The 41,505-nt window shown below is 61.9% G+C and carries 27 protein-coding genes; 8 read left to right on the top strand and 19 right to left on the bottom strand.

Annotation, left to right across the window (positions count from 1 at the left end; translation table 11 throughout):
- Nucleotides 1–38: 38 nt before the first annotated feature.
- The 5 genes from L8U60_RS09610 to L8U60_RS09590 form a co-directional block, all read right to left on the bottom strand.
- Nucleotides 39–1,166: a DUF3322 domain-containing protein gene (locus L8U60_RS09610; protein WP_269966153.1), complete on the bottom strand. Its 1,128-nt coding sequence runs from the start codon at nt 1,164–1,166 to the stop codon at nt 39–41.
- A gap of 6 nt (nt 1,167–1,172) precedes the next feature.
- Entirely contained in the window at nt 1,173–4,466 is a 3,294-nt protein-coding gene (locus L8U60_RS09605; protein ID WP_269966152.1) for an ATP-binding protein, read from the bottom strand.
- Nucleotides 4,463–5,077 (bottom strand): DUF4194 domain-containing protein, encoded by a 615-nt coding sequence (locus tag L8U60_RS09600; RefSeq protein ID WP_269966151.1) that lies wholly within the window; start codon nt 5,075–5,077, stop codon nt 4,463–4,465. The genes L8U60_RS09605 and L8U60_RS09600 overlap by 4 nt, the downstream gene beginning before the upstream one ends.
- Entirely contained in the window at nt 5,074–6,549 is a 1,476-nt protein-coding gene (locus L8U60_RS09595) for a DUF3375 domain-containing protein (protein ID WP_269966150.1), read from the bottom strand. Before L8U60_RS09595 ends, L8U60_RS09600 begins: the two co-directional genes overlap by 4 nt.
- A 220-nt stretch (nt 6,550–6,769) precedes the next feature.
- A complete protein-coding gene (locus tag L8U60_RS09590) occupies nt 6,770–8,584 on the bottom strand; it encodes a phosphoenolpyruvate carboxykinase (GTP) (protein WP_269966149.1) in 1,815 nt (604 codons plus the stop codon).
- A 299-nt stretch (nt 8,585–8,883) separates the two neighbouring features.
- Between L8U60_RS09590 and trmB the strand changes: the two genes are divergently transcribed.
- Genes trmB through L8U60_RS09565 form a run of 5 tightly spaced genes read left to right on the top strand, consistent with a single transcriptional unit; the run spans nt 8,884 to nt 13,948 of the window.
- Nucleotides 8,884–9,648: a tRNA (guanosine(46)-N7)-methyltransferase TrmB gene (gene trmB / locus L8U60_RS09585; protein ID WP_269966148.1), complete on the top strand. Its 765-nt coding sequence runs from the start codon at nt 8,884–8,886 to the stop codon at nt 9,646–9,648.
- Nucleotides 9,645–10,301 (top strand): NYN domain-containing protein, encoded by a 657-nt coding sequence (locus L8U60_RS09580; protein ID WP_269966147.1) that lies wholly within the window; start codon nt 9,645–9,647, stop codon nt 10,299–10,301. Before trmB ends, L8U60_RS09580 begins: the two co-directional genes overlap by 4 nt.
- Before the next feature lie 7 nt (nt 10,302–10,308).
- The gene (locus tag L8U60_RS09575; protein ID WP_269966146.1) at nt 10,309–12,564 is read left to right on the top strand and encodes an MMPL family transporter; all 2,256 of its coding nucleotides are present in this window, start codon (nt 10,309–10,311) and stop codon (nt 12,562–12,564) included.
- Nucleotides 12,557–13,570 (top strand): lysylphosphatidylglycerol synthase transmembrane domain-containing protein, encoded by a 1,014-nt coding sequence (locus L8U60_RS09570; protein WP_269966145.1) that lies wholly within the window; start codon nt 12,557–12,559, stop codon nt 13,568–13,570. The genes L8U60_RS09575 and L8U60_RS09570 overlap by 8 nt, the downstream gene beginning before the upstream one ends.
- Before the next feature lie 18 nt (nt 13,571–13,588).
- Entirely contained in the window at nt 13,589–13,948 is a 360-nt protein-coding gene (locus L8U60_RS09565; RefSeq protein ID WP_269966144.1) for a DUF3054 domain-containing protein, read from the top strand.
- 315 nt (nt 13,949–14,263) lie between these two features.
- On the opposite strand, the gene L8U60_RS09560 is transcribed toward L8U60_RS09565, so the two are convergent.
- The 12 genes from L8U60_RS09560 to L8U60_RS09505 all read right to left on the bottom strand — a co-directional run bounded on the left by L8U60_RS09560 (nt 14,264) and on the right by L8U60_RS09505 (nt 33,314).
- The gene (locus L8U60_RS09560; RefSeq protein WP_269966143.1) at nt 14,264–15,808 is read right to left on the bottom strand and encodes an acyl-CoA carboxylase subunit beta; all 1,545 of its coding nucleotides are present in this window, start codon (nt 15,806–15,808) and stop codon (nt 14,264–14,266) included.
- Nucleotides 15,792–20,600, bottom strand: a complete 4,809-nt coding sequence (gene pks13 / locus L8U60_RS09555) for a polyketide synthase Pks13 (protein ID WP_269966154.1) — start codon at nt 20,598–20,600, stop codon at nt 15,792–15,794. The genes L8U60_RS09560 and pks13 overlap by 17 nt, the downstream gene beginning before the upstream one ends.
- 96 nt (nt 20,601–20,696) lie before the next feature.
- A complete protein-coding gene (locus L8U60_RS09550; RefSeq protein WP_269966142.1) occupies nt 20,697–22,523 on the bottom strand; it encodes a FadD32-like long-chain-fatty-acid--AMP ligase in 1,827 nt (608 codons plus the stop codon).
- A gap of 24 nt (nt 22,524–22,547) precedes the next feature.
- Nucleotides 22,548–23,468, bottom strand: a complete 921-nt coding sequence (locus L8U60_RS09545) for a cutinase family protein (protein WP_269966141.1) — start codon at nt 23,466–23,468, stop codon at nt 22,548–22,550.
- A 15-nt stretch (nt 23,469–23,483) separates the two neighbouring features.
- On the bottom strand, nt 23,484–23,948 hold the full coding sequence (locus L8U60_RS09540) for a hypothetical protein (protein WP_269966140.1): 465 nt from the start codon (nt 23,946–23,948) through the stop codon (nt 23,484–23,486).
- 15 nt (nt 23,949–23,963) lie between these two features.
- Nucleotides 23,964–25,934 (bottom strand): alpha/beta hydrolase-fold protein, encoded by a 1,971-nt coding sequence (locus L8U60_RS09535; RefSeq protein ID WP_269966139.1) that lies wholly within the window; start codon nt 25,932–25,934, stop codon nt 23,964–23,966.
- 496 nt (nt 25,935–26,430) lie between these two features.
- Nucleotides 26,431–27,441, bottom strand: coding sequence for an alpha/beta hydrolase (locus tag L8U60_RS09530; RefSeq protein ID WP_269966138.1), 1,011 nt, complete (start codon nt 27,439–27,441; stop codon nt 26,431–26,433).
- 111 nt (nt 27,442–27,552) lie between these two features.
- A complete protein-coding gene (locus L8U60_RS09525) occupies nt 27,553–29,364 on the bottom strand; it encodes an arabinofuranosyltransferase AftB family protein (RefSeq protein WP_269966137.1) in 1,812 nt (603 codons plus the stop codon).
- 10 nt (nt 29,365–29,374) lie between these two features.
- Nucleotides 29,375–30,373: a decaprenyl-phosphate phosphoribosyltransferase gene (locus tag L8U60_RS09520; protein ID WP_269966136.1), complete on the bottom strand. Its 999-nt coding sequence runs from the start codon at nt 30,371–30,373 to the stop codon at nt 29,375–29,377.
- On the bottom strand, nt 30,370–30,876 hold the full coding sequence (locus L8U60_RS09515) for a phosphatase PAP2 family protein (RefSeq protein WP_269966135.1): 507 nt from the start codon (nt 30,874–30,876) through the stop codon (nt 30,370–30,372). The genes L8U60_RS09520 and L8U60_RS09515 overlap by 4 nt, the downstream gene beginning before the upstream one ends.
- The gene (locus L8U60_RS09510) at nt 30,866–32,812 is read right to left on the bottom strand and encodes a glycosyltransferase (protein ID WP_269966134.1); all 1,947 of its coding nucleotides are present in this window, start codon (nt 32,810–32,812) and stop codon (nt 30,866–30,868) included. The genes L8U60_RS09515 and L8U60_RS09510 overlap by 11 nt, the downstream gene beginning before the upstream one ends.
- A 268-nt stretch (nt 32,813–33,080) precedes the next feature.
- Nucleotides 33,081–33,314 carry a three-helix bundle dimerization domain-containing protein gene (locus L8U60_RS09505; protein ID WP_269966133.1) on the bottom strand — a complete coding sequence of 78 codons (234 nt, stop codon included), beginning with the start codon at nt 33,312–33,314 and terminating at the stop codon, nt 33,081–33,083.
- Between the two features lie 346 nt (nt 33,315–33,660).
- Between L8U60_RS09505 and L8U60_RS09500 the strand changes: the two genes are divergently transcribed.
- Nucleotides 33,661–34,917 carry a glycosyltransferase family 87 protein gene (locus L8U60_RS09500; protein WP_269966132.1) on the top strand — a complete coding sequence of 419 codons (1,257 nt, stop codon included), beginning with the start codon at nt 33,661–33,663 and terminating at the stop codon, nt 34,915–34,917.
- Between the two features lie 244 nt (nt 34,918–35,161).
- Here L8U60_RS09500 and L8U60_RS09495 read toward each other — a convergent pair whose 3' ends face one another.
- Together L8U60_RS09495 and L8U60_RS09490 are read right to left on the bottom strand one after the other, a co-directional pair.
- Nucleotides 35,162–36,874, bottom strand: coding sequence for an RNA-binding domain-containing protein (locus L8U60_RS09495; RefSeq protein WP_269966131.1), 1,713 nt, complete (start codon nt 36,872–36,874; stop codon nt 35,162–35,164).
- A 152-nt stretch (nt 36,875–37,026) separates the two neighbouring features.
- Nucleotides 37,027–37,890, bottom strand: coding sequence for an EamA family transporter (locus tag L8U60_RS09490; RefSeq protein ID WP_269966130.1), 864 nt, complete (start codon nt 37,888–37,890; stop codon nt 37,027–37,029).
- Between the two features lie 221 nt (nt 37,891–38,111).
- On the opposite strand from L8U60_RS09490, the gene L8U60_RS09485 reads away from it, so the two are divergent.
- Nucleotides 38,112–39,230, top strand: coding sequence for an AAA family ATPase (locus tag L8U60_RS09485; RefSeq protein ID WP_420840188.1), 1,119 nt, complete (start codon nt 38,112–38,114; stop codon nt 39,228–39,230).
- A gap of 196 nt (nt 39,231–39,426) precedes the next feature.
- Nucleotides 39,427–41,505: Cna B-type domain-containing protein (locus L8U60_RS09480; protein ID WP_269966128.1), on the top strand; the 2,079-nt coding region annotated here is incomplete at its 3' end.

The raw sequence follows: 41,505 nt of genomic DNA, 5'->3' as shown, positions 1-41,505 counted from the left end.
ACCCCAGGACTGCTACCAACTTTCGAAAGTTGAGTGCACTAGCCCCAAATCGCGGCGAAGGCGTCCTGGGCCAGAGCCCAATCCAGTGACACTCGCTCCTGCTCCAGCCGGCGGTTTCCGCGGGTGACCAGGAGACGACGGGCGTTCTCCTCTTCCTCGGTGAGGTGTGGCAGGTGGCGGGTGGGGTCGCCCGGGTCCGCCACCGACAAGTGCAGAAACTTTTCGACGGTCCCACTATCCATCGCAACACTCCGCACAGCCCCCGGCACCGGCATGTGGCTGCGTAGCGCGTTGAGGATGGCGTAGCCGTCCGCATCCGCATCGCCCCAGTACAGGACGTTGGCGGCGCGAATCCAATCAAGCTGCGCCAGCTGCGTCCCGCTGTAGCCCGCCCCGAACACCAGGACGGCGTTGGACCCGATGGGAGCCTGCGGCAGTGCGAGGAAGGTCTCCTTGTTTTCCGCGATCACCACCGTCAAACCGTGGGGAAGCCGCAAAGCATTAACCGGCACGGCAATGTCCAGGAGTTCTGGGGTGGGGGCGAGGGAGGGGTCGAGGAAGCGGAGGCGGAGGGTGGCGTCGGTAAGCGAAAGCCCCAAGCTGGCGTAGCCGAGTGGTTTGAGCAGGCGCAAGAGGAGTCCCTGGTGGCAGTCGATCCACTTGGTGTCCACGCCTTCGACGGGCACGGCACGCGGGCGCAGGCCGGAAGCGGGGTGGGCATACAGCCAGGTCAGAACACTGAGCAGGCGGGTGAAATCCGCGTCCTCCATGGGCAGCCAAGCGGTGTGACTACGCGCGGCGGCCGCCTGAAATCCAGGCAAGCCCGGCGAAAACGGGAACAGCGCCAGAAGCGCAGCAAAGCGCGAGCGCGCCAACGCCAACGTGGCCGCCTGCCCGGTGAGCTCCGCCACCCGCTCCCAACTGCCAATATGCACGCGAACTGGCACGCTCTGCTGCCCCAGGTGCGCCCAACGGCGGGTGGCCCATTCCACTTCCGCTTGGGGCTCGTAGGCTTGCCACGCGCGGACAAACGAGGTGGCAGAAGCGGTATCCGCCAGCACACGCTTGGCGGTCGGCGGATGAAGGGGAATCGAGCCGGGCGAGCCCGAACCCAACAGCGCACGCTCCATGTTGAGGTGCAACGGAAGCTGGTCAGGTAAACGCATCAGGCACTATCCAACGTGGGTATCGATGAACTCAAAGGTGGACCGCGCCTGCGGCGTTTCGGCGTAATTGACCACGATGGTCCCGTCCACGTAGGGCGACAGCGTCTTGATCAACTTCATGGGTGTGGCCAGGATCATGTGGAACCCAAAACTGGTGAACACATCCATGGCGGTGCGGGTGAAGGTGGGGTCTGCGCGGTCGAAGGCCTCGTCGAGGACGACGGTGGCGTAGGTAGGCACATCCGCGTCCACACCCGCGAGGCGATAGCGCAGGGCCGCCGCGAGACAGAAGAACACGAGCTTCTGCGCCTGCCCGCCGGACAAGGACGCGGAGTCGACGTGGGTGTTGTACACCTCACCGTCCGAATCAATCTCGTTGCCCACGAACTTCACGTGCCGGCGAGTATCCAACACAAGGTTTTGCCAACGGACATCTGCGCTCTCCGATGAGGCCAGGCGGTCCATGATCTTCGCCAACCGGTGGTATCGCGCGATCGCCTCCCGCTCGTCGGCGGCACTCAGACTACCAGCGGTTGCTTCACGCAGGTCCTGCTGGAATTCGCGGACTTCGGGGCCACGGTTATCGCGGACCTCTATCTGCAGGTAGCGGCCACCACCGTCGGGGGTGTACGGGGAGCGTTTCAAGGACGCATTGATCGGACCAAGGTTCGTTTCAATATCCCCCTTTGCCCGCGCAAGCTGGGTGGAAATGTGGCTCAGGTGCATGACGGACTGGCCGTTGAGCAGATCGAGGAAGCGGCCGCGGAACTCCGGCAGGCGGTCCGCGCGTAGCGCTTCGAGGCGGTTGATTGCCTCGCCCGCGAACTCCGGCTCCGCGCGCAGCTCCGCGGATTCAGCGGGCCACCCGGCGAGGTAGCTGGTCAAGATGTTGCCAATCTTGGTGTTCGTGCTGGTTATCGCTTGGGCGGCGCGTTTGAGGGTGGTGTCGAGTTCGGCTTGGACTTCGTCGGAAAGCGAATTGATGTTCTCGCGCGTGAGGCGGCGCTTGCGGCTTCGCAGTTTGGTTTCTAGCTCTTGGAAAAGGTCCGGATCGACCTCGACGTTGATCTCCACCTCCGCCAACCGCGCCTGAGCAGCCTCAATGCTGGTCTCAGCGACAGTGATCTGGCGCCGCACCTTCTGCAGCTCCTCTTCGGTGGCCTCCAGAGCCCTAGAAGCCTCCTCGTAGGCCTTGTTCAGCTCCTGGAGCTCAGGCGATGACATGAGCAGGTCAAGCTCCCCACGCAGCTGCGCCAATTGCTTTTCGACGCCCCCGTGGTCCACCTCCTCCCACTCCGTCTCCGCGATCAGCTTCACCTGCTCCAGGCGATGCTGCAGGCTGTCGCGCTTACGCTGCAGTTCCTGGACGCGGTGGTGGGCGGCAGTCGTTTCCTGGCGTGCCTCCTTCAGCGCCTGGCGCAGCAATTCCACCTTGGCGTGGTTGGAGGAACCCAAACGGTAATCGCGGCGCTGGCCGAGCCGGCGGCGATCGTCTTTGACGTAGCGCGTGGACTTGGTGTGGTCGCGCACGTTGCGCTCCAGGCCGTCGATGGTTGCTGCGCGCTGGGTTTGCTGCTCCAGTTCCTCGACGGTGCGCACGAGCGCGTAATCAAAGGTGCTGGCCAGGACTTGTTCCAGCCAGGGCCGCATCGCGCCTTTGACCACCCGGATCTTATGGAACAGGCTGGCGGTGTTCTTCGGCCGCCTCGGGTGCGTCGCGCCAGCTGGCACGGTGCGGTACTCCAACCTGCGGCCCAGTGCTCGGCTGTTGACCCAGCTGTTCACCGCGCGCTCGTGCTCCTCGGGAACCAGCAGCGTGATGGCAAAGTTGGACAGCAGGCGTTGAATCACCGGCTCCCACTCGGCCTCGCTGTCCAGCACGTCAATCAGCTCGCCCACGAACGGGAGCTCTTGGGCATCGATGTTCGTGTCGTAGCACATCTGCGCGCGCAGGTCGATGAAACCTTGGTCGATGTTGTTCTCACGCTTACCGAGCCCCACGAGCTCCTGCTCGATGGCTTGTTCCTGCTGCTCAAGCTGCCGCTTCTCTGCGCGGGCGTCAGACCACGTGGCGTCCAAAGCTTCGCGCTCGGCGGGCCCTTCCTCAAGCTCGCGGCGCGCCTGCGCCTTCAGCTCGGCGAAGCGCTCCGTGGTCAGCTCATCAACGCCAAGGATCTGCTGCAGCTGCGTGGCTTTCGCCGTGCGCGCCTGAAGCACCTCCTGCTCACGGTCGATGCGATCACGGAGTGACTTGATGCCCTCTCCCTGAATGCCCCCAAGCTTCGCGTAGGCACGCTGTACAGCGGCCTGCTGTGACTCTTTGCGCTGGCTAAGTGCGCTTTCTTGAACCTTGACGGCTTCGCGTTGAGCGTTATAGGTCGTGATGGCATCGCGCAGCTCAGCCGCCTCTATCGCCCTGCGTACCCACGGCAACGCTTCCGCCAACCCCTCCGCATGTGCTCGTTGAGCCTGTGCCTCCTCGAGCGAATGCTGCAAACCGGGCAGCGGTGCCAGGGCTTCAATCTGGCAGTTGAGGTCCTCCAAACGCTCGTAGGCATACCGCAAGTCACCGTGGGTGGCCACGGCTTCCTTTGCCAACTCAAACGTCAACGGTTTTTCTAGCATGTAATCCCGGAAGAGTTCGTCCATGCTGCGCAGGGACTTCGCGGACTGCGTCCGGTGTAGCAGCATCTGCGCGTCCTCACTGTCAATGCCCAGGCGCGTGCGGAAACGGTTAGCAAACACCGAATACTGGTCCGTGAACGTCACATCGTTGCTGGCTGTTTTGAACTGTTGCTCCAGTTTGCGCTTGTCCAGTGAGTTCATCAGGTGCGGCATGAACGTATCCACATCCACCTCGTCCGGGAAGATCCCGTAGAGCGTTTTCACCTGGTCTTCGGAATTCTGCCCGGCGTTGAGGCGGAAAATCGCCACCAAGGTGTACGTCTTGCTCTTGCTGCGATACGTCATCGCAACAACGGTCGCGGTGGCGCCTTCACGCAGGTACTGGCTCCGGATCTCGCCCGTGGCCGGGTCTTCGCTTCGGCGCCACGCACCGCGGATGTAGGACACGCGGCTGCGGCCCCGAACGCGGGTCGTGTCCTGCTGCGCCGCCGCGTTGTAGCGGATTTTGGATTGAGGGACGAGGATGGTGGAGAAGGCGTCGATAAGCGTGGACTTGCCCGAGCCCGACGCACCCGTAATGAGGAAACCTTTCTGGCCCACGGGGATGTCAAAGTAGCCGTGGAACGTCCCCCAGTTCACCAGCTGTACGCGCGCCAACCTGAATTGCTCGGTCACTTATCTTCTCCTTCAGCCTCTTCTACCCCGGCCAAGCGCAGGTACTCCTGGCGCAACGCGTAGACCGTGTCCGCGTCGAAAATGTGGCGTAGCACCGGTGAGACCACATAGCGGCCGTCTGTCTCTGTCTCCGTGAGCAGGCTGTACTTGTTCTTGATCGTGTTGATCGCCGCATCAAAGCGGCGCTTAAACCCAGCCTCATCGCGGTTATCCACGGCCCGGACGTACCCAATCGCGGTGTACAGCTCATCCTCACCCACCACCACGCGCTCACCCGGCGTACTCATGCCCAGCTCGTGGCGCAGCTGCAGGAGAATCGCCGTTTGCAGGTGCGTCAGGGAATCCGTGCGGAGCACCGGCGGAACATGCACATCGTCGTTGTCCGGGCGAACGTGCCGGGTGAACGCGATGCCGGCCTCCTCATCAATGACCAGCTCCAGGAACACATCGTGCAGCCAGCTACGCAACGCCTCTTTGTCGCTCAAGATGGCATTCCACGTGTCCTTCTTCCTGTCTGCACTGATCAACGGCCCTTTGAGCAGGTCCACCAGCGCCCGCCGCGACTCATAAGACAACGTCCCCGTGTCGCCGCTCCACAACGCTTCCGTCATCGCATCTCCTCTACTGATGTGGTGTCAAAGGTCCACAACGGGATCGCTGCCACGCGCACAGCCCCGTCTTCCTCCTCAAAGCGAACCGTCTCGCGCCCGTCCAGCGAAACGCCAAACCGCATAGCCAAGTAGACCAAACCCACCACCGATGCCAGGCCCTGCGTCGCGGGATGATGCGTCAGCACATCCGCGATAGAGGGTTTGCCCTGTTTGTGGACGGCCTCAGCGATTGCGCCGGAAAGCTCCTCAAGGTCGATCTCTGACTCGCGCACGAGCTCAAGCAGCGCCTCCGCATCGCCCTCCGTGGCTTCGAAGCGCTCCACATCCGACGTGATCACCTCCGCCCCCGGATCCGCCAACTTGATCTGGGCGACCGAATTGACGGCCATGCCGATCCGCTGCAATGGCGTGGCCATCCGCTTCGTCGGCGAAAGCTCCTCGGCCTCCGCCGCATCCGCCGCAAGCTTGCGCGTGTCTCGCAGCAGCTCAATCATCCGGCGGTCCTCCGCGAACTGCTCACTCGACACGTAGTTGCGCAGGTTCCGCGCCAGCCTGGTCATCATCCGATTGACCTCATAACCTGCTTCTTCCAGGTGCCGGAAAAGATTCCTGAACTGCGAACGCGTCTTTTGATCCATCACATCAGCGTCCACCCGCTCCAAGATCTCCGCGATCCAGGACTCCACCCACGCGCCATGCTCCGCGTCCACAACCATCCGGTAGAAACCGTTAAAGCTGCGCCCCGCATCCGACTCCGAAATGACATCCACCCCAGCGAAAATCTCCGCCAGCACATCACCCCGGTTACCCTCCGGATCCAGCAGCTGCCTACGCAAATCCAGGTTCAGCACCTCCAACTGATGCCGCACACGCGCAAAATCACTCGGGATCGCCGACGCCATGCCCAAAATATCGCCCACCCGCTCCTGCACGCTCGCATTCGAGGGCAGTTCAAACTCGCCGCGCTCCACACTCGCTATCAGCTCATCCACGCGCTCACGCTGCCGATACAGATGTTCCAGACGCGTCGCAATATTCGGGTCCGTGTCCCGCGCGAGGTCCTGCAAAGCATTGCTTATCGACGCCACCCTACTCGCCGTCACCGCCGAATACGGACCCCCAACCCGGTCCATCATCTGCAGCGCCAGCAGCCCGTCCTCGCTCGGCTCCAGCGTCTCGCCTGTCACCTTGGTGCCCGATTTGCGGACCAGCCACCCCGCCTTCACCCAATCATTGCAGTACGCCTGCGGGGTTTTAGGCAGGTCAAAGGTGTCGCGCAGCAGCGCAAAATCGGCGGCCATCCGCTCATAGACTTCGCTGGCAGGCCTCGGCTCGGCGCCGCGCGGGAAGTAATCAGCGATCAAGGCCAGGACCACAGGCGCGTGGTCAGCGTGCAGGAGGCGCACTGCCGCCGACTGTTCCTTCTGGCGCTTGTAGGTCAGCGCCCGTGCCTGAAGAGCCTGAGTAGCCATACGCTGATCTTATGGGCAGAACCCCGGCCGCGCTTCCCTCACCCCGCTTCCCCTCGTGCACCATTTTCCAAAATCGTGCACAACCCCTCTAAAACCCCAGGACTGCTACCAACTTTCGAAAGTTGAGTGCACCCGACGATCGGTGGGCGACCAAAAAGAGGGCCCGAGCACTGAACTAACAGCGCCGGGCCCTCCTCAGTCCCTTTAAACGCGCAAGCGTTTAAATCTTCGCCTTGGACTTCTCCAGCTCGTCGAAGATTTCCTTCGGGATGCGGTCGCCCAGGGTCTTGAGGTACTCCTCACCCTCAGCGAACTCGGCTTCGAACTCGGCCGGGTTGACGGCGAGTGCCTCGCGGACGTCCTCGACCGGGGTGTCCAGGCCGGTGAGGTCCAGGTCCTCAGCACGGGCAACCTGACCAACGACGGTGTCGTCAGCCTCGACGCGGCCCTCAATGCGGTCGATGACCCACTTGAGCACGCGGGAGTTGTCGCCGAAGCCCGGCCACAGGAAGCGGCCGTCCTCGCCGCGGCGGAACCAGTTGACCAGGAAGATGGCCGGCATGCGGTCGCCGCCCTCAGCACCACGGTCGATCCAGTTCTGGATGTAGTCGCCGACGTTGTAGCCGATGAACGGGAGCATCGCGAACGGGTCGTGGCGCAGGGAGCCAACCTTTGCTTCCAGGGAAGCAGCGGTCTGGCCGGAAGCCAGCAGGGAGCCGATCATAGCGCCGTGGTTCCAGTCGCGTGCCTGGGTGACCAGCGGAATGGTGGACGGACGGCGGCCACCAAAGAGGATGGCGTCGAGCTTGACGCCCTTCCAGTCGTCGAACTCCGGTGCAGCGGTCGGGCACTGGGAAATGGCCACGCAGTAGCGGGAGTTCGGGTGAGCAGCCGGGGTGCTGGACTCAGGGGTCCAGTCATTGCCCTGCCAGTCGATGAGGTGCGCCGGCACCTCGCCGTCCATGTCCTCCCACCAGACATCGCCGTCATCAGTCAGCGCGACGTTGGTGAACAGGGTGTTGCCCGGCTCCATGGTGCGCATAGCAATCGGGTTGGACTCGTAGTTGGTGCCCGGGGCAACGCCGAAGAAGCCGTTCTCCGGGTTGACTGCGTAGAGGCCATCCTCGCGCAGCTTCAGCCATGCAATGTCATCGCCGACGACCTCAGAGGTCCAGCCCTCAATGGTCGGGGTGATCATGGCCAGGTTGGTCTTACCGCAGGCAGACGGGAATGCTGCCGCGATGTGGTACGCCTTGCCGTTCGGGTCGGTGAGCTTGAGGATGAGCATGTGCTCCGCCATCCAGCCCTCTTCGCGGCCCATGACGGATGCGATGCGCAGGGCGTAGCACTTCTTCGCCAGGATGGCGTTGCCGCCATAGCCGGAACCGTAGGACCAGATCTCCTTGGTCTCCGGGAACTGGGAGATGTACTTGGTGTCATTGCACGGCCATGCCACGTCTTCCTGGCCCGGCTCCAGCGGCGCACCGATGGAGTGGAGGCAACGGACAAAGTCGCCGTCCTTGCCAATCTTGTCCAGGGCTTCCTGGCCCATTCGCGTCATGATCCGCATGGACATGACCACGTATGCGGAGTCCGTCAGCTGCACGCCGAGCTTCGGCTCCGGGTCGGAAATTGGGCCCATGCAGAACGGCACCACGTACATGGTGCGGCCCTTCATGGCGCCACGGAAGTGCTCGGTCATCTCGGCCTTAAGTGCGCTCGGCTCGACCCAGTTGTTGGTCGGGCCAGCATCCTCTTCCTTCTCGCTGGCGATGAAGGTGCGGGATTCCACGCGTGCCACGTCGGACGGGTGGGAGCGAGCGAGGAAGCTGTTCGGGCGCTTGTCCTCGTTCAGCTTGATCAGCGTGCCCTTTTCCACCAGTTCAGCGGCGAGTCGATCCCACTCGGCGTCCGAACCATCGGCGAAGACGACCTGCTCCGGCTGGAACAGCTCCACAGCGTCATTAATCCACTCAATCAGCTGTTCGTTTTCGGTGGGGGCCTGCCCCTGAAGACCCTTCACTACGGCGGTCATACATTCTCCTCATTGATCGGCGACTACCCAGTTCATTCTTCCCTTTCAGAGTATCGAAGTGTTACCTCCACCCGCTGGGCATCAGAAAGTCCCCAAGAAACAGCTGGGATGTCACACGCGCTCCACCCCCGAAAGGGTGGCTATTGGGGGTGGCGGAAGCGGGGGAGAAAACGTCGATAAGCAGCTTTGATTGCCCTAATTTCTGCCGCGCGGATGGTATGTGAGGTCTGAGCGCGCGATGCGTGCATGTTTTTGTCTTTATTGCCCCTTTGCGGGGGATCGCGCCAAAAGCTGCGACAATGGCGTGCGTGAATGAATCTCTCGGTGAACTCCCACACGGCCGGCCCCCACAAACTGAGTTTGATACGGGCCTGGATTATCCACGGCTTGGCGCCGTCACTTTCCGTCGCGGCACGCTCACGCCTAATCAGGAGCAGCTTTTCGACGAATGGTGGCCCCGCCTCGGCCGCATCCTCACCCATTCCGATGAGGATCAGACCATTGATATTGATGAATGGTTTGGCCGCAGCGGCCACAAAACCATCGTGGAAATTGGCTCCGGAACAGGCACGTCCACCGCGGCGATGGCGCCGCTGGAGAAGGACACGAACGTGATCGCGGTGGAGCTGTACAAGCCGGGTCTGGCGAAGTTGCTGGGCTCTGTCGTGCGCGGCGGGATTGAGAACATCCGCATGGTGCGTGGCGACGGCGTGGAGGTGCTTGCCCGCATGTTCCCGCCGGAATCCCTCGATGGCGCGCGCATTTTCTTCCCGGACCCGTGGCCGAAGGCGCGGCACCACAAGCGCCGCATCATCCAGTCGGGCACGCTCAACCTCATTGCCACCCGCCTGAAGCCGGGCGGTGTGCTGCACGTGGCCACCGACCATGCGGACTACGCCGAGTGGATCAATGAGCTGGTTGAGGTGGAGCCGATGCTGGAATACAAGGGTTGGCCGTGGGAGAATGCCCCCATCCTGACCGGCCGCCAGGTGATCACCAAGTTTGAGGGCAAAGGCCTGGATAAAGAGCACGTGATTTCTGAATACCTCTGGGTGAAAAAATGACAGACGTACATACCCTGATCCACTCCTATGCCCCCGGCGCGGATGCCGGCCCAGATAGCTTGCTGCTGGTGTGGGACGCACCGAACTTGGACATGGGGCTCGGCGCCATCCTGGGTGGCCGCCCAACTGCGGCCTACCGTCCGCGCTTTGACGCGATTGGCCGCTGGCTGGTCCACCGCGCACTGGACATGCCGGGTGAGGTGGAGCCGGAAGCAACCGTGTTCACCAATGTCACGCCCGGTTCCGCCGATGTTGTGCGCCCCTGGGTGGAGGCGCTGCGCAACGTTGGTTTCGCCGTCTTTGCCAAGCCGAAGGCGGATGAGGATTCGGATGTGGATGCGGACATGATCACCCACATCACCCGCCGCCGCGACGAAGGCGTGCTGCGCGGAGTAGTGGTTGCGTCCGCCGATGGGCAGAATTTCCAACACCTGCTCGAGGAGCTTGCGGTCGATGGAATCCCTGTCACCGTCATCGGTTTTCACGAACACGCCAGCTGGGCAGTCACCGCACCGGACATCACGTTCGTAGACTTAGAGGACATTCCTGGCGTATTCCGCGAGCCACTGCCGCGCGTCAACCTGGACCAGCTGCCGGATGATGGTGCGTGGCTGCAGCCGTTCCGCCCGCTGAGCGCCTTGATCAAGAACTAGGAGACGCATGTTCTACAGGTGGGGCCGTGCCGCCTACCGGCACCGCAAGATCATTCCGGTGGTGATTATCGCCCTGATCATCCTCATGCAGGTGCTGTGGGGAGCCAAGCTCGGCGAGCGCCTGTCGCAGGAGGGCTGGGAGGATCCGCACGCGGATTCCACCACCGCTGCGGTGATTGAGGAGGAGACGTTCGGCCGCGATAACGCCGGCGACGTGATCTTGTTGGTCAGTGGCAATGTCACGGACCCGGCGGTGGTGGCCTCTGCCAACGAGCAGATCTCCAAACTCAAGGACCGCCCCGAAGTTGCCCATGTGACCAGCTATTTTGCCACCCAGAATCCACAGCTGATCTCCCCGGACAGGACGAAGGCCTTCGCCGCCATCGGGCTGGCCGGTGACGGTGAGCAGACGCTCAAGGACTTCCGGGCGCTGCAGGAACAGCTGGAGGCCATTGAGATCCCGGGCGCCGAAGTGCAGGTGGCTGGCGCCACCGCCGTCGCGGACGCTTTGGACCGTGGCATGGCCGACGATATTGCCCGCGCAGAAAAAGTCGGCCTGGTTTTTGTGGCCGTGATCCTGCTGTTCGTCTTCGGCGGTGTCATCGCGGCGGCGATGCCGCTGATCGTGGGCGTGCTCTCCATCATTGGCTCGCTGTCCATCCTGTCCATCCTGGCGCAGGTCCAGCAGGTCAACGTGTTCTCCCAGTCCATCATCACGCTGCTGGGTCTGGGCCTGGCCATCGACTACGGCTTGTTCATGGTCTCCCGCTTCCGCGAGGAGCTGGATAAGGGCAGATCCATCGAAGATGCCGTGGCGGAAACCACCACCACGGCGGGTAAGACGGTATTCTTCTCCGCCCTCATGATCGGCGTGGCACTGTCAGGTCTGCTCATGTTCCCGCAGGCCTTCCTCAAATCCGTGGCCTACGGCGCGATCAGTGCCGTGCTGTTCGCGGCCGTGATCTCGGTGGCGGTGCTGCCGGCGATGTTCGGGTTGTTGGGGCACAACATCGATAAGTGGTCCGTCCGCCGCACCAGCCGCACGGCACGACGGCTCGAGGACACGATCTGGTTCAAGATCCCCGCCTGGGCCATGCGTCACTCCAAGCCCGTCATCGTCGGTGTGGCCGGTGCCCTGTTGGCGCTGACCATCCCCATCGTGGGTATCACCTTCGGCGGTATCAACGAGTCCTACCTGCCACCGGCCAACACCGTCCGCCAGGCACAGGATGATTTCAACGAGACCTTCCCCGCCTTCCGCACGGACCCGGTGAAGCTCGTGGTCACCGGCGCAGACAACAAACAGCTGGTGGACGTGGTCATGCAGACCCGCCAAGTCACCGGCCTGGCCTCCCCCATGGCACCGTCGCAGGCCACCAAGGACGGCACGACGGTGCTCTCTGGCACCCTGGCAGACCGCAATGGCGGCGAGGAGGTCATTGACCAACTCCGCGCCATCGAAGCGCCAGAAGGCGTGAACCTCTACATCGCCGGCACCCCCGCCATGGAGATCGAATCCATCGAGGCCCTCCTGGAGCGCCTCCCGTGGATGGCGGTGTACATGGTGGTGGCCACGTTCCTGCTCATGGCGGTGCTCTTCGGCTCCATGATCCTGCCGGCAAAGGCCGTTATCATGAACATCCTGGGTATCGGCGCCACGCTCGGCTTCCTCACCCTCGTCTTCGTGGACGGCGTGGGCTCCGGCATGCTCGGCTTCACCCCAGGCCCGCTCATGAGTCCGGTGCTGGTGCTCATCATCGCGATTCTCTACGGCCTGTCCACGGACTACGAGGTGTTCCTAGTCTCCCGGATGGTGGAGGCGCGGGACCGGGGGGCGTCGACAAGCGATGCAATCAAATACGGCACCGCGCATACCGGCGGAATTATTACGGCGGCCGCGCTCATCATGATCGTGGTCGCAGGCGCGTTTGCCATGAGTGAGATCGTGATGATGAAGTACATCTCCTTCGGCCTCATCTTCTCCCTCGCGCTCGACGCCACGCTCATCCGCCTGCTGCTCGTCCCCGCCGTCATGCACGAGCTACGCGAGGACAACTGGTGGGCCCCCCGCTGGGTCAAGCGCGTGTACGAAAGCTTCGGGGAGGGCAGTTCGCTTCACGACGACACCCCCCACCCCCACACCGGTGACATCCCCATCGGCGACACCGTCCTTGCCACGCAGCACGCCCGCAGCGGTGTGAGCGTGGATGAGGACAGCGACCTCATCCCCTTCGACGAGCTCATGCGCCGACTGAATGGCTGATCTTCGTTCCTGGGTGCGCTGGCTCGCCCCCATCGCGGTCCTAGTTGTCGTGGGGCTGGTCTTCCGCGACCAGCTGCCCTTCCTCGGGGAGGCCTTCGCGGTGCTGGGCCACGCTGCCCCCTTGCACGTAGCGGCGTCAGTGCTCTGCGCGGTCTTAGCCATCGTGTCCATGGCGGCCGTGATGCGCATCCTGCTGGCCGCCAAAGATGTACGCGCGAACATGGGCAACTGCACCACCATTACCCTGGCCAGCAACGCGTGGTCCACCACCATCCCCGGTGGTCCCGCGCTGTCCGCGTGGCTGACCTACCGCGTCCACCGCTCCTGGGGTGCCTCCACCGGCCTGTGCGGCTGGTTCTTTGTCATCTCCGGCGCGCTTTCCACCGTGTGGATGGTGGTCATTGGCATCGCTGCCGCCATCTTCCTCGGCGCCAACCTGTCCATGTGGGCGCTTGCCGGCTCCTTCGCCGTGGCCATCGCCGCAATCGCCGGCCTGTTCTGGGCCGTGTACAACCCCGCCGTACTCGAGCGCTGGACCCGCTACCTACCCGCACGTGTGCGCGAACGCGTCTTGCCGGTGATCACCCAGCTTGGCGATATCCGCATGACCACCCGCGGATTTATCGCCGCCGCAGTGTTCTCACTGTTCAATCAGCTCATCGACGTAGCCACCCTCTACTTCTCCATCTCCGCCATCACCGGCACCCTCCCCGGCTTCACCGCCGGCCCCGATCAAACCACGATCCAGGGCGTGACCCTGGCCTTCATCATGACCAAACTGGCCGGCGCCGCCCAGATCACCCCCGGCGGCATTGGCACCGTCGAACCGATTGCCACCGCCTCGCTGGTAGCCACCGGCCTCACCCTCGTCGACGCCACTGCCGCCACCCTGATCTACCGCATCGTGTCATTTGCTTTGGTCACCGCCATTGGCTGGGTGGTGTACCTATTCGCCTATGCCGGGAAAGGCTTCATGCTCGGCCGGTCAGCAGCGGACCCTTCTTAGCCGACTACGCTTAGGCCTATGAAAAACTCCACCCCCACCAGCACCGCCATTGCCCTTGATGCGGTTGCCATCGCGCTTTTCGCCCTGCTAGCGCGCATCGCTCACCAAACCGAAGAGATGCCCCTGAACTTTGTTGGTTGGCTGTCGACTCTCTGGCCCTTCCTCCTCGGCGTGAGCCTGGCGTGGGCTGTTGCTCTGCTTGTGATCAAGCAAGCCAAGGGCTGGGTCATCTGGCTTATCACCGTGGCTACCGGCCTGATCATCTGGGCAATCCGGAACCAGCAGATCCCGCACTGGTCCTTCATCATCGTGGCCAGCGTGATGTCGGCACTGCTGATGTTGGGGTGGCGAGGGATCGTCCACCTGGTTAAGCGGTAGCCATCCGAGAAATCTGACATCGCGAAAATCGCGACCTGGGAGAACGCCGGTTCATAATCCCGGAACCGTCAGAAAAATCGAATGCCCACCTGGAAATCACGCCAAGTGGGCCTCCTTTTGGTTGTTTAAGCCGCTATTAGAACGGCAGCTGGCCGTTGCCGATCGCACGGACAAGCCACACGATGTAGTTGATCAGTTCGGCACTCAGATCCAGAGCACTGCTCAGCATGGGATCCTCCTTAAGTGGGGTCGAAGCGATGTTCTCTTAACTCTTCAGATATCGCCCGGGAAGCACAGCCTGTTACACACCGCTGCTTAGAGCGGGTGGATGTTGTGCTTCTTCGGCAGGTCCTCATCAAACTTAGTGGACAGCTGGCGGAGCGCCCGGCGCAGGGTCAGACGGGTTTCGGACGGCTGGATCATGGCATCCAAGTAGCCACGTTCGGTGGCCACGTACGGGGAGGTCATGTTCTCCTCGTAGAAGTCCATGAACACCTTCTTCATGTACGCACGCTGGGTCTCATCCTCGATGGCTGCCAGCTGCTTGCCCTGAATCATCACGGCAGCAGCGGCAGAACCCATCACGGCGATCTGCGCGGTGGGCCACGCGAAGTTCAGGTCACCGGTCAGGTTCTTAGACCCCATCACGGCGTACGCACCGCCGTAGGCCTTGCGGACGATGAGCGAGATTTTCGGCACCGTCGACTGCACCACGGAGAACGCCAGCTTGGCGCCGCGGTGGATGAGGCCAACCTTCTCTTGGTCCACGCCCGGTAGGTAGCCCGGGGTGTCCACCACGAAGATGAGGGGCAGGTTGTAGGCATCACAGATCTGGATGAAGCGCGCGCCCTTATCGGCGGCATCGGCGTCAATGCAGCCTGCGAAGTGCATGGGGTTGTTGGCCACGAAGCCGACGGGGCGGCCGTCAATTCGCCCAATGGCGCAGATGAGGTTCGGGGCGTAGTTCTCCTGGATCTCCAGCAGATCCTCATCATCGCCGAGCTGAACCAGCAGGTCCATCATGTCGTAGCCGGCGTTGGTGTCATCCGGCATGAACTCGTCGAGGGCGGAGTCATCCAGCTCATCATCGGCGGGCGCCCAGGCAACGGGCGGCTCGTCAAAAGCGCTCGTGGGCAGGTGTGCCAGCAGGTCACGGACGAAGTCGAAGGCCTCGTCCTCAGACTGCACGGTGACGGAGACGTTGCCGTTCTGCTCCTGCTGCAGGGCGCCGCCGAGCTCGGCGGAAGAAATGTCCTCACCGGTCACCTCACGGATCACGGCCGGGCCGGTCACGTACATCTCCGCCTGGCCTTCCACCGCAACGATGAAGTCCGTGGTCACCGGCGCATATACCGCACCACCAGCGGACTTACCCAGCATGATGGAGATCTGCGGGGAGCGGCCGGACAGCGGCAGCTGACGGCGAGCAATCTCGGAGTACATGGCCAGGGAGGTCACCGCGTCCTGAATACGGGCACCACCCGAATCCTGAATACCGATGACGGGGCAGCCGATCTTGATGGCCATCTCCATCACGTCCACAACCTTGCGGCCAAACGTCACGCCGACGGAACCGCCATACACGGTCTTGTCGTGGGCGTAGATGGCTACCGGGCGGCCGTCGATACGCCCATAACCGGTGACAACACCGTCGGAGTACACGGCGTCCGGGTCGCCGGGGGTGCGGGCGAGGGCACCGGTTTCAACGAAGGACCCTTCGTCGAGAAGCGCATTGATGCGTTGACGCGGGGTGGTCTGCCCGGCATCATCACGCCTCTTTCGCGCGCGCTCCGAGCCCGGATCTTGCGCACGCTCCAGACGTTCGCGCAGTTCAGCGAGTTTTTCAGCGGTCGTTGCCATTAATCCACTCCTGCATATGCTTGCCGACGATCCCCACCGCCGGCTCATCCACAACCGCCAAGTGATCACCCGGCAGCTGCACGATGGTCAAATCTTCCACGATGGCGGCCCAGCCACCATCCGGTGCGATATCTGCGTAAGCAGGCTCCAGCATAATCGCACCCTCGTGCATACCCTCCGCACGGAAGAGAAGCACCGGCACATCAACATCGGCCCACTTTACCAAATCCACCTTGGCCAAGATCTGGTTGTCCACAAAGCTGGCGCGCTGGTGTTCCAGCACACCGGCGGACAGGCCGTGCGCGGAGGCATCCGTGGTGGCCAGGAACTCACCCAGCATGGTTAGCAGGGCGTCCTCGCCGGCGGTGTCGAGGAGCTCGTACGGCACCTCGAAGTCCAGGCCGTAGGTGTCCTTGGCAAACGCGGCGTAGCGCTCCCAGCGTGCGCGGACGTTTTCCGGGGTATCCGGCGTTGGGTTCCGCGGCTGCGTGGTGTCCAGCAGACCGATGAACTTCACCTTCGGAGTATCCGCGCCAGCTCCGGAGCCGGCGCGGTTCTGTAGTTGATGCGCCACCTCGTAGGCCAGCGCACCGCCGAAGGACCAGCCGGCCAACACGATCGGCTGGCCTGCGGCGAGTTCCACGATGTCCTCGATGTAGGCCGCGGCGCGGTCCTCGAGGCTGCCCTCCAGGCGCTCTAGGCCGTAGACCGGAACGTTGTCAGCCAGGCGGCGCGTCAGTGGTTCGTAGACCACGTTCGATCCGCCAGCCGGGTGGAAGAGGAACACCGACGGCGTGGTCTCATCCGTGCGTGCGCGCAGCACGCGGACGTTGCCCTCCACCGGGGTTTCCAAACCTTCACGCACCACGTTGGCCAGCGGTTCCAGGGTCTCCGCGTCCAGCACCTGCTGCGCGGTGACCTCGATGCCAGAGCGCTCGGTCAGGTGCGCTGCGATCTCACCGGCCACCTTCTCGTCGATCTTCGGCAGCGGCGAGGTCACACCAGCAGCAGCTGCGCCGGCGTACTTCGCCCACGCACCGAAGACCATGCGCTCGGACGCATCACGCGGGGCGACACCCACGCCGGTAGCGGGCTGGTCAGTTTCTGGCTGGTCGGCTTCCGTCTCTCCTGTCTCCCCTGGCTGGTCGGCTTCCGTCTCCCGTGGCTGGCCAGCCTGGCCAGCCACCGCGTCTTCCACCATCTGGATGACATCGGCGACGGAGGCGTCGCGAAGTGCTTGGAGCTGCAGCGGCGGGATCTGGAAGTCGTTTTCCACGCGGTTCTTGATGCGCATGCCCATGAGGGAATCCAGGCCCAGGTCGATGAGTGGGAGTTCCACCGGCAGGTCATCCACCTCGTAACCCATGGATTCGGACACGATGGCGCGCAGGCGCTCCTCCACCGTTTCCTTGGCCGGGTCCCAGACGACGGGTTCCACGTCAACGGCGCCGCGAATACCAGCCTCGACCTGCTCACGTGCAGCGACCACTTCCGGCGGCTGGGGGTTGTCGGTCACGCCGGGGAGGGGCGTTGCGGCCAGGTCTAGCGTCGTCGCAAAGCCTTCTGCGATGAGCGCTTCCCCACTGTGAACCGTGACGGTGAGACCACCGAGACCCCGGCGGACCAGGGTGGTGAGCTCGCCCGACGCGGGCAGCGTGGCGCGCTCTTCGGCGGCAACAACGCGCGCGTTCGGGTCAGTGTCAGCGGCGGCGAGCTCCACGAGCTGCATGACCGAGTAGATCTGGTCGGCTTGCGTGGCGTAGGCCAGGGTCCCGTCGGGAAGCGACACGCGCGCACCCAGCGGGCCGGAACCCGACGCGGAGGGGCGAGCATCCGTCCACAGATCGTTTCGCTTGAACTGGGTGTGCGGCAGATCCGCGCGCGCACCAGCACCCGCGATGGCGGCGAGATCGACCGGCATGCCCTGTGCGTACAGCTTGGCGGCCAGGTCCAGCAGGGTGGCTACCTCATTCTCCTTGCGCTTCAAGGAGTACAGCAGCTGCGCGTCGGGCTTGCCCACGGAAAACGCGGTGTTCATCATGCCCATGATGGCCACCGGGTTCGGGGAAATCTCCACCAATGTGGTGTGACCAGCAGCAAAAGCCGCCTCTGTCGCGTCCTGGAACATGACCGGCTGGCGTGTCATGCGGATCCAGTAGTCCACGCCATGCACGGTCTCACCCGGGCGGTGCGTGCCATCGACGGAACCAAAGTGCGTGATACGCAGCGGTTTCGGCTCAATGCCAGCGATCTCACCGGCGAGTTCACCCAGGATCGGGTCAAGCATGCTCGTGTGGCCCGCGCCGCGAACCTGCAGCTTGCGCGCGAATTTCTCTTCGGCTTCCAGCGCCGCCACCAGGTAGTCCACGGCCTTGCCGGGCCCACCCACGGTGGTCATGCCCGGACCCGCGTACACAGCGGGCTCAACGCCAGCAGCTTCAGGATGCTTATCGACGAATTCCGCCAACTGCTCCCGACTCAACTCCACCACGGCCATGGCACCTTCACCATCGGTGCCAGCAACCTGCTTCTCCCCCTCGCCCATGAGGCGGGCGCGGGCGCACGCGATGGTCAGGGCGTCCTCGGCGGACAGACCACCTGCGGCGTAGGCCGCGGCCATCTCACCCATGGACATGCCCATCGTGGCAGCCGGGGTGATGCCGTAGCTGGCCAGAAGGTCCGTCACGGCGATTTGGATGGCGGTGATGGTGACTTGGCCGGTCTCGGTGTCGTAGGTCTGCTCGTCGTCAAGAATGAGGTCCATCATGGACCAGCCGGATTCAAAGGCAACGACCTTGTCCAGCTCCTGGATCCGCTCGCGGAACAGCGGGGAGACCTCCACCAGGCGCTTGGCCATCTTGCGGTGCTGGGAACCGAAGCCGGAGTAGACGAACACCGGGCCAGCGGCCGCCGGGCTATCAGCGGAGTACACGCCCTGGGTGGCCTTGCCCTGGGCGACGTAACCCAGGCGCTTCACGGCCTCTTCCACGGTGGACGCGGTGACCACGGCGCGGGAGCGGCCATGGTTGCGGCCAGCCAGCGTGCGGGCAACCGCGCGCAGATCCGTCTTGGCACCGGTCTTCTCCAGTGCTTCTGCCATGACGGCTGCCGCATCCTTGCGGCGCGACGGCAACAGGCCCGAGACCGGCAACAGCACCAGATCCGGGTTCTCCGGATCAATCAACGCGGCCGGCGCTTCGGCATCTACCTGGTAATCAGCGGCATCAAAGTCGGAGAGCACCACGTGCGCGTTCGTGCCGCCGAAGCCAAAGCCGGACACACCGGCGGTGCGGCGGCCGGAGTACTGCGGCCACTCGCGGGGATCTTCCACGATCTCAATGGATTGTGCGTCAAAGTCCACGTACTTATTCGGCGCGGTGAAGTTCGCCGTCGGCGGAACCGTGTCATGCGTCAGCGCGTCGATGACCTTGATCATGGCCACCACACCAGCAGCGGATTCAGAGTGGCCGATGGTGGACTTCGCCGACCCCAACAGCAGCGGCTCTGAATCCGGGCGGCCAGCACCGGAGCCCAGGACCTCGCCCAGGGCGGTGGCCTCAATCGGGTCACCCAGCGCGGTGCCCGTACCGTGGGCCTCCACTAGGTCTACCGTTGCCGGATCCACGCCAGCATCGGCGTACGCCCGGCGCAGCACATCAACCTGTGCCTCCGGGTTCGGGGCGGTCAGGCCGTTGGAGTGGCCATCCGAGTTCGTCGCCGAACCCTTGATCACGGCGAGCACTTCGTCCCCATCCGCAATCGCGTCCTCAACGCGCTTGAGCACGATGAAGCCGGCGGCCTCCGCACGCACAAAACCATCCGCGTCATCAGAGAACGCGCTGATCTTGCCGGTCGGGCTGATCACGCCCAGCTCGGAGAAAGCAGTGGAGATGAACGGCGACGCCAGAATGTTCACGCCACCAGCCAGGGCCACATCCGCTTCCCCATCGCGCAGTGCGCGCACAGCATGGTGCACCGCTACCAGGGAAGACGAGCAGGCGGTGTCCACGTTGACACTCGGGCCACGGAAGTCGAAGGCGTAAGAAATACGGTTCGGAATGATCGAGCTTGCCGTACCCGTCAGCGCATACGGGTGCGCGGACGCCGGGTCGGACGTAACCAACATTCCGTAGTCATTCGAGGAGGAACCCACGAACACACCCACGGACTCCCCGCGCAGGTCACTGGCAGGCAGGTTGGCATCTTCGAGTGCTTCCCACGCCAGCTCCAGCATGATGCGCTGCTGCGGGTCCATGTTGGTGGCTTCCAGCGGGGACAGGCCGAAGAACTCGTTGTCAAAGGTGCGGATGTCATCCAAGTAGCCGCCCTGGAGGTTCTGCTCCTCCATCTTCTTGGCCATCACCGGGTCACTCAAGTACTCAGACCAGCGGCCTTCCGGCAGCTCACCGGTCACACTCTGGCCAGTGACAAACAGGTCCCACAGTTCATCCGGGTTGCCGGCCTTGGGGAAGCGCCCCGCGCGACCCACCACGGCAATATCCCCGGAACCATCCGTGGCGCGGCGGGTGGTCACCGGCTTGGCCTCACCGGACAGACCCGTACCGGCCAGCAGGCCATGTGCCAGCGCCTCCACTGTGGGGAACTGGTAGGCCACCGTCGGATCCAGCTTGATATCCAGAAGGTTCTCCAGCTCACCGGACAAGACGATGACGTCGCGGGAGGACAAACCCAGGTTCTCCAATGGCGCAGCCGGGTCCACCTCATCGAGGCTGGTGCCCGTGGCATCCGCAATCCACTGCCGCAACCAAGTGATCAGTTCTGCCTCGGTCATCGTCTGTGCCACAGGTCCTTCCTTCTACATACCTTCTGAATATCTTCTAAATACTGAACGGGTTATTCAGTCCCGTTATGTATCGGCCAGGCAAGGCTAACCGTTAGCCAGATACTTCTTCCGGTTCACCTGACGGGCGATCTTGCCGGAGGAGGAACGAGCAATTTCGTTCGGCGCGTAGAAGCGCACGTCCTCCGGGCTGATGCCGTGCTTCGAACTCACCGCGCCACGGATGGCGTCCTCAGCGAGTGCATCCCCAGCCGGGTCTGCACCCTCAACGCGCTCAACCAGCAGCACGAGCTTCTCCACATCCTCACCCGGTACTGCGAATGCCGCCACCGAATCAGAACGCACGTGATCGCTGGCCTCCATGACGGTGGCCTCAATGTCCTGCGGGTAGTGGTTACGCCCAGCAATGACAATGAGGTCCTTCACGCGGCCCGTGATGTAGAGGTGACCACGATAGAACGACACCAGGTCACCCGTGGCCAACCAGCCATCCTTCGGCGTGTCTTCCGGCACGGTGGAACCTTCCGCCAGGCGCTCGCCCAGGGTGTTCTGGAAGGTCTGCTTCGTCTCTTCCTCACGGCCTTCATAGCCCGCAGCCACGTTGTCGCCGTGGATCCACAGCTCACCGATGGTGCCTTCCGGGACCTCATTGCCTGTCGACGGATCCACCACCGCCAACACCAAATCCGGCACCGCCTGCCCATTCGAGGCAAACGCGATACCCGCAGCATCCCCTTCGGCCACTTCCACAATCTGGCCTTCGCCGACCTTCTCGCGGTCGAAGAAGGAGAACAGCGGACGCTCTTCCGTCTGCGGGGTGGACACGATGAGCGTTGCTTCCGCCAGACCGTAGGACGGGCGCAGCACCTGCGGGTCGAGCTTGGACGGACCAAAGGTTTCCTCGAAGCTCTTTACCGCCGCACGGGTCACCGGCTCCGAGCCGATGATGATGCCATCGACCTGGGAGAAGTCATAGTCCTCTGCGTTCTCCGGTGCCGCGTAGCGTGCGGCCAGATCCAGCGCGAAGTTCGGCACAACGGTGTACACAAACTGGTCTTCATCGCCCTCGCGGAAGGTGAGCTGATCCGTCCAGCGCTTCGGCTGCTGGATGAAGTCACGCGGGTTCATCAACTCAAACTCGATGCCCATGATGGTCACGAACACGGTGAGGATGATGCCCATGTCGTGGTGCATCGGCAGCCACGTGGACAGACGCAGCGGCATCTTCAGCTCCGCTGCGTCATAAATCTGCAGAACGTTGGTCAGAATCGCGCGGTTGGTCAGCACCACACCAGCCGGCAGGCGGGTGGAACCGGAGGTGTACTGCAGGAATGCCACCTCATCCAGCGGATCAATGTCCTCGCGCTCCTCCGGCGGGGTCCAGCTGTCCGCCAGGGAATCCGGCAGGGAATCCACCACCATGATGCGCGGGCGTTCCGGCTTGGGCACCTCCGCGAAGAATTCACGCACGGCCTTTGCGCCAGCGTTGTTGGTCAGCACCGTCTTAGCGCCACAGTCCGCCATGACGGCGCGCAGCTGCTCATCGTGCCCCGGCTCATTCGGGTCATACAGCGGCACCGGCGTCTGGTCAGCATAGAGAGCACCCATGAAGGAGAAGATGTACTCCGGGGAGTTCGCCGCCAGGATGGCCACGCGGTCCCCCGGTTGGCCCGTCTGCTGCAGGCGGGCACCAACGGCCTTGATGCGCGTGATCATCTCTTCGCGGGTGAAGTCCACCGGCGTGCCCTCGCGGGAGACGGAGAAGTCCCAGTAGCGCATCTGGTGAAGGTCACCGGTGCCCATCTCTGCGCTGCCCTGGTAGAGCATCTCGCACAGTTGGTAGAGCGAAAGCTCCGGCGGCAGGTCGATCTTTCCGTCGTTGTAGAACTGGTAGAGCAGCTGCTCAATATCCATACTTCTTCCGCTCCTTTGTTGGGGCTAACTAACTTCAGCGATGCGCTGTCGAATCCACTCTACGGTCCATGCGTTCGCTGTGGTGCCAGGAATCACGTTCGGGTTGGATGCGTACATGGCGTGCACACCATTCGCGGCCACCAAATCCTGGGCACGGCCCAAGGCATCCACGACGTTTGGCGGGGCGTCGCAAATGCTGTCATCCGGCGCACAGATCTCGATGGCGCGGTCATTGAGAACACCGAAACCACCTTCACGGACACCACGCATCGTGGCGCCAGGTACAACTGCCTGCACGATGCGGTTCAGCGGGTGCAGCGCAATCTCCGCGCCCACGCCACCGAGTTCCACACCTGGGTTAATGCCCACGGCGTTTTCACGGCGGCCATCCGCGATCATCACCACTCCGGCGATGCGCTCCGGGCTCACCACCCCGGCGTCACGGCCAATCTCGTTGGCAATATCACCCACGATGACGGCACCTTGGGAGAAGCCGGCCAGAATAAACTGCGTCGATGAGCAGGTCTCCGCCACGAACTTCAGCTCCGCCTTGAGGCGCTCCGTGCCCTCATTACGGGAATCGTCGTAGCTCATCTCCCCACGCGACTGCACGGATTTGAACTGCGCCGTGTACGGCAGCGTCCACACACGGACATCGTTGATGTCGTACTGCTCCTGCAGTGGCTGTGTGATGGAGAGCATGAAGCTCATCGGGTTCGCCTGCGGATTAAACGGGTCATCATCCTTGGACGATTCCCATGTACCCGGCGCGGAGATCACCTCAACCGCCGGGCACCAGGCAGGCTCATCCGGCGCACCAGGACCTGGCGGCAGGACACCATCGATCGGACCAGAATCTGGCCCCATCCACTTCACCGCGCCAAAGGCGATGACACCCACAATAAACAGGGCGGTAACAAGAGTAAGGACTTTCCGGGTGCGCACGTGCGCGCCTCCTAACTAGCAGAGGTTGGCGTGCGCGGCTTCGTCGATAAGCTTGATCAGCTGCTCATGGTCAAGTGAGGTGCGCTGCTGCTCAATGAGCTGGCCCGCCACCGCGTCACGAGTGATGGTTTCACCGCCGCACAACGTACTAGCGGTTGCTAAAAGTTGGTCCTCAGTCCCCTCAACGTTGACTCCGGCCGCGCGTAGAGCTTCCAGGTAAGCTTCCTCTTTCTCAGGACGCTTCGGGGTGTCTTCCGGGAAGTCCGACACCTCGCTCGCAGCACCTTCATTCGCCAGCGCATCATCCACCGGCGTTTCGCTCGGCTTTTCGCTTGTCGACGTCGCCGGTGCACTACTCGTCGTCACCACCGGCGCACTGCTCGACGCAGTCACCTCATCGCTATCGACGGTCGTGCCACCACACGCGGCCAACGTCACACCAGCCACGGCGAAAGACAGTGCTACAAGTGCATTACGCATGAGGGGTGAGGCTCCTTAGTTCTTGCTCTCGCGGACAACGCCGAAGACCTCATCCAGCTTGCCGTGCTGGAAGGTGATGGTCTTGCCGCCGGCCGGGATGTCCTTCATGTCAGACGTCGGCCAGCCGAGGCGACCCTGCTCCCAACCGTTCTTGCCCCACTCGTCGAAGATGTTGCCGTAGTAGATCACGTGGGCACCAGACTCCGGGGAGAAGTAGATGTTGCCGTGCTCGAACTCCTGGAAGAAGCCACCGTTGATCTTCTTCTCGTTGCTCGTTGGGTAGCCCAGGTCAGAGCGTGCGGTGCCCAGCTCGGCGTACTTCGCGCCGATAGCGCCGAAGACCATCTGGTGGCCCTCGCCGACACCCTCCGGGTTGCGGGTGAGGTAGCCGTTCTGGAACTTCTGCACGTAGCCGTTGCCAATACCCTCAGCCTCAGCGACCGGGTAGCCCAGCGGACCATTCTCGTAGCCGCCCTTGCCCCAAGCAGCGAACATGTCGCCCGGGATAGCCTGCGCACCCGTCTGCGGGGTCCAGTAGATGGAACCACGCTCAAAGTGGACGTAACGGCCCTTGCCGTCCGGGGTGGTCAGCTCGCCCGTCTTCGGGAAACCAAGCCAGCCAGCCGGACCGCTGAGCTGGTTGTACTTAGCCAGGATCGCGCCGAAGAGCACCTGCGCGCCGGTCTCCGGGGACCAGAACGCCGCGCCCTTAGCGAACTCCTGGGCCTTACCGCGGCCACCGGCCACGTCGTACTCGTTGTTCACGCAGTTACCGATGACGCCGGACTTGGTGGCCTCACTGATCGCACCAATCGGGTTGCACTGTGCACCGCGGTCACCCTCCGGGATGTTCAGCGCGTCAGCAATGAACGGCCACGCCTGCGTCATCTCAAACTGCCAGTACTCCCAGGAGTGAACGCCGGACGGACGGTAGCGGGTGATAATCGGCACACCTGCATCCTTGGCGTAACGCTCAAAGGTCTGGGTGGACATGCGGGAGATGACCTCCAGGCCCACACCAGCCGGAACAGCCGGGCCCTTGGCCACGGACTCTGGGTTACCAAAGTCGTCCTTGCCGGAACCGGAGGAGACGTAGACCGTCTTGCCGTTCAGGTGCTCAATGCCCAGCTTCGGATCGTGGTCGATCCAGTCCTGGGAGCCCAGCGGGCCCCACATTGCCTCAGAGTTGTAGCCACCGGCATCCTTCTGAGCAGCCTTGATGGCCCACGGCATACCCGTCGTGGTGGTGTCCAAGTAGCCGGAGAAGGAACCCACGAAGTTGAACAGGTGCGGGTTACGCTCCGCCAGGTTGACGGCAGCGGTGCCACCCATGGACAGGCCGACAACAGCGCGGGAACCATTCGAACGGTACTCGCTGTTCAGCACCGGGACCAGCTCCTTGGTCAGGAACGTCTCCCACTTGTAGTGCTTACCGTTGTCCGGCTGCTGCCAGTCGGAGTAGAAGGAGGACTCGCCACCCACCGGCAGGATGACGTTGACGTTCTTGTCAGCGTAGAACTGCTCGATGTTGGTCTCGATGGTCCAACCGTTTTCGTCGTCACGCGCGCGCAGACCGTCGAGTGCCCACACCTCCGGGAACTTCGCCTCCGGGTTGGAGTGCCAGTCACGTGCCAGCAGGATCTGCACCTGGATCGTCTCACCCGGCATAGCAGCCGAGTTGATGAACACAGCCACACGACGCTGCGTCAACCACTCAATACGATCAACCGTCACACCCTCCGGCAGACCATCAATCTGCGGGTTCTCGTCCACCTCAATCGGCGTACGCTGCGGCGGATCCGACGGACGAAGACCGTCAGAAATACCGCGTCCAGAAGACAAAGAGCCGGACAGATCAGAAGAACCGATCTGCGCAACCGCCGGAACGACGGCTACACCGACAGCCAGTGCTGTCGGGACCGCGGCGATAGCGAGCATCTGGCCCTTGGTGGCCTTGCGGGGAAAACGTCGTGGTGTCAAGCGCATGAGGGTGTCCCTTTGGTGGTTCGAATGTTTCACTGTTTTTCACTCAGAAAAACAGGTACGGAAAATAACCGGAGCTCACCACCCCAGGGGTTCCCCTCCCCTAGGCCGGGCCGGCTGCTTCATTATGTTGTGGCATGAAGTTTAAGTTTCACTTGAGACTTTACCCTGGAGACACGCCGAGTGAAAGGTGTGAATTGTGGGTTTAGTGGTGATCGCGTGTTTGTTGGGGTCTTTTTCGGCCCCGGCCTGGTCCCGACCCGGCCCGGTCTGGCCTGACCATCCGACGGGACCGCTACGACACACTTCCGGAAACGCTACAGGATTTCGACAAAACCGCAGGACGCACGACCAACTCCGGGGAGTTCGTCGTAGGCCTCCTCGAGAGGTGGCCCTTAAAAGATGAAAGCCCCCGCCCCCGCTCAAACGAGCCCCAACAAAAAATCCCTCCCAGCCCCTAAGAGGACTGAAAGGGATCCCGATCACGCGGGCGATTCAATTACCACGCGTTCATGTGGTTGAGCACGCGCGCCTTGGTCTTGACCAGCTGGCCGCCGAACTCATCCCAGTTGTGCAGGCCAACTGCCGGGTAGTCGGTGGTCATGCGGAGGCCGGTGGCGCGGGCCTTGCCTTCCCACACGCGGGTGGAGGCCATGGCACCGAACTCGAGCAGGGAGCCGGCGATCTGGTGCTGCGGCAGGTACTTGCCGTCAGCCGGACCCGGGACACCGCTGGCAGCGGAGACGTAGACGTCGGAGTTGCGCAGGCCGTGCATGTTCAGGAACGGATCGTTCTCAAAACGTGCCGGGCTGAGCAGGGAGCCGTACATAGCGTTCAGGTTGTAGCCGCCGGCATCCAGCAGTGCCACGCGCAGCAGGGTCTGCATGCCCGGCAGCGTGGTGGTCAGGTAACCGGAGAAGCTGAGCACCTGACGGAACTGGCCCGGGTGCTTGGAGGCCAGGTTCATGGCGGCGGTGCCACCCATGGACAGGCCGATGATGGAGTTGTTGTTCGGTGCGACACCGAAGTGCTGCTGCAGGTAGCCCGGCAGCTCACGGGTGAGGAAGGTCTCCCAGCGGTAGACCTTGCCGTTGCCGTACTTCGGGTCAGCGGTCCAGTCGGCGTAGAAGGAGCCCTCGCCACCAACCGGGGCAACCAGGGTGATGTTGGAGTTCTCGTAGACAGCGGCAGCATTGACGTCTTGGAACCAGGCGTTGGTCCTCTCCGTCGCGCGCAGGCCATCAAGCAGGTACAGGCCGGCGTTGCCACCACGGGCAGCCGGGACGATCTGTACCGGGATGTTGCGGTTCATCGACGGGGACCAGACATCACAGCGCTGAACCCAGTAGCGCACCGGGTCCCAGTCGCAGTGACCGGTTGCGTCGGGGCGGAGCCAGCCGCGCGGATTGGCCTGTGCCTCGTTCGGTGCAACAAGCATCATGCTCATCGCCGCTACAACAGCTGTGACCAGCGCGATCAGGGCGCGGCGCAGAGAGAGGGTCGCGTTCATGTTTTCACCAATCAGATCTTCAGGAAGATTTCGGGATTACACCCCGGTATGTCGCAGGTTTTCTGCAAAGTGTTACCGCGATGTTATCAATCGCGTTCTCATCTTTTCCAGTTATTGGCCGGACCAGTACACGCGCGGCCCGTGAAGCCCCACGTCTTCGCCGGCGGCGATGCGCTCGAGGGTGTCCGGATCAAGGTAGACATCCGGGTTGTCATTCACTTCCATCGTGCGGCCCTTTGTCAGTGCCCAGCCCATGTTCTTCACAAATCGCTTGGCGCTCATCGGTTCGCGGTAGGTGGCCAGAAGCTCGTTGATCTCAGGCGTGCGCAGCGCCGCGCGAGCTTGACGTACAAGTTGCTTATCGACGTACTCCGGCAACTCCTCCACATCCACCCCCGTATCCGCCATTTGCCAGTGCAACGGCAGGTGCTTGTCGTGGCCGATACGCCCGCCGGGTTCCCTCGGCTGGCGTGCAGCCAGTGGCGTGGTCAGTCCAACAGAGTCGAGGACGCGGGCGTCCAGGCTGGCGTTCATGCCCGTCATGCCCAAATTGACGTGGTAGGCCGTGATCGGCATCTGCCCCAGGTCCGTCTGGGCGTCTTCACCGGTCATGCGGGCGCGCGGTTCCCATTGGAAAACGTTCGGGTCCTCTTGGACGAGGATGAGGCTTAAGGCGGCGGTGCGGGAGTCGTCGATAAGCGCTTTATCCCACACATCCGTCCAGTTGGTCATCATGTCGCTGGCGAGGAAGTCCTCAGCGTAGCGTGGCGGGTTGCCGGATTCGCGCAGGAGGACCGCCGTCCAGAATTCGCGTTCGTCCACGATGGTCAGAGTGATGGGGTTCTTATCAAACGGGTCGAATCCAAGGTCGTGGCTGCGCTGGATCACCAGCCCAGCCCAGATGACTAGGCCCGTGGTGGCCACACCCGTGACCACGGTGAGGGGCACCGCCATGACTGGCAGCAACATGGCGAACAGTGGGAGCAGCACCATGCGGCCGTGCATGAAGTCCCCGCCCACTTTCACCACATATATAAGGTGTAGCGCCCCGCAGCCGAAAGCCAGGATGGCCACGAGTGCTTGCTTGCCCGCGCGCTGGTACACAAACCACGCGCCGAAAGCGAAGGCCACGATGAGTGGCAGCCACAAACCGTACGGGCGCATCGTGTCCCACACGTAGACGGCACCCGTGCGCCACGCCGATTCGGAGGCGGACTTGGCCACCGCCGTGTGGGGCGTGAGTAGGCCGTAGTAGCCCATGCGGAAGATTTCGTAGGCGCCCGGCAGCGGCAGGGCTGCGGCCAGGATGCCGCCGATACGGCGCCAGTTGCGGCGGTTCAGCGCCAGCAGCAGCACACCGGTGAGCCCGCCGTACAAGGCCAACTCGGGTCGCACCAGCCATGAGAGGCCGGCCCAGAAGGCGAGCCAGTACAGGGCAGATGTTCTCTCCGAATCCTCAGCCCACCGCACCAGCAGCGCGAACCACACCGCCAGCCACGCCAGGGACAGTCCCCACTCCAGACCGGAGGTGGCAAAGTCCCGTGCCGGCGGCAGCGCCAGGTAGATGATGATGCCAAACGGCAACACCATGTGCTGCCCCCACAGCTTGCCCGCGGCAATGGTGCCCACCACCGCGGCGATGACGGTGAAGATGAGAGCGAGCCACATCGCCACATCCTCCAGCCGCATCCCGGGCACCCAGGAGAAGGCAACAATGAGGTACTGCCACAACGTGGAAGTGTTGGCCTCAACGCGCTCGCCGATATTGAACACTGGGCCGTTGCCAGCCAAGATGTTGCGGACCGTGCGCAGGACGATGAGCCCGTCATCACTCATCCAACGGCGGCTAAAGCCACCCCAGAATGCGAAAGCGCCCGCTACGAGCGCTGACAGCAGCAGCGATAAACGGGCGCTTTTTTCCATGCGGAGTATCTTAACTGATGGCTGGCACGATATAGACGGCCATCACGATGGTGAAGATCCACAGCAGAGCAAGCCTCTGCAGCACACGATCTTCCAGCGCGATCTCATCCGGTGCACCACCGTTACCGCTATCTACCTCAGCAGCGTAGCGCAGGATCGCGATAATGAACGGGACCATAGAGATCTGGTACCAGAGGCCTTCAGCGGGGGCCACGCCGTCCGAAAGCGTAAAGCCCCACAGCGCGTAGGACATGACCACGGCGGTGGCGGACAGTGTCCATACGAAACGCAGGTAGGTCTGGGTGTAGCCCTGCAGCGACTTGCGGATCTTCGCACCCGTGCGCTCCGCCAGCAGCAGCTCCGCGTAGCGCTTACCGGAGGCCATGAACAGCGAACCAAACGCGGCAACCAGCAGGAACCACTGGGAAAGCTCGATGTCCGCAGCGACACCACCCGCCATCGCGCGCAGCATGAAGCCGGAGGACACCAGCGCAATATCAATCACCGGGATGTGCTTCCAGCCGAAGCAGTAGCCCAGCTGCAGCGCGATGTACACGCCGATCACGATTGACAGCGCCCAACCATCAGAGGCCAGGAAGGACAGGCCGATGGCCAGCGCGATGAGTATCACTGCCATCGCATACGCCAAACCGATCGGCAGCATGCCCGAGGCGATCGGGCGGAAACGCTTCGTCGGGTGCGCGCGGTCAGCCTCCACATCGCGCGCGTCATTGACCAGGTAGATCGAAGACGCACCGAAGCAGAAAACAATGAACGCCAGCGCAATATCCCACACGGTGCGGGACGTGAAGGATTCCGTGCCCGCAGCCAAAGGCGCCGCCAGAACCAGGACGTTCTTCACCCACTGCTTCGGGCGAAGGCCCTTGATCATCGCGTCGGGCAGGTTCTTCGGCGGAGTCTTCTTCCGGTTGTAATCCACGCCCTCGGTGTGGGGCTCAGACTTCAAAAACGGCTCTTCCTGCAAAGGAGGGGTCTTCGGCTCGGTCATGCTGTCTGCCTCTCAATCTCAATCGCGGCTCGCGCCACCCCGGCACCCAGCAGCGCTCCCGCCAGGGTGTCCGTGGGATAGTGCACGCCCAGAACCATGCGGGACGTCATCATAATGGGAATTCCCAGATACGGCAGTTTGGAGCCAGTGATGTCTGCAAGGTGCACCATCGCAGCGCTTGTCGACGTCGCGTGCGAACTCGGAAAGCTCAACCTCGACGGCGTACCCACGCCCACCTTGATCCTGGGATCATGCGGGCGACGGCGCCGAACAATGCGCTTGATCACCACGGATGCCGTGTGCGCCGTGAAAGCGCCAGCACCCATGGCCAACCACTTCCGGCGACGCTTCTCATCCACAGCCGCACCCGCTGCTGAGATGCCCATCCACCCCAGCGCGTGCTCACCGAAGTGACTCAGGCCGCGGGCGGTGGGGAGGACACCGGGGGCGTCGTAAAGCTGTGCTTGGATTGCGCGCAGGACGTCTACTTCTTTATTGCTCATCGAAGATCTTCTTCCAGTTCTCATGGCTGGTCAGCTCCGGTCGTGCCTCGCGGTAGGTGCGCTTGAGCTCCGCCCAGCGGTCCTTGATCTCGGCGCGTAGGCGCTTCTGCTCATCCAGGAGAGTCTTGGCCAGTTCCTTGTCACGTTTGCGGAAGGCCACGCCCGTGCCACCCGCTGTGGACACCGTCGCGGAATCCACGCGAGCCAGCGTGTACCAGCGAGCCTCCTCGGCAGTGAGGTTGAGCTGCGGTGCCTCCCAGTGCGCGCGATCCTCCGGCTTACGCAGGTGGAGCAGGGATTTCGCGGCCCACGGGATCTTCTTGATCTTGGCCAGACGGCCGCCAATCTTATTCGTCGGCACGCCCGGCGCGCCTGTTGCTGCTGGCAGGTCCGCCGCGGACGGCAGCACCTGCGCATCGGAGAAGCCCTTGCGAATCCCTTGAATCCGAGGTAACGAGGATTCAAGGATGTCGAAGAGCTGATCCGGGCCGGCGAGGAAGTCCTTCATCGCCTCATTCTGGATCGCGATGGTGGAGTACTCCATGCACACGTAGTGCTTGAGCGTGGACTTCAGCATGTTCTTCAGCATCGCCTCCGGATTCTCCGGGCCGTAGATGCTGGCCACGATGAGGCGGTTGCGCATGTGGAAGTACGCCTGCCAGTCAATGGCATCGTCCTTGTCGGCCCAGGCCATGTGCCAGATGGCGACGCCGGGCCAGGTAGCCGTCGGAAAGCCTGCTTCCTTGGCGCGCAGGGCGTACTCGTTGTCGTCCCACTTAATGAACAGCGGGAGTGGCAGACCCATCTTCTCCGCGACCACGCGCGGGAAGAGGTTCATCCACCAGCCGTTGTAATCCACATCAATGCGGCGGTGCAGCGGGCGCGAGGTGGTCTTGCGCGGGTCAAGATCCTCTTCCTCCGTGCCCACGTAGCCGAGCGGGTACTTAGCAAAGTCATGGTCGTACACGGCGTGCTTCGCGGCGGAGAACATGAAGATATTCGGATCCACCGTCTCACCCGTGGTGCGCAACTGGCTGCGATCCTGCAAGTTCAGCATCTGGCCGCCGACGAGGATCGGGCTCTTCGCGTAACGAGCCGCCTGCACCGCGCGCAGGATCGAATCCGGCTCAATGGCGATGTCATCGTCCATGTACAGGATGAACGGGGCGTCCGTCTGGTTCAGCGCCTCGTACATGATGCGGGAGTAGCCGCCGGAGCCACCAAGGTTGCCTTGCTGGAAGATTTTCAGTTTTCCACCAAGGTTGGCTTCAGCTTCCTGGAAGTCCGGTTCATCCGCTGGGTGCTGATTTCCCTGGTCAGGCATCAGAACATCCGTGATCGCCTCCAGCACCACCGGGTCCTCCGCCAGTGCGTGAAGCGCGTTGACCGCATCGCGCGGACGGTTAAACGTGGGAATACCCACCGCGACCTTCTTCGCCGACGGCGCAATCGTCGTGCCATCCGGGAGCACCTGCTCCTTCGGCTCATGCGGCGCGAACCAGCCGGCGCCGGTGATCGTGGTGTCTTCCTCCGCATTCACGTCGAACCACAACCAGCCGCCGTCCTCGAAGTTGGCCAGCTTCAGCGGGATCTCCACCCGTGCGTCCTTCGCCTCCACGTTCGTGACCGCGATGCGCACGCCATCATGCTTGGAGCGGTACACCGAGATCGTCGCCGCGCCCTGAACATCCATGGCCAGCACGACCGTGTCCAGCTGCGACCAACGGCGCCAGTACGACGCCGGGAAAGCGTTGAAATACGTCTCGAACGACACTTCCTCACCGGCGTGCATGCTAAAGCTCGTCCGGCCTGACCATGTCAAACGCTGTTTATTCTGCTCCGCCTCAATGAGGTACAGCATGCGGACATCGTGCGGTTCGCCCTTCTTCGGCATCAGCACTCGCTGAAGGACGTCTACTGCAGTCGTTGTTTCCACAGGTCTCACTTTCGGTGCCTAGATAGAGTTTCGCCCTAAGCGTAGTGCGTCCACGCTTGCCGACGGGTTTTCGGCGCTCGAACGCGCCCTTTTCGCTTTTGTGCGAGCGGAACTGTGCCCCAACTCCCCGGATTCGAGAGCAGTCCTGGTGTTTTAGGAGGGGGTGTGCACGATTCCCGGGAATCGTGCATCGGGAACGCGAAAAGCCCTGACCCGTTAGTCGATCCGGGCCAGGGCTCGTGGCAAAGTCGCGATTGTTCGCGGCCAGTTAAGCGGCGATCAGGGTCTCGCCGTACTTAGCAGCGTCGAGGGTGCCGTCCGCAATGCCAGCAAGCTCTTCTGCAGCGGCGCGGCCAGCGAGAAGCGGAACCCACTGGGTGATCGTCGCGCGCTCCAGGTGCTCTGCGAGCACTGCCTCAAAAACAGCGTCGACAACGTGTACGCCCACGACACCATCGAAACGGGCGTGCAAGTCCTTGGAAATGTTGTTGATTGCGATCATGGCATCCTCCTTTCCTTGAACGTGATAGCCATGAAATTGAGTTTTAGTCGTTCCGTGGAGGGGAACCTCCTGGACGAGGCCTCAAGGGTAAATCTTTTCGTTCGCCCTTTGTTAACCTGTCGTTAACTTTAACAGATAGTTGGTGAACATCAAGCATTTACGTAACCCATCAAGCATTGGTAGCAGCGACCTGCGGAAATGGCGTGAATATAATTGCTGGGCGGTCTGGGTGTTACGCGAGTGAAAAGGCTTTGTGGCCCGGCATTCGCAGGCCCAGACGCTTGTTAACCTTTTAGTTAACTTAGGTGGGCATCCGGGGAGACATCACCCTGCTAATCTCCCCGTTGTGCTTATCGACGCCCCCTCCCCCACCCGAACACCCCTCCGCGCAGCCATCCCGCTGCTGTACACGGTGATGCTGTTCGTTCTTTTCCGTTCCGCCATCGTGTTCCCCCAAGGAAATCCGGGCACGGATTTCACGCCGATCTGGACGGCAGCCAATAAGTATGTCTCGGGTGAGCCGGTGTTTGATTCGGATTACACCGTCGATATGCCTCATTACTTGTACACGCCCGCGGGCACCGTGCTGATTGCCCCGGTAGCTATCTTCGGTTCGCAAGAGGTGGCGCGCGCGGTCATGGCTGCGATGGGTGCGCTGTGCATCATTGCCGCGATTGCTTTGGCCGTGCGGATGGTTCGCCCGCAGTGGTTCCACATTGTGTTCCCACTCGCCGTGAGCTTCTTCTTCATCACACCGGAACCGGTCCGCTCCACGTTGGCGTTGACCAATATCAACGGCTTCTTGCTGCTCTTGCAGGTGTTGTTCATCTGGCTCTCCCTGCGTCTTCGGGAGCAGAAGGCCGGTTGGCTCAACCAATTCACACGGCCCGAAGCATGGGCGGCCGGCGTGATCGCGGGTGTGGCGCTGTCCATCAAGCCGCAGTTCGCGGTGCTGTTCATCGTCTCTCTTGCCTATTGGCAGGTGGCCGTGGTGGTCGTCGCGGCGCTCGTGGCCGCAGCGCTGTTCGCGGTCGGGTGGTTCACTATCGCTGAGCCCGAGCTGTTTTTCACCAACCTGGTCCCCTACCTCAGCGAGCCGCGGCCGCGATTCAATGGTTCCGTCAGCGGGCTCGGCATTGTCCTGCAGTGGCCGGGTGCGCTGGTGACGGTGCTGACACTGTTTGTCATCGCGACTGCACTCGGTGCTGTCGCCGCGATGTGGCGGTGGAAAGACACAGACCCCGTGCTGTTCACCTTCGTGGCCACGGGCGTCTGCTTCGCTGGCGGATTCATGGCCAGCGGACTGATGCAGAATTACTACTCCATCTGGATCATCCCACTCGCACTCACCATCGTCGGGCGCCAATCCCCTATGCGCTGGCCGATCACCGTCCTGATCTTGCTTTGCATGTACGCCCATTGGGTCTGGCCAGAAACAGGCCGTAAAACCGTGGACGTCGCTTTGGCCTATATTCCGTCGTTCATGTTCATCGCGCTGCCGGTTGCGGTTGGTGCGTGGGCGCTGGCCAACCGGCCGTCAGAAGAGCAGCAAGTCGAAGCACCAGATAACGCCACCGAAGCCAATTCTGTTCATTCGAGTTAGAGAGGCTTCATGGTCGCAGCGCTAGCCAAGGCGGCCCCTTCGTTTACCACCATGTTCGCATCCATCAGTTCGCGACTGCGAGTTGTTCGGAGTTGTTTCAAACAACTCTGCAACAACTAGGCAAACAACTCCCCGAAAAACGCAACGGAAAGAGCGTATTTACGCAGGCTGACAGGGTTGTTCAGAGTTGTTCAGAGTTATTCGGAGTTGTTTGGAGTTATTTGCGGACGGCGCGGAATCCGAACTAGGCGGACACCCAGCGCACGCTCGGGCCACGTGCAGGACTATCGCTAGCGATCTTCGCTTTGCCCACGTCGCGCAAATGACGGAGAAGGCGGCTCACCGACTCTCGCTCGACACCCAGCTCATCCGCAACCTCGCGCGCATTCAGGGACTTTCCTTCGCGGAGTTGGGCGAGGACCCAATCCTCGGTAGTGACGGCACTGACCACGGTCGACGCTTCCCCATCAAAAGCAGCACGGGCTCGTGCGGAGAGGATCCATTCCGGCGCGTCCCGCAATTGCTCCAGGAAGCCCTGGTTTGCATACCACGCCAAGGTTTCCTGGGCTTGCGCTTCCGAAACCTGCATCAACCTAGCGGCAGTGGATGTCATCAGAATTTGATTATTGGCTAGATGACGGGTGACCAGGAGACCATTAACGCTGTCAAAGATGGATTCGCCGAATTCAATACGCAGCAGGTACAACGCTCTGATGAAACCTGAATCCACACTTCCCGAAGGCAAAGTGACTTCAACGAACGGCCCGTTGGCATTCAGGCTAGGGGCTTGCCTGCCACTAGAAAGCATGGAAACCCACATGCGGTCAAAACCACGCGAAGATTCTTCCGCAAGCCCCAACTGTCGCAACGCCGCCATGAGGACCGGATTGCGCGGAATGGATTGGGTAGTCAGGATCTTCTCTTCAGCCACGCCGACGGGGAGACCACCGGGGGACCACACCGTCAAGCTGGTAGGCGACTGATCAACGACGATAGAGGTGGTCGCTCCCCAATCACGGTGCGCGAAAGCATTGGACACAATCTCATCGACGGCGGTAGCGGGAAATGCTGGAATTGGGAATTCCTGCCCGTTCGGGAGCTGAACCCGAGCAATTTCTTGCGTTGTATTGGCCTTGATCAGCGCACGTACCTGCTCTGAAGCGGTAATCAACGGTGCGGAAATCTCGGTGACTTTGGGGTCGCCACTTGGGACGTCGCGAAGCAAATGACGCACCATCGTCCGATTATGCAACGGCTGCATGAACAGTATTTCCGCCGCGAAAGTTAGAGCACCACCAGAAGTGAGCAAGCCCAGATCGCTGCAGAGCTCGAGACCTGTCTGCGGAACAGGCGATGTGTCACCGAGCGCGCTCTTCCGGTTAGCAAGGAGGGCCTTGGCCTGCTCAACAGCCTGCACATCCAAGTCTTCGGGCCCACGCCACGACTTTCCGGCGCTGAGATCAGGATTAGAGCGAGACAAATGGATACTCCGGCGCTCGTCTTCGCTCAAGGGGACGCAGCTCTTGCCAACACGCTTGCTCGCCTGTCCTTTAGGGCGCTGATACAAAGCCATCCCGCGGGGAATGCGTAACACAACTAGGCGGGCATCACACCGTTGGATCTCAAAGGCCTCAACCTGGATATGCGGTTGAGTGTTGCTGTAGATCTTCTCTACCAACCACTCACGAGGACGGACAGTCCCAGTGAACGCAGCAGGCCCCGACTTCTTGTCATTGACACCGAGGACGATGTAAGAAACGCCACTGTCCGCGTTTGAGAAACAGATAACCTCATCAACGAGAAACTCGACCAATCCCGCATCAGGGTTCCTGCTCTTCGGGTGGACAGCAGGATCTTCCTTGAAATCCAACACCTGGGATTCCCAATCACCAGCGCTATCACCTGCCTCAATCGCCGATAGCGCTTCCTCCACAACCTCAAAACCTGCGTCCAGCATGCACTTAGTCTAGCAAGAGTTATTCAGGAGTTGTTTCAAACAACTCTGAAACAACTAGGCAAACAACTCCCCGAAAAACGCAACGGAAAGAGCGTATTTACGCAGGCTGACAGGGTTGTTCAGAGTTGTTCGGAGTTGTTTGGAGTTGTTTATTACTCCCCAATATCGGGCGATTCCTGGGCCCCACGCCACGTGATGATGGCGCCAGCGACCGCGATCAGCACGATGCCGGCCACCATGGACCAGGTCAGCTCGTCGCCGGAGAAGGCCCAGCCCAAAATCGCGCCGATCACGGGGTCAAGGGCAAAAAGCGTACCGACGACCGCCGCCGACACAATCCCCGCCGCAATCGTGTCCATCACGTAGGGGATCACGGCGCCGATGAAGCCGGAGATGATGAGGGTGAGGGACATGGGGGCGTCGATAAGCGAAACTGCGGGCACGGAGAACGGCATGAGAATGAGCGCGGCGACGACCACTGACAACGCGAGATCCGGCAAGCCGCCGCTTTCGCCGCTGCCCATGCGCTCGGCGAAGAGTGTGTAGGCGCCGAAGAAGATCGCGCCGGTGACCGCGAAGCCGATGCCGATAATGTCCAGGTCATTTGATGGCTGCGCGATGAGCGCGACACCGATGAACGCGCCGATGGCCCAGAGGCGGGAGCGCCACATTTTCAGCCCGAGGAACGACACGACGCAGGGGCCGAGGAAGTCAATCGTGACCGCGACACCCTGGGGCAGACGCGCGATGGCGGCGTAGACCATCATGCTCATCATGCCCATGGCCACGCCGTAGACCACGATGTTGATCGCGCGGGCGCGCGTCATGCCGCTGAGCCTCGGCCGGAACAACGCCACCATGATCACCGCCGCAGCCGCCATACGCAGGCCCGACACACCCGGTGCGCCGACGGTGGCGAGCATGTCCGTGACCATCACCGCCGCCGCCTGCGTCCCCAGCGAGCCGATGAGCACCATCAGGACCGGGGCTGCCGGCAGGGCTAGGAACGTATTCATGCCCTGGCGGGTCAATCGGGTTTGGGTACTTTCGCGCGACACCCGGGAAAGCGTAGTGCATGCAGGAAAAACGGGAGCATTCACTAGTGGGCCCGTCGCGTCGAAATAATAAAGATAGTAAAAATAGTAAAGATAGTAAGAGATAGTAAGGAGGCGGGATGCCAGCGATTGAGGGACGACCCAAAAACCCTTTCACTGCAACGGTTGGAAAAACACCGGCGGTGGTCGCGGGACGTGATGAGTACCTGCGCGACTTCGACGCTGCCATCCAGGATGGCCCGGGAAGTCATGAACGTATCTCCATCATCACCGGCCCGAGAGGAGTGGGCAAGACTGTTCTGCTGAATGAATTCGAGGCAGTCGCAAAATCTCACGCGTGGCACGTCATCTCCGAAACAACCACTCGTGGCTTCAATGAACGCATCCGTGACCGCGCATTCAGCCTCGCGCAGGAGCTTTCCGACGAACCCAAGCGCCGCCTCTCTGGAATCAAACTCCCCTACCTCGGCTTTGACACCGAATCTGTTCCTGCTTATTCACCCACCCCAACATTGCGGTCGGCGCTTGATGAACTGCTTGACTACCAGGCAGCGATTGACGCCCGCCTTGACCAAGAACCAGTTGGACTGTTGATCACCCTGGACGAGCTGCACTACCCCCACATGGACGAGATCGTCGAATTCGGCACAACGATCCAACACCTCGTCCGGGAAGATCGTGAGATTGCAGTTGCGATGGCAGGCATCCCCGGAGCGGTGAAACCGCTCCTCGCTGCGGACGAAGGCCGCAACCCCGTGACCTTCTTACGCCGTGCAAACAGGATTGAAACTGGAATGGTCTCGATCGAAGAGGTGCGGATGGCTTTGAAGGAAACTACAGCACCAGTTGGGGTCTCGTGGACACCAGACGCCCTCGAGATCGCATCAAAAGCGACCGGCGGATACCCGTTCATGATCCAGCTGGTCGGGCAACACGCTTTCCGTAACCTCACCGACAACGTGATCGATGAGGAAGCGGTGTCGCATGGCATCGGTGCTGCTCGGAGGAAACTCGGCCAGCTCGTGCACGAACCATCGCTTGCTGATCTATCTGAGGTGGATCGCACCTTCCTCACCGCAATGTCATTAGACGATGGCCCCTCACGCATGTCCGATATCTCGGCACGCATGGGTGTCGATGCGCAATACGCGGGCACCTACCGCAAACGGCTTATCGACGCAGAGATGATCCGACCCACTTCCCACGGCTACGTCGACTATGAACTCCCCTACATGCGCGAGTACCTTCGGTCCCACCATGCGGCCGATGCGATGGAGCAATTTTCCATCTGGCCGGAGTGAAAGACCAAAACTTCCTCTATCAACTAACCCAGACGGGGGATCTAATCCCGCACTTTCGCACTGGTAGATAGGATTACATTATCCCTATCAGTCGCAGACCGCCCTCCAGGACGGCCACATTCCTAGAGAAGGCAGAAAAGTGAAAAGCCGGCAGCACACCACGTTCCTCTCGGTCTTTTGGGCAACATTATTTACTGTGTTGCTAGCTGCAGCGGGAGGGATTGTCCTTCCCTCAACCGCGACAGCCGAACCAGAACCAACACCCGAGCGGCAGGTTCTCAAATGCTACGACGAGGGGCGCATCCTCTACTGCGAACCGGAGTACCTGCAAGAACTCATCGATCAAGCAGGCACAACGCCCACACGGATTGAGATCGGCAACGGTACCGAGACACTCGTGACCAAGACCCTGGTTATTCCAGCAGGTGCAGATATTGAGCTCGTGGACACAAACATTGTCTCCTGGAGTTCAAGCACCAAAATCATCCGCGACGACGGCGATTTCACCGGCAGCCTCATCCGCGTTGAGAAGGGTGGCAAGCTCACGCTTTCCGACGGCACCGGGAACGGCGAAGGCATCATCATCGACTCCCGCGCGCAATACGACAATGTGGTGACAGGCAGCTCGTTCTCCCCCACCATCATGGTCGAAGGTGAGCTAGTGATGAACGCCGGCACGATCACTGGCGCCCGCAAGATGAGCAGCGGTGGCGAAGGTGCAGTCACGGTGAGAGGTACAGACGCAAAGTTCACGCTTAACGACGGAAAAATCACCGACAACCAGCGCAAAGGTGGTCAATTTGGCGCTGCGAATGTCGCACTAACCAAGGGCGCCACCATGGTGATGAACGGTGGTGAAATCTCCAAGGGCGTCAGTGACGACAGCCCCTACGCCTATGGCGAGGCCGGCGGCATCGGCGTTTTCGACGGCGCCCACCTGACCATCAACGGCGGCACGATCACCGAAAACACGGGTTGGGCCGGCAACATCAATGTCAGCCACTGGCTGAACGAAAGCAATGTGAAGCCTGGAGACGATACGTCGGAAACGCGCTCCACCGTGGTGTTCAACGACGGTGAGATAACGAATGGCAAAGCTGCCTTCGCGGGTGGCGGCATCAGCATCTTCGGCAACGCGGATGTCACCATGAATGATGGCACCATCGACAGCAACGCTGCGCCGAATGGTGGTGGCGTGAACGCGATGGACATGTACATCAACGGTGATCCAAGCACGTACAGAGAGATCGATTCCGACGGCTCCCGCTGGACTAAACAGCACTTCGGCGAGGGGAAGCCTGACGAGTGGACCAAGATCTCCCCTGCAAGGTTCACCATGAACGGCGGAAGCATCACCAACAACAGCGCTACCCGCACTGGTGGTGGCGTCAACGTGATCTCCAACGCCGTACAGCTCAACGCCGGATTGATCGAAGGAAACAGCGCCCATGATCAGGGTGGCGGTGTCTACGTTGCGACGAAGTCCTACAACGCCCATTTCATGGACACCCTCATCACCGATAACCAGGCAGCCGCTTTTGGTGGTGGCATCTGGCTGTGCCCCACTGGCAGCATGGTCATGCACGTCACGAACGGCGTGGCCGTCTTTGAGAATGAAGCCATCAAGAGTTCTTCGCGTTTGCACTGGGGCGACGACATCGCTCACGACAACTATGGATCCGTCAGCCAAGCCGGTCTACGTATCGATCCACGCATGCTCGGCGGCGGTGAACCCACTCTCTACAAGGATGGTTCTGCCTCGTCGCAGGGCACCCGCTTCGACCCGGAAAACCCCGGCAAGGAGCAGATCTTTGACGGCGAGGCCCGGGAGTCCGATGGGAACGCCGACTACCGCACGGCTATTCAGAACGAAGGCCTGAAAACCGTCGTCGATGACGCGGCAAAGGAAACCGCAAAGTCCTGGTCACGGCTGACGATCCAGAAGAATACTGCGCCGCGTGGAGCTGGCGTCGGTTCGAACGGTGGACTCACCTTCGGCACCCCGGAAACCACCAAGGTCCCGGTCACCAAGGCGTGGAAGGACACTGAGGGCAAGGACCTCTCAAAGGAATTGATGGTTCCGGTCCAGGTTCAGCTCGTGGGCGCTGCTGGCGGCGAACAGTACCCCGTCGGCCAACCCGTCGAGCTCAACGCCGACAACGACTGGACGCACACCTTCACCGACCTGCCGAAGACGAAGACCGTCGACGGCGCACAGGTTGAGGTCCAGTACTCCGTCCAGGAGCTGACCGTTGACGGCTTCACCAGTGCCGTG

This window comes from Corynebacterium meitnerae, from assembly GCF_027570075.1.
GTDB lineage: Bacteria > Actinomycetota > Actinomycetes > Mycobacteriales > Mycobacteriaceae > Corynebacterium > Corynebacterium meitnerae.
Note: the sequence above shows the minus strand (reverse complement) of the source record. Positions and strands in the feature narration are given on the sequence as shown.

What these genes read in the sequence shown, in the direction of transcription:
- L8U60_RS09590 (WP_269966149.1), bottom strand. Translation starts at nt 8,584, where the DNA reads ATGACCGCCGTAGTGAAGGGTCTTCAGGGGCAGGCCCCCACCGAAAAC.
- L8U60_RS09540 (WP_269966140.1), bottom strand. Translation starts at nt 23,948, where the DNA reads ATGCGTAATGCACTTGTAGCACTGTCTTTCGCCGTGGCTGGTGTGACG.
- L8U60_RS09505 (WP_269966133.1), bottom strand. Translation starts at nt 33,314, where the DNA reads ATGATCGCAATCAACAACATTTCCAAGGACTTGCACGCCCGTTTCGAT.
- trmB (WP_269966148.1), top strand. Translation starts at nt 8,884, where the DNA reads ATGGCGTGCGTGAATGAATCTCTCGGTGAACTCCCACACGGCCGGCCC.
- pks13 (WP_269966154.1), bottom strand. Translation starts at nt 20,600, where the DNA reads ATGACCGAGGCAGAACTGATCACTTGGTTGCGGCAGTGGATTGCGGAT.
- L8U60_RS09550 (WP_269966142.1), bottom strand. Translation starts at nt 22,523, where the DNA reads ATGGATATTGAGCAGCTGCTCTACCAGTTCTACAACGACGGAAAGATC.
- L8U60_RS09535 (WP_269966139.1), bottom strand. Translation starts at nt 25,934, where the DNA reads ATGCGCTTGACACCACGACGTTTTCCCCGCAAGGCCACCAAGGGCCAG.
- L8U60_RS09530 (WP_269966138.1), bottom strand. Translation starts at nt 27,441, where the DNA reads ATGAACGCGACCCTCTCTCTGCGCCGCGCCCTGATCGCGCTGGTCACA.
- L8U60_RS09515 (WP_269966135.1), bottom strand. Translation starts at nt 30,876, where the DNA reads ATGAGCAATAAAGAAGTAGACGTCCTGCGCGCAATCCAAGCACAGCTT.
- L8U60_RS09560 (WP_269966143.1), bottom strand. Translation starts at nt 15,808, where the DNA reads ATGGCAACGACCGCTGAAAAACTCGCTGAACTGCGCGAACGTCTGGAG.
- L8U60_RS09595 (WP_269966150.1), bottom strand. Translation starts at nt 6,549, where the DNA reads ATGGCTACTCAGGCTCTTCAGGCACGGGCGCTGACCTACAAGCGCCAG.
- L8U60_RS09600 (WP_269966151.1), bottom strand. Translation starts at nt 5,077, where the DNA reads ATGACGGAAGCGTTGTGGAGCGGCGACACGGGGACGTTGTCTTATGAG.
- L8U60_RS09495 (WP_269966131.1), bottom strand. Translation starts at nt 36,874, where the DNA reads ATGCTGGACGCAGGTTTTGAGGTTGTGGAGGAAGCGCTATCGGCGATT.
- L8U60_RS09520 (WP_269966136.1), bottom strand. Translation starts at nt 30,373, where the DNA reads ATGACCGAGCCGAAGACCCCTCCTTTGCAGGAAGAGCCGTTTTTGAAG.
- L8U60_RS09490 (WP_269966130.1), bottom strand. Translation starts at nt 37,890, where the DNA reads ATGAATACGTTCCTAGCCCTGCCGGCAGCCCCGGTCCTGATGGTGCTC.
- L8U60_RS09610 (WP_269966153.1), bottom strand. Translation starts at nt 1,166, where the DNA reads ATGCGTTTACCTGACCAGCTTCCGTTGCACCTCAACATGGAGCGTGCG.
- L8U60_RS09580 (WP_269966147.1), top strand. Translation starts at nt 9,645, where the DNA reads ATGACAGACGTACATACCCTGATCCACTCCTATGCCCCCGGCGCGGAT.
- L8U60_RS09525 (WP_269966137.1), bottom strand. Translation starts at nt 29,364, where the DNA reads ATGGAAAAAAGCGCCCGTTTATCGCTGCTGCTGTCAGCGCTCGTAGCG.
- L8U60_RS09575 (WP_269966146.1), top strand. Translation starts at nt 10,309, where the DNA reads ATGTTCTACAGGTGGGGCCGTGCCGCCTACCGGCACCGCAAGATCATT.
- L8U60_RS09570 (WP_269966145.1), top strand. Translation starts at nt 12,557, where the DNA reads ATGGCTGATCTTCGTTCCTGGGTGCGCTGGCTCGCCCCCATCGCGGTC.
- L8U60_RS09565 (WP_269966144.1), top strand. Translation starts at nt 13,589, where the DNA reads ATGAAAAACTCCACCCCCACCAGCACCGCCATTGCCCTTGATGCGGTT.